The sequence below is a fragment of the Rhizobium sp. SRDI969 genome (assembly GCF_025152725.1).
Taxonomy (GTDB): Bacteria; Pseudomonadota; Alphaproteobacteria; order Rhizobiales; family Rhizobiaceae; genus Rhizobium; species Rhizobium leguminosarum_I.
Genome location: NZ_CP104038.1, coordinates 283226 through 339486 on the forward strand (window position 1 = coordinate 283226; position 56261 = coordinate 339486).

53 protein-coding genes and 2 pseudogenes (2 of these 55 running past the window's edge) are annotated in these 56261 nt (G+C 61.0%); 27 read left to right on the forward strand and 28 right to left on the reverse strand.

Going from position 1 to position 56261, the window contains the following annotated elements; translation table 11 throughout:
• A protein-coding gene (locus tag N2A41_RS31015; RefSeq protein WP_162115336.1) for a polyhydroxyalkanoate depolymerase crosses the window boundary here: on the reverse strand, positions 1 to 376 show its 5' end (the start). It extends 839 nt beyond the left edge of the window; the window shows 376 of its 1215 coding nt (coding positions 1–376); the start codon lies at positions 374 to 376; its stop codon lies off the left edge, out of view.
• A gap of 123 nt (positions 377 to 499) precedes the next feature.
• On the opposite strand from N2A41_RS31015, the gene N2A41_RS31020 reads away from it, so the two are divergent.
• From N2A41_RS31020 to N2A41_RS31030, 3 genes are all read left to right on the forward strand, one after another.
• Positions 500 to 1153, forward strand: coding sequence for a glutathione S-transferase (locus N2A41_RS31020; RefSeq protein ID WP_260111999.1), 654 nt, complete (start codon positions 500 to 502; stop codon positions 1151 to 1153).
• A gap of 115 nt (positions 1154 to 1268) precedes the next feature.
• Positions 1269 to 2087 carry a bifunctional allantoicase/(S)-ureidoglycine aminohydrolase gene (locus tag N2A41_RS31025; protein WP_162115337.1) on the forward strand — a complete coding sequence of 273 codons (819 nt, stop codon included), beginning with the start codon at positions 1269 to 1271 and terminating at the stop codon, positions 2085 to 2087.
• Positions 2088 to 2206: 119 nt separating this feature from the next.
• Positions 2207 to 2740, forward strand: coding sequence for a GNAT family N-acetyltransferase (locus N2A41_RS31030; protein ID WP_260111851.1), 534 nt, complete (start codon positions 2207 to 2209; stop codon positions 2738 to 2740).
• Between the two features lie 254 nt (positions 2741 to 2994).
• Here the strand turns inward: N2A41_RS31030 and N2A41_RS31035 are convergent, their stop codons facing one another.
• The 4 genes and pseudogenes from N2A41_RS31035 to mug all read right to left on the reverse strand — a co-directional run bounded on the left by N2A41_RS31035 (position 2995) and on the right by mug (position 5940).
• Positions 2995 to 3213 carry a hypothetical protein gene (locus N2A41_RS31035; RefSeq protein ID WP_017968423.1) on the reverse strand — a complete coding sequence of 73 codons (219 nt, stop codon included), beginning with the start codon at positions 3211 to 3213 and terminating at the stop codon, positions 2995 to 2997.
• 60 nt (positions 3214 to 3273) lie between these two features.
• Positions 3274 to 3509, reverse strand: a pseudogene (locus tag N2A41_RS31040) (pirin family protein); the annotation flags it as partial.
• Positions 3510 to 3572: 63 nt separating this feature from the next.
• Positions 3573 to 5330, reverse strand: a complete 1758-nt coding sequence (locus tag N2A41_RS31045) for an MOSC and FAD-binding oxidoreductase domain-containing protein (RefSeq protein WP_260111852.1) — start codon at positions 5328 to 5330, stop codon at positions 3573 to 3575.
• Positions 5331 to 5382: 52 nt separating this feature from the next.
• Positions 5383 to 5940, reverse strand: a pseudogene (gene mug / locus N2A41_RS31050) (G/U mismatch-specific DNA glycosylase).
• Positions 5941 to 6232: 292 nt separating this feature from the next.
• Between mug and N2A41_RS31055 the strand changes: the two are divergent.
• Together N2A41_RS31055 and N2A41_RS31060 are read left to right on the forward strand one after the other, a co-directional pair.
• Complete coding sequence (locus N2A41_RS31055) at positions 6233 to 6718, forward strand: DMT family transporter (protein ID WP_260111853.1); 486 nt, start codon at positions 6233 to 6235, stop codon at positions 6716 to 6718.
• Positions 6715 to 7155 (forward strand): DMT family transporter, encoded by a 441-nt coding sequence (locus N2A41_RS31060; RefSeq protein WP_162115342.1) that lies wholly within the window; start codon positions 6715 to 6717, stop codon positions 7153 to 7155. Before N2A41_RS31055 ends, N2A41_RS31060 begins: the two co-directional genes overlap by 4 nt.
• Before the next feature lie 58 nt (positions 7156 to 7213).
• Here the strand turns inward: N2A41_RS31060 and yghX are convergent, their stop codons facing one another.
• Positions 7214 to 8101 (reverse strand): YghX family hydrolase, encoded by an 888-nt coding sequence (yghX, locus tag N2A41_RS31065; protein ID WP_222280295.1) that lies wholly within the window; start codon positions 8099 to 8101, stop codon positions 7214 to 7216.
• 329 nt (positions 8102 to 8430) lie between these two features.
• Between yghX and N2A41_RS31070 the strand changes: the two genes are divergently transcribed.
• The 5 genes from N2A41_RS31070 to N2A41_RS31090 all read left to right on the forward strand — a co-directional run bounded on the left by N2A41_RS31070 (position 8431) and on the right by N2A41_RS31090 (position 13840).
• Positions 8431 to 9588 carry a Gfo/Idh/MocA family protein gene (locus tag N2A41_RS31070; RefSeq protein ID WP_017968429.1) on the forward strand — a complete coding sequence of 386 codons (1158 nt, stop codon included), beginning with the start codon at positions 8431 to 8433 and terminating at the stop codon, positions 9586 to 9588.
• Between the two features lie 13 nt (positions 9589 to 9601).
• Positions 9602 to 10486 carry a carbohydrate ABC transporter permease gene (locus N2A41_RS31075; protein ID WP_017968430.1) on the forward strand — a complete coding sequence of 295 codons (885 nt, stop codon included), beginning with the start codon at positions 9602 to 9604 and terminating at the stop codon, positions 10484 to 10486.
• Positions 10483 to 11340 carry a carbohydrate ABC transporter permease gene (locus N2A41_RS31080; protein WP_017968431.1) on the forward strand — a complete coding sequence of 286 codons (858 nt, stop codon included), beginning with the start codon at positions 10483 to 10485 and terminating at the stop codon, positions 11338 to 11340. The genes N2A41_RS31075 and N2A41_RS31080 overlap by 4 nt, the downstream gene beginning before the upstream one ends.
• 73 nt (positions 11341 to 11413) lie before the next feature.
• A complete protein-coding gene (locus N2A41_RS31085; protein WP_170256535.1) occupies positions 11414 to 12619 on the forward strand; it encodes an ABC transporter substrate-binding protein in 1206 nt (401 codons plus the stop codon).
• 87 nt (positions 12620 to 12706) lie between these two features.
• Positions 12707 to 13840 (forward strand): ABC transporter ATP-binding protein, encoded by a 1134-nt coding sequence (locus N2A41_RS31090; RefSeq protein ID WP_017968433.1) that lies wholly within the window; start codon positions 12707 to 12709, stop codon positions 13838 to 13840.
• 523 nt (positions 13841 to 14363) lie between these two features.
• Here N2A41_RS31090 and N2A41_RS31095 read toward each other — a convergent pair.
• Entirely contained in the window at positions 14364 to 14813 is a 450-nt protein-coding gene (locus N2A41_RS31095; RefSeq protein WP_017968434.1) for a cupin domain-containing protein, read from the reverse strand.
• 100 nt (positions 14814 to 14913) lie between these two features.
• Between N2A41_RS31095 and N2A41_RS31100 the strand changes: the two genes are divergently transcribed.
• Entirely contained in the window at positions 14914 to 15897 is a 984-nt protein-coding gene (locus N2A41_RS31100) for a LysR family transcriptional regulator (RefSeq protein ID WP_017968435.1), read from the forward strand.
• Positions 15898 to 16168: 271 nt separating this feature from the next.
• Here N2A41_RS31100 and N2A41_RS31105 read toward each other — a convergent pair whose 3' ends face one another.
• Genes N2A41_RS31105 through N2A41_RS31115 form a run of 3 tightly spaced genes read right to left on the reverse strand, consistent with a single transcriptional unit; the run spans position 16169 to position 19258 of the window.
• On the reverse strand, positions 16169 to 17269 hold the full coding sequence (locus N2A41_RS31105) for a D-TA family PLP-dependent enzyme (protein ID WP_017968437.1): 1101 nt from the start codon (positions 17267 to 17269) through the stop codon (positions 16169 to 16171).
• Positions 17270 to 18745: a M81 family metallopeptidase gene (locus tag N2A41_RS31110; protein WP_260111854.1), complete on the reverse strand. Its 1476-nt coding sequence runs from the start codon at positions 18743 to 18745 to the stop codon at positions 17270 to 17272.
• Positions 18746 to 18775: 30 nt separating this feature from the next.
• Positions 18776 to 19258, reverse strand: a complete 483-nt coding sequence (locus tag N2A41_RS31115; RefSeq protein ID WP_260111855.1) for a hypothetical protein — start codon at positions 19256 to 19258, stop codon at positions 18776 to 18778.
• 111 nt (positions 19259 to 19369) lie between these two features.
• Between N2A41_RS31115 and N2A41_RS31120 the strand changes: the two genes are divergently transcribed.
• The 5 genes from N2A41_RS31120 to N2A41_RS31140 all read left to right on the forward strand — a co-directional run bounded on the left by N2A41_RS31120 (position 19370) and on the right by N2A41_RS31140 (position 23948).
• Positions 19370 to 19759 (forward strand): RidA family protein, encoded by a 390-nt coding sequence (locus N2A41_RS31120; protein ID WP_260111856.1) that lies wholly within the window; start codon positions 19370 to 19372, stop codon positions 19757 to 19759.
• Positions 19760 to 19780: 21 nt separating this feature from the next.
• Positions 19781 to 20644: a MurR/RpiR family transcriptional regulator gene (locus N2A41_RS31125; protein WP_017968441.1), complete on the forward strand. Its 864-nt coding sequence runs from the start codon at positions 19781 to 19783 to the stop codon at positions 20642 to 20644.
• A 25-nt stretch (positions 20645 to 20669) separates the two neighbouring features.
• Positions 20670 to 21446, forward strand: coding sequence for an SDR family oxidoreductase (locus N2A41_RS31130; protein ID WP_162115082.1), 777 nt, complete (start codon positions 20670 to 20672; stop codon positions 21444 to 21446).
• A 15-nt stretch (positions 21447 to 21461) separates the two neighbouring features.
• Complete coding sequence (locus N2A41_RS31135) at positions 21462 to 22661, forward strand: MFS transporter (RefSeq protein WP_260111857.1); 1200 nt, start codon at positions 21462 to 21464, stop codon at positions 22659 to 22661.
• 84 nt (positions 22662 to 22745) lie between these two features.
• The gene (locus N2A41_RS31140; protein ID WP_260111858.1) at positions 22746 to 23948 is read left to right on the forward strand and encodes an ROK family transcriptional regulator; all 1203 of its coding nucleotides are present in this window, start codon (positions 22746 to 22748) and stop codon (positions 23946 to 23948) included.
• Positions 23949 to 23955: 7 nt separating this feature from the next.
• On the opposite strand, the gene N2A41_RS31145 is transcribed toward N2A41_RS31140, so the two are convergent.
• The gene (locus tag N2A41_RS31145) at positions 23956 to 24870 is read right to left on the reverse strand and encodes a DMT family transporter (RefSeq protein WP_260111859.1); all 915 of its coding nucleotides are present in this window, start codon (positions 24868 to 24870) and stop codon (positions 23956 to 23958) included.
• A gap of 277 nt (positions 24871 to 25147) precedes the next feature.
• Here N2A41_RS31145 and N2A41_RS31150 point away from each other — a divergent pair, with 277 nt between their 5' ends.
• Positions 25148 to 25888 carry a helix-turn-helix domain-containing protein gene (locus N2A41_RS31150; protein ID WP_260112000.1) on the forward strand — a complete coding sequence of 247 codons (741 nt, stop codon included), beginning with the start codon at positions 25148 to 25150 and terminating at the stop codon, positions 25886 to 25888.
• Positions 25889 to 25973: 85 nt separating this feature from the next.
• Here N2A41_RS31150 and N2A41_RS31155 read toward each other — a convergent pair whose 3' ends face one another.
• Positions 25974 to 26789, reverse strand: a complete 816-nt coding sequence (locus N2A41_RS31155) for an oxidoreductase (RefSeq protein WP_260111860.1) — start codon at positions 26787 to 26789, stop codon at positions 25974 to 25976.
• Between the two features lie 90 nt (positions 26790 to 26879).
• Between N2A41_RS31155 and N2A41_RS31160 the strand changes: the two genes are divergently transcribed.
• Complete coding sequence (locus N2A41_RS31160; protein ID WP_260111861.1) at positions 26880 to 27356, forward strand: winged helix-turn-helix transcriptional regulator; 477 nt, start codon at positions 26880 to 26882, stop codon at positions 27354 to 27356.
• Between the two features lie 82 nt (positions 27357 to 27438).
• Here N2A41_RS31160 and N2A41_RS31165 read toward each other — a convergent pair whose 3' ends face one another.
• Positions 27439 to 29460 (reverse strand): beta-N-acetylhexosaminidase, encoded by a 2022-nt coding sequence (locus N2A41_RS31165; RefSeq protein WP_260111862.1) that lies wholly within the window; start codon positions 29458 to 29460, stop codon positions 27439 to 27441.
• A gap of 488 nt (positions 29461 to 29948) precedes the next feature.
• Between N2A41_RS31165 and N2A41_RS31170 the strand changes: the two genes are divergently transcribed.
• Both N2A41_RS31170 and N2A41_RS31175 read left to right on the forward strand, forming a co-directional pair.
• A complete protein-coding gene (locus N2A41_RS31170; RefSeq protein WP_170256410.1) occupies positions 29949 to 31490 on the forward strand; it encodes a DHA2 family efflux MFS transporter permease subunit in 1542 nt (513 codons plus the stop codon).
• A gap of 105 nt (positions 31491 to 31595) precedes the next feature.
• Positions 31596 to 34880, forward strand: coding sequence for a GH36-type glycosyl hydrolase domain-containing protein (locus N2A41_RS31175; RefSeq protein ID WP_260111863.1), 3285 nt, complete (start codon positions 31596 to 31598; stop codon positions 34878 to 34880).
• Between the two features lie 21 nt (positions 34881 to 34901).
• Here N2A41_RS31175 and N2A41_RS31180 read toward each other — a convergent pair whose 3' ends face one another.
• The 8 genes from N2A41_RS31180 to N2A41_RS31215 all read right to left on the reverse strand — a co-directional run bounded on the left by N2A41_RS31180 (position 34902) and on the right by N2A41_RS31215 (position 42440).
• Positions 34902 to 35642, reverse strand: coding sequence for a FadR/GntR family transcriptional regulator (locus N2A41_RS31180; protein WP_170256412.1), 741 nt, complete (start codon positions 35640 to 35642; stop codon positions 34902 to 34904).
• A gap of 42 nt (positions 35643 to 35684) precedes the next feature.
• Positions 35685 to 36449, reverse strand: a complete 765-nt coding sequence (gene kduD / locus N2A41_RS31185; RefSeq protein WP_311202860.1) for a 2-dehydro-3-deoxy-D-gluconate 5-dehydrogenase KduD — start codon at positions 36447 to 36449, stop codon at positions 35685 to 35687.
• Positions 36446 to 37282 (reverse strand): 5-dehydro-4-deoxy-D-glucuronate isomerase, encoded by an 837-nt coding sequence (gene kduI / locus N2A41_RS31190; protein ID WP_170256414.1) that lies wholly within the window; start codon positions 37280 to 37282, stop codon positions 36446 to 36448. Before kduI ends, kduD begins: the two co-directional genes overlap by 4 nt.
• 630 nt (positions 37283 to 37912) lie before the next feature.
• The gene (locus N2A41_RS31195; RefSeq protein WP_003594835.1) at positions 37913 to 38059 is read right to left on the reverse strand and encodes a DUF1127 domain-containing protein; all 147 of its coding nucleotides are present in this window, start codon (positions 38057 to 38059) and stop codon (positions 37913 to 37915) included.
• A gap of 172 nt (positions 38060 to 38231) precedes the next feature.
• Positions 38232 to 39212, reverse strand: a complete 981-nt coding sequence (locus N2A41_RS31200; protein ID WP_260111864.1) for a 3'-5' exonuclease — start codon at positions 39210 to 39212, stop codon at positions 38232 to 38234.
• 12 nt (positions 39213 to 39224) lie between these two features.
• Positions 39225 to 40625, reverse strand: coding sequence for an ATP-binding protein (locus N2A41_RS31205; RefSeq protein ID WP_260111865.1), 1401 nt, complete (start codon positions 40623 to 40625; stop codon positions 39225 to 39227).
• Complete coding sequence (locus N2A41_RS31210) at positions 40622 to 41296, reverse strand: response regulator transcription factor (RefSeq protein WP_162115094.1); 675 nt, start codon at positions 41294 to 41296, stop codon at positions 40622 to 40624. The genes N2A41_RS31205 and N2A41_RS31210 overlap by 4 nt, the downstream gene beginning before the upstream one ends.
• 253 nt (positions 41297 to 41549) lie before the next feature.
• Entirely contained in the window at positions 41550 to 42440 is an 891-nt protein-coding gene (locus tag N2A41_RS31215; RefSeq protein WP_260111866.1) for a haloalkane dehalogenase, read from the reverse strand.
• A 116-nt stretch (positions 42441 to 42556) separates the two neighbouring features.
• On the opposite strand from N2A41_RS31215, the gene N2A41_RS31220 reads away from it, so the two are divergent.
• The 3 genes from N2A41_RS31220 (at position 42557) to N2A41_RS31230 (ending at position 45578) form a co-directional block, all read left to right on the forward strand.
• The gene (locus tag N2A41_RS31220) at positions 42557 to 42979 is read left to right on the forward strand and encodes a MarR family winged helix-turn-helix transcriptional regulator (protein WP_260111867.1); all 423 of its coding nucleotides are present in this window, start codon (positions 42557 to 42559) and stop codon (positions 42977 to 42979) included.
• 63 nt (positions 42980 to 43042) lie between these two features.
• Positions 43043 to 44314, forward strand: coding sequence for a flavin monoamine oxidase family protein (locus N2A41_RS31225; protein ID WP_260111868.1), 1272 nt, complete (start codon positions 43043 to 43045; stop codon positions 44312 to 44314).
• Between the two features lie 232 nt (positions 44315 to 44546).
• Positions 44547 to 45578 (forward strand): aldo/keto reductase, encoded by a 1032-nt coding sequence (locus tag N2A41_RS31230; protein WP_222280315.1) that lies wholly within the window; start codon positions 44547 to 44549, stop codon positions 45576 to 45578.
• Between the two features lie 157 nt (positions 45579 to 45735).
• Here the strand turns inward: N2A41_RS31230 and N2A41_RS31235 are convergent, their stop codons facing one another.
• Positions 45736 to 47520, reverse strand: a complete 1785-nt coding sequence (locus N2A41_RS31235; RefSeq protein ID WP_017968468.1) for an APC family permease — start codon at positions 47518 to 47520, stop codon at positions 45736 to 45738.
• A gap of 249 nt (positions 47521 to 47769) precedes the next feature.
• On the opposite strand from N2A41_RS31235, the gene N2A41_RS31240 reads away from it, so the two are divergent.
• The 4 genes from N2A41_RS31240 (at position 47770) to N2A41_RS31255 (ending at position 51699) form a co-directional block, all read left to right on the forward strand.
• Positions 47770 to 50139, forward strand: a complete 2370-nt coding sequence (locus N2A41_RS31240; protein WP_260111869.1) for a DUF1989 domain-containing protein — start codon at positions 47770 to 47772, stop codon at positions 50137 to 50139.
• 270 nt (positions 50140 to 50409) lie between these two features.
• Positions 50410 to 50619, forward strand: coding sequence for a cold-shock protein (locus N2A41_RS31245; protein ID WP_003548109.1), 210 nt, complete (start codon positions 50410 to 50412; stop codon positions 50617 to 50619).
• A gap of 227 nt (positions 50620 to 50846) precedes the next feature.
• On the forward strand, positions 50847 to 51071 hold the full coding sequence (locus N2A41_RS31250) for a hypothetical protein (RefSeq protein ID WP_017968470.1): 225 nt from the start codon (positions 50847 to 50849) through the stop codon (positions 51069 to 51071).
• Between the two features lie 247 nt (positions 51072 to 51318).
• Positions 51319 to 51699 carry a DUF6481 family protein gene (locus N2A41_RS31255; protein ID WP_017968471.1) on the forward strand — a complete coding sequence of 127 codons (381 nt, stop codon included), beginning with the start codon at positions 51319 to 51321 and terminating at the stop codon, positions 51697 to 51699.
• Positions 51700 to 51740: 41 nt separating this feature from the next.
• On the opposite strand, the gene minE is transcribed toward N2A41_RS31255, so the two are convergent.
• The 6 genes from minE to N2A41_RS31285 form a co-directional block, all read right to left on the reverse strand.
• Positions 51741 to 52001 (reverse strand): cell division topological specificity factor MinE, encoded by a 261-nt coding sequence (gene minE, locus N2A41_RS31260; protein WP_003574994.1) that lies wholly within the window; start codon positions 51999 to 52001, stop codon positions 51741 to 51743.
• The gene (minD, locus tag N2A41_RS31265; RefSeq protein ID WP_025397600.1) at positions 51998 to 52813 is read right to left on the reverse strand and encodes a septum site-determining protein MinD; all 816 of its coding nucleotides are present in this window, start codon (positions 52811 to 52813) and stop codon (positions 51998 to 52000) included. The genes minE and minD overlap by 4 nt, the downstream gene beginning before the upstream one ends.
• Positions 52814 to 52898: 85 nt before the next feature.
• Positions 52899 to 53618: a septum site-determining protein MinC gene (gene minC, locus N2A41_RS31270; RefSeq protein WP_260111870.1), complete on the reverse strand. Its 720-nt coding sequence runs from the start codon at positions 53616 to 53618 to the stop codon at positions 52899 to 52901.
• A gap of 199 nt (positions 53619 to 53817) precedes the next feature.
• The gene (locus tag N2A41_RS31275) at positions 53818 to 54420 is read right to left on the reverse strand and encodes a methyl-accepting chemotaxis protein (RefSeq protein WP_017968473.1); all 603 of its coding nucleotides are present in this window, start codon (positions 54418 to 54420) and stop codon (positions 53818 to 53820) included.
• 120 nt (positions 54421 to 54540) lie between these two features.
• Positions 54541 to 55878, reverse strand: coding sequence for an NAD(P)-binding domain-containing protein (locus N2A41_RS31280; protein WP_222385304.1), 1338 nt, complete (start codon positions 55876 to 55878; stop codon positions 54541 to 54543).
• Between the two features lie 40 nt (positions 55879 to 55918).
• Positions 55919 to 56261: the 3' portion of a heme-dependent oxidative N-demethylase family protein gene (locus tag N2A41_RS31285; RefSeq protein WP_170261551.1), read on the reverse strand. It continues 698 nt past the right edge of the window; only the last 343 of its 1041 coding nucleotides appear in the window; its start codon lies off the right edge, out of view; the stop codon is at positions 55919 to 55921.

Below are 56261 nucleotides of genomic sequence, written 5' to 3' on the forward strand. Positions count from 1 at the left end.
CGCGCAGCAGGGTCTGCACGGTGCCGCGCAGCAGCGTCGAAAAATGGCCGGACAGCGGTGCGACGACCAGCACCCGCGGCCGCTTTGCATCGGTGTCCGTTGCAAAGCGCAGCAGCGTGCCGAAGGGCATGTCGAGCACGGTCTCGACAGTGACGGGCCTCACGCGATTGCCGATCATGACCGACGTAATAGCGAAATCCGGACGTTGGTGAGTGATCTCGAAGCGTGAGATCATCTCCAGCGCGGCGGCGAAGTGCCGTCCCATTTCGCTGCCGGATCCCCAGAGCGCTGTCGCGGAGAAGATCTGCAGGCGGCGCGCCAGATCGCGGAGCGGCGCGATGAGATCATCCTGGAACTGATAGGCCTGGTAGAGCATGGCCGAAATCTCCCGCACTGCCGCATCGATGCGGCAGTGCAAAAAATGCTAGTGGAATATCTCCTGCCATGCGAGAAGATTATCGAGGAAGAAGCAACATTGTCCGACAAGGATACGAGCCCGATGTCGCAGGCGGCACTGACGATTTCCTCGAAAAACTACTCATCATGGTCTCTGCGCGGCTGGCTGCTGTGCCGGATGGCCGGGCTGGACTTCGCCGAAGTCCTTGTGGAACTGGATGACGAGGCGCGCCAGGAACTGCTTCTGCTTTCACCGTCGGTTCTGGTGCCGAGGCTGACCCATGACGATGTGACGGTCTGGGACACGTTGGCGATCGCCGAATATCTCCATGAGGTCGCGCCCACTGCCGGGCTCTGGCCCACCGAGCGCGCGGCGCGCGCCCGCTGCCGGTCGGTTTCGGGCGAGATGCATTCGGGTTTCCACAATCTGCGCTCGGCATTGCCGATGAACCTCAAGGCGCGGCATGCGAGCTTCAAGATATTTTCGGGCGCGCGGCCCGATGTCGAGCGTGTCAAGGCGATCTGGACCGAATGCCTCGAGGCAAGCGGCGGCCCGTGGCTGTTCGGGATCACGCCGACCGTGGCCGATGCGATGTTTGCGCCGGTCTGCACCCGATTCCGCACCTACGCGGTGGAACTCGAACCGCAGCTCGAAGCCTATGTCGAGACGGTGCTGTCCTGGCCGCTGATGGGTGAATGGACGGAGGGAGCGATGGTCGAGCCGGATGAGATCGTCGAGTTGGAAGTCGAGTTCTGACCGGAACGCGGCGGTGCGGCTCCGCATCGACTTTCACGCGACGAATTAAGAGTTGCCTGCAAGGTGAGCGGCGCATAAATCAGATGCAGTGCTACATGCCGCGAAATCTGGACCAATGAACAGAGATTATTATTCCAAACTCGGCGGACTGCCGCCGCAAACCGAGCTGCTTTCCAGCAAAGCCGTTTTCACCACAGCCTACGCGGTCATCCCGCGCAGCGTCATGACCGATATCGTCACCAGCGTCCTTCCTCACTGGACGGGAACGCGGGCTTGGGTTCTCTCCCGGCCGCTCTCCGGTTTCTCCGAGACCTTCTCGCAATATGTGATGGAGGTCCAGCCCGGCGGCGGAAGCGACCGGCCGGAGCCCAACAAACGGGCCGAAGCGGTCCTGTTCGTCGTCGAAGGCGAGATGACGGTGGAGCTCGACGGCAACAGTCATGCGCTGCGCGCCGGTTCGTTCGCCTATCTTCCGGCGGGCTCGGTCTGGCGCCTGAAAAATAGCGGCTCGACGGCGGCAAAATTCCACTGGATTCGAAAGGCCTTTCAGGAGGTCGAGGGGCTGGAGCCGCCGCCGGCTATCTTCACGCATGAGGACCAGCACCCCATCTCGGCAATGCCCGATACCGATGGACGCTGGGGGACGACCCGGTTCATCGATCCAGCCGATGTCCGCTACGACATGCACGTGAATATCGTGACTCTGGAGCCGGGCGCCGTGATCCCCTTCATGGAAACCCATGTCATGGAGCATGGTCTCTATGTGCTGGAGGGCAAGGCGGTCTATCGGCTGAACCAGGATTGGGTCGAGGTCGAGGCCGGCGACTTCATGTGGCTGCGCTCCTTCTGCCCGCAGGCATGTTACGCCGGTGGCCCCGGCCGTTTCCGCTACCTGCTCTACAAGGACGTCAACCGTCACATGACGCTCTGGTAGGATCTGGAGCGGTTCAGCTTTTCATGGAAATGCAGAACCGCTCTAACCTTTTGTTTTATCGCAATTCCGGACGGAAAACCGCTTTGCACTCTTCCTGGAATTGCTTGGGCGAAGGAACGATGAAGCTCGAAAGCGAACGTCTGATTTTGAGACCCTGGCGACAGCAGGATCGCAAACCCTTCGCTGCGATCAATGCCGAGCCCGACGTCGTCAGATATCTCAATCCTCTGACCGACGAACAGTCGAATGCGATGCTCGACCGCATCGACCGGCACTTCGAGGACCATGGCTGGGGGTTTTGGGCGCTGGAGGAGAAGGAAAGCGGCGCGTTGATCGGTATGTGCGGCCTCGCCAAGGTTTCGCCGGCTTTGCCGTTTGCGCCTGCAGTCGAAATCGGTTGGCGGCTTTCAGCGTCGCGGCACGGCGCCGGATATGCGCGCGAGGCCGCGGAACGCTCTCTCGATTTTGCATTCAACGATCTGAAGCTTGACCGCATCGTCAGCTTCACGGTGCCCGCAAACAGCAATTCCTGGGGTTTGATGAGACGACTGGGGATGAACCGGATCGGTGAGTTCGACCATCCCAATTTCGCCGAAGGGCATCCGTTGCGCCATCACGTGCTCTATGAACTGCGGTCATCAAACGGTATTTGACCTCCCACGCATCGGCACCAACCGTGAGGGCGCGTTTATAGTTGAGCAACTTATGATTGTAAAAGTGGCGTAATCAACATTATGGAACAAAAAGGTGCTTTACAACCACCGAGAACCGCCTCTCTAATAAACCCCGCCAATCATTCATGATGGCACGTTGTCTGCAATGATGCCACGCGTTGCCGGAGGCGCCCAGACATTCACCGAATTCAGGTGAATCTGCCCCGCGCACCGGTTTCTCGGAGCTTTCTCGGTCAGGTCGTTCGTCCAAGCGTCGAAAGTGCATCCTGCAGTCTGAGTGCCGCCAATGCTTCGGTTGCCTCATCCGAAGACCATCCCGCTTCCAACGCCGCAGACAGGACCAGCGATTCCGTTTGAAGCTCGAGCTTCTCATAAAGCGGCTCGATGGCTTCGCGCGCTGTTACAACGTGCTGGTCTGGTGGGGTGATGGGTGTGGCGGCAACCGTAGGCATGAAATGCTCCTCCTATTGAACGCTAAGGTTCGAAACCCGTTAGGGGCATCCTTGTTCCATTCATATCGCCTTTTCGGTCTTCGAGCGGCCAAGCGAATGACGCCACATATATGGCGAAATTTCCTCCATCGCAGGAACGCGCGAATGATAATTGCCGGCGGGATCTTCTTGTGGTCGCCGACAGTCCCCTGTCTGGTGATAGATGCGTTCGGGTCGAGCAGAAACGCGACCAACGTGCTTGCACTCTGCGCCTCTACTTCGAGCTTGTCATCCAATAAATGCAGCCCCTGCTCGCCTCCAAGCCATCACCGCGCCGTGCGTGGTGAGCAAGAATCACCGTCGGCGCGTTCGTCCAGGCATTACAAATCAATCACGATATCGCCCTCAGGTTTTGCGCAGCAAATCAGCACATTGCCATCCGCCGGCGCATCGACAGGGTCCGGCCGGTAGCCGACGTTTCCTTCCACAAGTCCGGTCTCGCAAGTGTGACAGACGCCGGTTCGGCACGACCATCGCACCGGCACGTCGCAGGCCTCGGCCAGTTCGAGCAAGCTCTGGAATGTCGGCTCCCAGCGCACATTGAGACCGGTGCGGGCAAACGACACCAGCGGCCCCGAGCCTGGAAGCCCTGCCGGCAAATGTGGTGGCCGGCGGGGCGAGGCAGCTATGCCGGGTGTGATCGACGGACCGGCGCCGAACATCTCGGTGTGGATGCGATCCGGCGCGATGCCCAAGCCTGCAAGGCCGACGGTGAGATCGCCCATGAAGCTCGATGGTCCGCAGACATAGACGTCACAATTGCGCGGTAGGTTGAGCGATTTGAGCGCCTCCGCATCCAGATGGCCGCGAGCGTCGAAATCGATATCGGGCCGATCCTTGGGGTCGGGAGAGCTGTAGCAAATGTGGCTGTGATGGTGAGCGAGCGCCTTAAGCAGCCCGCGCGCCTCCTCGGCAAAGGGATGCTCGCGGCCATTGCGGGTTCCATACAACCACCAGACTTCCCGGGGCGATGCTTCGGCCGCCAAAACATGAAGCATCGCCAGCACCGGCGTCACTCCGATCCCGGCACTCAACAGAACAACCGGTGTATCGCCCGGCCGCAATATGAAACTGCCGCGCGCCGCACTTGCCTGCACGATGTCGCCGACCTGTAGCTCGTCGTCGATGTAGCCGCTGGCTGCGCCATGGACCTCCCGCTTGACGCTGACGCGATAATGCGTGGCGCTGGGCTCGCCCGACAGCGAATAGCTGCGCATCAGCGCAGGCGCCGAATCCAGTCCGAGCCGCAGCACCACGAACTGCCCGGGGAGTGCGGCGGCAACAGGCTGGCCATCTGCCGGTTCGAGCACGAGGGAGACCACACTGCCGCTTTCGCGCACTTTGCGCGACACGCGCAGCGGGCGGAACCCGCGCCATGCCGGAGGTGGGCCGGGCGCGGCCAGCCCGGCATTTCCTGTCGTCGCGCCCTCCTTCCGCTCCTGCTTGAGCAGGGCCTCGAAAGAATGACGCCAGCCTGGGCTCAGCGCTGGGACGCGCAGCGCTCGCTCCAACTGATCGCGCGGGTGACCCGGCATATAAAGCAGCGCGTTGATCTCGAAAACGCTCATACCCTCCGGTCCGGACGCAACCTTGGTGATCTCGTCGCCGGCCTGCACTTCGCCTTCCTCCAGCACACGGAAGTAGAAGCCAGGCCGACCATGTTTGACCACCAGCGCGGCCATCTCCGGCTCGTCCATGCGTATGCCGAGCCGGTAGCAGGTGACGCGCGGTTGCGTCACCTCGAACAGGGCGCCGCCGATCCGGTAACGGTCTCCAATGCATACCTCTGCATCCGGCAAGCCATCGACGGTGAAGTTCTCGCCAAACTGGCCGTAAATGAAGTCGTCTCGGCGCAATTGCTCCTGCCAGTACCGATAGGAATCGATCTGATAGACAAAGACCGCGCGGCGTTCGCCGCCGTGGCCAGCCAGATCGCCTTGTCCATCGCCGTCCACGTTCAGGCGCCGCACCATGCGCGGGCCGTCGACCGGCGTCTTCCAAATGGCGGTGTAAACAATCTTGCCTTGCCAGGTGACGTTGCGCGGCAGGCCCACATTGACCGAAAGCAAGCGTACCATGACATTTCTCCCGAATGACGATCACCGCAATTTCGAGATCGACGCAGGGTGGCTACAGCGTCAATCTGAGTTCCAGATAGTGTTCGGTCAAAGTCGTCAAGGTGAAGGCTCTGTTAAGGCCGCTCGGATTTGGCAACAGTCAGACACCTGCGCCGGCAAATTCCTTCGGCTGTCGACCCCATTCAACATTGGCTCGAAGACTGATAGCCGCGTATGCCGCCTTTCCAAGAAAAGCCAGATTGGCTGGCGCGAACTTTCGTATCTTGTTTTCCAGGATGGGCGCGGCGCTGAGGCAATCCTGCCTCTTAAGCTCGCTTGCGCTTTTTGTCGGACGTGAAACCGCGGATGTCAGACCACAGCCATATTGCAACAACGCGCGCTCTTCATCCGCCCGCAGCAGGCGCGGTGTAAATCCGGCCAGATGCAGGACGCGCCAAAAACGGTTGCTCGGGTTCGAGAAATTATGGCCGTCGCGAACCGCGGACAGAGCAGGATTCAATCCGCAGAATACCACGGAAAGGCCAGGAGTGAGGATTTCCGACAATCCGGCTCTTGGCATCGTGGGGTCTCTTGGGCCGTTGAGGTTTGCGGACGTGGCATCATCTTGCATTATGGGATATCGCTCGAATTAAGCCTGTCAAATATACCAACCGTGCGTCGATCGAAACGAGCTTCCTGAACACCGTCAAGAAGAGGCCGGTCTAACAGACACGCAGTGCTAATCATGTTGCTGGAAATGTCGATGAATGGTCTTACCGCATAATTCCTGAAATCGGAATCGATTTCAGGAATTATGCGGCCATTCAAAGTGCACCGCGTCTTTTGCGGCTCTCAAAAGACGCGCGATGCGGTAGTGACAATCTGAAAATATCCGCTGCAATCGATTCTTTGACGGGATCTTCATGACCATCGAAGCCGCACGAAATCCGCATCCGATCTATTTTGCCGGAGCTTTTGCCACGGGCGGGCTCCTGACTTTTATGGTGCACCTCAACGGCGAGTTGGCCCGTTATGGGAATCCCCTGTTCTCATCTTGGACCGCCCACGGCACGGGCATCATCGCAGCCGTCATTCTTCTTTTGCTGATCCACCGGCGCCGCAGACCTAAGCCGGAACAAACCTTGCGCGCGCCTTTATGGGCCTATTTCGGTGGGATATCCGGCGCGGCAACGGTCATGCTGACCTCGACCGCGGTCAACTCACCGCTCGGGCTCTCAGGCACCTTGGCTTTGGGTTTGGCAGGCCAGGTCGCCTTCAGCGTCGCAGCCGACAGTTGGGGATTGTTTGGTCTGCCAAGGCGCCGTCCAGATAGACGAGACATCGTAGCACTCGGCTTGGTCGTCATGGGGGCTGCGCTGATTATCCTGCTTGGGCGAGGTGCGGCATGACGGTGTTCATTCTCCTGGCTTGCCTGGGCGGTGTGCTCGTCGGTCTCAGTCGTCAGCTCAATGGGCGGTTGAGCATATCCACCACACCGCTGATCGCATCCTTCTGGAACCATGCCGTGGGCTTTGCCGTCCTCACCTGCCTTGGTCTCTTTGTCGGGGGCCTGCTTCCTGCAGGCGCTGCCGATGCGCCTTGGTATGCCTATCTGGGTGGTCCCATCGGCGTCATCTTCGTGGCGGCGGGCAGTTGGGTCATTGCTCGAATAGGCGCGGTCAATTCGGCTCTGCTGATCATCGGTGGCCAGATGGTGACAGGGGTGGCGTTTGATTATATCAGCGCCGTTCCAGCATCATTTTGGGCGAACGCGGCCGGAATTGTTCTCATCGTCGGCGGAATGATGGTCAGTCGGGGACGACGCAAAACCGGCCGCTCGCAATAGCCGGACAGGACATTTGCCCGTCGGCGGTGATCACCCCCGGCCCCCGTTAACTGCAATCTCAGGCGAGGTATTTCGTAAACCAGTCGACCGTTCGCTGCCAGGCGAGCTTGGCTGCTGCTTCGTCGTAGCGGGGCGTGGAATCATTGTGGAAGCCGTGATTGACGTTAGGGTAGATGTAGGCCTCGAATGTCTTTCCCGCTGACTTCAGCGCAGCTTCATAGGCCGGCCAGCCTTCGTTGATGTCCTTGTCCAGCCCGGCATAATGGAGAAGCAGCGGCGCCTTGATCTTCGGCACGTCTTCGGAGCGCGGCTGCCTGCCGTAAAAGGGCACGGCCGCGGCAAGTTCCGGATAGGCCACTGCCGCCGCGTTGGCCACGCCGCCGCCATAGCAGAAGCCGGTGATGCCGACTTTGCCGGTGGTGAGTTCGCTATGCATCAGGAATTCCACGGCTGCGAAGAAATCGTTCATCAGCTTTTCCGGGTCGACCTTTTGCTGGAGTTCCCGCCCCTTTTCATCGTTGCCGGGGTAGCCTCCGACCGACGTCAGTCCATCCGGCGCAAGTGCAATGAAACCTGCCTTTGCCACGCGCCGCGCCACATCCTCGATGTAGGGGTTCAGACCTCTATTCTCGTGAACGACCACCACGGCCGCGACTTTGCCGGCCGCTTTTGCGGGGCGGACGAGATAGCCGCGGACATCGCCATTTCCCTTTGGAGAGGGATAGGTGATGTATTCGGCTAATATATCGGGATCGGTGAACTCGACCTGTGTCGCCAGCGCATAATCAGGGCTCAGCGAAGAAAGAATGGTGGCTGCCGTCACGCCGCCGACAGCGAATTTGCCGGCTCGGTCGAGAAACTCGCGCTTGGTAATTTTCCCGTGCGCGTAATAATCGTAGAGTTCGAGAAGTTCCTGGGGGAAATCCTTGGCTGTCATGCGGGTCATGATGGCTCCTCCTTGCCTTCGGGTCTCGCACTATCCTACACACGTAAACTCGCGGCTCTTTTCAACATTTCGCGAGTTCTGCGTGAGCTTGCCGGGGCGATCATTGGCTGCGCCAACAGTCGCTGAATTCGCTGCCCCGGCGTCAAGAGATGCGCCTTCTTCCCTTTTGCAATCGGCGTCCGGCCGGTCGCAGCCAGCAATCGACCGCCGGCTACCGATCTATGAAAATTAATTTCATACTGGCGCTTCGAGGCCCGTTTTCTATTGACGCCTCCCGATTTTTGTCCCAACTTAAAGAAAATAAATTACTAAATGGGAACTTGATCGGCATGAAAGTGGGAATCATCGGGCTAGGATTCCGGCTCGGCTATCTCGGCTATGTTTTCAAGGCAATCGATAGCAGCTTCGACATTGTCGGCTATGTGGATCCGGAACCCGCCGGACTTCCTGGATTGACGGAAAAGGGCATTTCAGTCGGCAAGGCCTATGGTTCGCCGGAAGAATTGCTCGCCTCCGAAAAGCTCGATCTGCTGATGATCGGCTCCCCCAATCACATGCATCTCGACCATATCAGGCTCGGACTTCAAGCCGGTCTCAAGGTCTTCTGCGAAAAGCCGATCGTCACGACGATCGCTGAAAGCATCGAACTTGCCCATCTCATGGCGAAATTCGGCCACGAGCGACTGATGGTCGGTCTCGTCTTGCGTTATTCTCCGCTCTACAAGGATCTGCGCGCCATCCAGGCCGAGGGCAAGCTTGGTCAGATCGTATCGATCGAGGCCTCCGAACATATCGAGCCTTATCACGGTGCCTTCTTCATGCGCGACTGGCGCCGCTATGAACGCTATTCCGGCAGCTTCATGCTGGAAAAATGCTGCCACGACCTCGACCTCTATAATGGCGTCGTCGGTGCGCGGCCGGAGCGGGTCGCAAGTTTCGGCGGCCGCAAGAGCTTCATTCCTGCGAACGATCCAGCACGCGAAGGCATCAACGACCTCGAGCTTTTCCATCGCAAGCCAAGCGGCTGGATGGGCTCGGACAAGGTGTTCGACAGCGACGCCGATATTATCGATTATCAGGTGGCGATCGTCGAATATGCCAATGGCGTCGGCATGAACTTCCACACCAATCTGAATGTGCCCGACCAATTCCGCCGCTTCGCCATCATGGGCTCGCGCGGCATGGCCGAAGGCGATTTCGTTCGCGGTTATCTCGATGTGCACGAACAACTGACCGGCAGCAAGATTGTCGAAAACAAATATGCCGCCACCGAGCTCTCCCAGCATTACGGCGCCGACGAACAGATGGCGAGCGACCTGCTTGAAAGCGTGCGCACCGGGCTCGAACTTCCCGTGTCCACGCTGAATGCGCTCGAAGCCGGCATCCTCGCCTTGGCGATGGACGAAGCGAGGATGAAGAAGGCGGTCGTCGATCTCAGACCCATCTGGGACCGCTTCGACGAAGCCCTTCACGCAAGAGCGGCTTGAGGGGGGCGGCAGGATGAGTGTTCAAAGAAGCACCTTCATCTTCGCTTGCATCCTTCTTCTTCCGGCTGTGCTCTATGTTCTGGCGATCGTCGCCTATCCGCTGGTCGATACCTTCATTCTCTCCTTCACCGACGCGTCCCTCAGGAAGACCACAAATTGGGTCGGCTGGGTCAATTACGAGAAGATCTTCAACGAGCGGTTTGCGGAAGTCATCATCCGCACCTTCATCTGGACTTTCTTCTCGGTCGCCCTGAAAATGGTGATCGGCACCTTCGGGGCGACGATGCTGAACGCCGCGGTCCCCGGCCGCTCATTGTTTCGGCTGCTGACCATGCCGCCATGGATCGTGCCGATGGCGATCGGCATCTTCATGTGGGGCTGGATGTATAACGGCCAGTTCGGGATGATCTCCGGCATGTTGCAGCGCTTCGGTCTGGTCGACGGCCCGGTCGCCTTCCTCGCTTATGGAAGCACCGCCTTCTGGGCCACGATCGTCACCGACGTGTGGATCGGCGTGCCGCTGGTGACGATCTACTTCCTGGCGGCGATCCAATCCATTCCGAAGGATCTCTACGAGGCCGCCTGGACCGACGGCGCCGGCCGCTGGTACCGCTTCCGCCGCATCACGCTGCCGCTGATGGTTCCGGCGATCATCACCATGTCGATGCTGTCGCTGATCGCCACCTTCAACTCGTTCGACATCATCTGGATCCTGACGCAGGGCGGACCGAGCGGCGAGACGACGACGATGATCATCGATACCTACCAGACCGCGATCGGCTCGAAGAAATACGGTGAAGGTGCAGCGCGCGCCGTTTTGATCTGCATCTTCCTGTCGCTCTTCTGCTTCGCCTATTTCCGCGTCACCCGCCGTCTCAACCCGGAGAAGCGCGCATGAGCAATGCAGCCATGATCGACCGTTACCGCTGGTGGGAAATCATCCTGATCTATTGCGGCATCGCGCTGTTTCTTTTTTTCGTGCTGTCGCCCTTCGTCGAAGGTTTCCTGGTGTCGCTGAAGCCGCTCAGCCAACTCTTCTCCTCGCCCTACCGCTTCTGGCCGGAGAACGGCTCGTTCGAAGCCTATCGGACGATGTGGATCAGCGTGCCGGGCTTCGGGCGTTATATCTTCAACTCGTTCTTCATCTCGGTCATCGTCACGCTGATCGTGCTCGGTCTGGTCATTCCGGCGGCCTATGCCTTCGCGAAGTTCGAATTCAAGGGCATGGGCATCCTGCTCGGCGCCTTCCTGACGGTGAACATGTTCTCCGGCGCGGTGCTGTTGATCCCGCTCTTCCGGCTGATGCGCAGCATCGGCGTGCTCAATACCTATCTCGCCATGATCGTGCCTGGCGTCGCCTTCCTGATCCCTTCGGCGATCTGGCTGCTGCGCACCTACATGATCCGTATTCCGCAGGAGCTCAACGAAGCGGCCTACATGGATGGCGCCAGCCACTTCTACACGCTGCGCCGGGTCATCCTGCCGATTGCGATGCCGGGGATTATCGTCGTCGCCATCACCACCTTCATCGGCGCCTACGCCCAGCAATTCATCTTCGCGCTGACGTTCAACTCGAAGACCGAATACATGCCCTTGCCGGTGGGGCTCTTTGCTTACTTCGGCAAGCAGGAGGTCATCTGGAACGAGCTGATGGCGGCTTCCTTCGTCGGCATCGCGCCGGCGATGGTCGTCATCTTCTTCCTTCAGCGCTACCTTGTCGGCGGACTGACCGCCGGTGCGGTGAAACAATAAGACCAAAAAACGAGTGAACAGCTAACACAAGAATGGGAGTCACGACGTGAGCATATCAATCAAGACAGGCCTTATGGCGCTCGCCCTGCTCGGTTCGACGGCACTGACCACGGTCACTGTCCAGGCGGCCGACAAGGAAATCAGCTGGATCTATTGCGGCGACACGATCGACCCGGTCCACACGAAATATATCAAGCAGTGGGAAGAAAAGAACACAGGCTGGAAGATCACTCCTGAGGTCGTCGGATGGGCACAGTGCCAGGACAAGGCAACGACGCTCGCCGCCGCCGGCACGCCGGTGGCGATGGCCTATGTCGGCTCGCGCACGCTGAAGGAATTCGCCCAGAACGATCTTATCGTCCCGGTGCCGATGACCGACGATGAAAAGAAGACCTATTACCCCCACATCGTCGACACGGTGACCTTCGAGGGCAACCAGTGGGGCGTTCCGATCGCCTTCTCCACCAAGGCGCTTTATTGGAACAAGGATCTCTTCAAGAAGGCCGGCCTCGACCCCGAGACGCCGCCGAAGACCTGGGCCGAAGAAATCCAGATGGCAAAGACCATCAAGGAAAAGACCGGCATTCCGGGCTTCGGTCTCTCCGCCAAGACCTTCGACAACACGATGCACCAGTTCATGCATTGGGTTTACACCAATAATGGTGCGGTGACCGATGCTGAAGGCAAGGTCACGCTGGATAGCCCCGAAATCCTCGCTGCGCTGAAGGCCTACAAGGACATCGTCCCCTACGCTGAAGAAGGCCCGACGGCCTATGAGCAGAACGAAGTCCGCGCCATCTTCCTCGATGGCAAGGTCGCCATGATCCAGGCCGGTTCGGGTGCCGCCGACCGTCTGAAGAAGACGCAGATCAGCTGGGGTATTACGACGCTGCCGCTCGGTCCGAACGCCAAGGGTCCGGGCACGCTGCTGATCACCGACAGCCTGGCGATCTTCAAGGGTTCGGGCGTCGAGGACAAGGCGACGGAATTCGCCAAGTTCATCACCTCTCCGGATGTCCAGTCGGAATACGAGTTGCAGGGCGGCGCCGGCCTCACCCCGTTGCGCCCCTCGGCAAAGGTCGACGAGTTCGTCGCCAAGGATCCCTACTGGAAGCCCTTGATCGACGGCATCAGCTATGGTGGTCCCGAGCCGCTCTTCACCGACTATAAGGGCTTCCAGAACTCGATGATCGAAATGATCCAGTCGGTGGTGACTGGCAAGGCCGAACCGGAAGCCGCACTGAAGAAGGCTGCCGGCGAAATCGAGGCCTTCAAGTAAACTCTCCCGAGGCTCCTGGGGTCGCGGCATAAGCTGCGACCCCTCCCCTATATCGAATGTGCGAAGACCGCCGGCGGAGACAGATTTTTGGGACAGCTCCTTCTCAACAAAGTTCAGAAATTCTACGGCGACTACGAAGTTCTGAAGGGCGTGCAGCTCGAAGTGAGGAACGGCGAATTCGTCGTCTTCGTCGGCCCGTCGGGCTGCGGCAAATCCACCCTGCTGCGGATGATCGCCGGTCTCGACGCGACGACCGCCGGCGACATCGTCATTAATGGCGTCAGGGTCAACGACCTACCGCCGGTCAAGCGCGGCATCGCTATGGTTTTCCAGTCCTACGCGCTCTATCCGCATATGACAGTCTTCGAGAACATTGCCTTCCCGCTTCGCGTCGAAAAGATGGAAGAGGAAAAGCTCAAGGCCAAGGTCGAAAACGCGGCGCGCATCCTGCATCTCGAACAGCGGCTGCAGCAGAAACCCGGCATGTTATCCGGCGGCCAGCGCCAGCGCGTCGCGATCGGCCGCGCCATCGTGCGCGAGCCGAAGATATTCCTGTTCGACGAGCCGCTTTCCAACCTCGACGCGGCGTTGCGCGCCGACATGCGCATCGAGCTTGCCAAGCTGCACAGGCAGTTGAAGGCGACGATGATCTATGTGACGCACGACCAGGTCGAGGCCATGACCATGGCCGACCGTATCGTCGTGCTCGACGCCGGCGATATCTCTCAGACCGGGGCGCCGCTGGAGCTTTATCATAAGCCCGCGAACCAGTTCGTCGCCGGCTTCATCGGCAATCCGAAAATGAATTTTCTGCCTGTGACCTGTAAAAGCGTCAGCGCCAATGGCGTCGAGGTGGATTATCAGGGCCAGACAGCCCTCCTGCCCGTGACGCCGCGCGACGGCATGGCCGGCAAGGCTTTGACGCTCGGCATCCGGCCGGAGCATATCCAGCTTAACGGCGGCGATATCGTCTTTACCGTGACCCCGACGGTCATCGAGCGCCTCGGGGCAAATACGGTCGCTTACGCCTCGCTCAACGGAGAGGCCGAGAATTTCTGCGCGATGCTGCCGGGTAGCGTCGGCATCCGCGCGGACGCGCCAGTCGCGACCGGCATCAACGCCGCAGATTGCCATTTGTTCGACGAGGCCGGCGCTGCCTTCGAGCGGCGCGTGGAACTGACCGAAATCGATATGAACATGATCAATCCCACGGCGGTCTGAAGCGACTGGCTTCGTGTCGGCGGCCGCCACAGGACCCTCTGCCAATCGGACGGCAGTTCTCGCGGAGTTCGGTCCGCTTTTCTACTGGTGCGCGGAGGCTAAACAAGCCTTTTGACCGCGGGTGTTGCGAAGCTGCGGCCAGTCGTCACGCCTCTGCACCAAATCCGTGGCGGGCAACGGTCACCAGAAACATCAGCATCGAGGCCAAGTCAGCATCGCGTCGGCACTCGCCAGAGCGGGCGAACCTCCGGCCATGACCATGGCAATACCTGGGACCATGAGAGCGACACCGAGGATGGCAAGTCCGGCGTGAACGCGGGGAAGTTTCCCCCAGCACTGTGGTGGGGGTCAGCCGGTAGTACAGGCCAAACAACGCCAGCGTCGTCCATCCCACCAGGTTGAGATGCGCATGGGCCGGCGCCGGCAAGTGATCCTCGCTGATTGCCGTCTGGATCCCCCAAACCATGCCAGAGGTGCCACACACGACCGCCGCGAGAAAAACATAAAGGCGATGTCACGCTTATCAGCCTCTCTGCGCCAGCCCGGGGCCGGTAAACTGCGAACCATAGCGTGCCGCACATTCGGCAACCGCGGCGATGTCACGCGGTATTTGAAAACCCGCTGCGGCGACTTCTTCGAAAAAAGCTTCAAAGCCACCCGGCGTCAGCACGGCGATGCAAACAGCGCCGTCAGGACCGGTGCGGAAGCTATGACGCTTGCCACGTGGGATATGCGCAGTCTCCATCGGACCGCGCCGAAACACGGTGCCCTCAAGTTCGAAATCAATGACGCCTTGCAGCACAAGGAAAGTTTCGTCCTCGGCCTCATGGATGTGCGAAGGCGGGCCTTCGAGCGGGCCGGCAACGCCGTGGACGATGGACATGGCGCCTTGCGTTTCGGCGGAGGACAACAGGATGCGATAGGTGGTGCCGTTCCAGCTATGAGACTGCTGTGGCTGGGTATATATGTTCATGATACAGGGACCTTCGTGGTTGGTTGATCGGAATGCCATTGAAATAGCGCACCGCCGGGCTTGTGATAAATTGGACGATTATATCGACTGAATTGATCCTATGAATTTATCCGCGTTCGACCTCAACCTATTGAAAGTGCTGGATGCCTTGTTGCGCGAACGGTCTACCGTGCGCGCCGGGGAGCGAGTTGGCCTATCGCAGCCGGCGGTGTCGGCGGCGCTTGGGCGGTTGCGCGCTGCCTTCGGCGATCCACTGCTGATGCGCGATGGCCAGCAAATGCGCCCGACCGAATTTGCACTTGCTTTGGTGTTACCGCTGACGCAACTGCTTGAGGATTCAAGCCGCCTCTTGAACCCGGCAAGCTTCGATCCAATCAGTGCGGTGCAGACTTTCCGCATTGCAGCGTCGGATTTTTTCACCGAGATGATGCTTCCCGGCCTAATGGCTAACCTGGAACAGCGGGCACCGGGTATTTCGCTGCGCTATACCGACTCGCTCAATCTTCAGACTATGGACGACCTACGAGAAGCCAGGCTGGATCTGATCTTGTTGCCTGCGGGCAATTTTTCGCCCTGGGTCGATTGGCGACCGATCTTTCACGCCAGTTACGTTGTTGTTGCGCGGCAGGATCATCCGGTTCTGCGCCAGCATGGTGTTACGCCGGCGGCGGCGATGCCCGTCGAACTATATTGCAGGCTGCGCCACGCCGCCTTCCGCGTCATCGAGATGGCGCCCGATCGAGAAACTGCCGCACTTGCTGCATTGGGCCTGCAACGTGAGGTCGTCCTCTCGGTGCCGACCTTTGCGGCCGTCTTGCGGTCTGTGGCCGCGACAGACCTTGTCGGAATTGTACCGCGCCGGATGGCCGTGAAAGTTGCCATCGCAGAGGGGCTTGCCGTTCATCCGCTGCCCTTTGCTTTGCCGCCGACACTGTTGGCAATGATTTGGCACCGGCGCAATTCCGCATCCCATGCACATGCTTGGCTGCGCGCTCAGGTCTCCGAAATACTCACGCCACTCGATGATCTTGAACAGTCCAGCGTCGGTAGTTTGGTGTTGGGAAGCGCTGGCAATCTCGATTGATTGCGGGCTAGGTTTGCGTCCCGTTTCGGGCGCTATCGAACGGCTGCTCTCGATACTTAAAAGCCGAAAACCGACCGCCAGTTTCCGCCCCAAATCGGTCATCCGTCGGTGCTGAGCTCATATCGGTTATTGGCGCAACGAAATCATCCGCCACGCGCATGTCTTGCGATATCAGCGATTGCATTCTTGCTGATACCGAGACCGCGAGCAATCAGCCAATAACTGGGGCCTTCGGTGATCAGGGCCATCTCTCCCTCACCCGGCACGCTCCCTACCAGACGAGGCCGCGGGCCGCGACATCCTCGACGCGGGTGACGATGCCGCCCCGATGGAAGACCATTGTGTCGAACAGGTTGGACACAACGCAGGTGTGGTTCGGGATGATGAAGAGCTTTTCGCCGATTTGCGGCCGGGGGCCGGTGCAATCAGACAGGTCGATCACGCCATGTTCTTCCGAGAGGCTGCTGATCCGCGCTTCGGGATAGCCGACGACCAGGCCGTAATCGCTGAAACCCTGAAGATCCGATGTCAGCGCCTTCGAGCCGGCATCGATGACGGCGCGGTCGGCGTTTGGCCGTGACACGACGGTTGCCAGCACATACATCGCGCAATCGTCCTCGGTGCAATGGCCCATGCGCACCATCTGGCGATCGTTGTAGATATAGGTGCCGGCGCGGTGTTCCGTGGCGGAGGGGACGAGATGCGCCTCGAAGAGGCTTGGCGTTCCGCCATTGCTGACGATCGGGCAGCTTATGCCTTCCGATGTCAGCTGTGCGAGCGCCTCTGTGATGAAAGCTTCGACGGCGGCGGCCGAATGCGGCTTCGGATAGGTGACGATGCCGCCGAAGGTGAGGCCGTCGGCAGCGGCGATGCGTTTGGCGAGCGAGGCGGCCTCCTCAGGCGTCTGCACGCCGCAGCGGCCGCCGCCGGTGTCGCATTCCACGAGCACGTTCAGCGGCTTATGGCCGGAGAAATGTGCCGCGAGCCCGTCGACCGTCACTTCGCTGTCGGCGACGACCTTGAGGGCCGAAATTCTCTCGTTCAATTTGCCCAGCCGCTCGAGCTTCTGCTGTCCGAGGATATTGAAGGTGATGAGGATGTCCTCGAAGCCGGCTTCGGCAAAGACTTCGGCTTCCGTCACCTTCTGGCAATTGATGCCCTTGGCGCCGGCGGCAATCTGCGCGACGGCCAAGGCCGGGATCTTGTGCGTCTTGATATGCGGGCGAAAATTCAGCCCATGCTGATCCATATAGGATTGAACGCGGTTGATGTTTGCAGCCAGCCTGTCTTCGTCAATCACGGGACGCGGCGTCGAGAGATCGGCGATCCTGTCGCCTGCCTTGGCGATGACGGCAAACCGGTTGTCATGCATCTAGGCGGCTCCGCGTTCACTACGGTGTGGATCGGCGACGATCGGCCATATGGTCTTCGGTGCCCGCCGGTACGGCGTCGTCGCCGGATTATTGGGATAGGGCGTTCCGGCCGAGCAGTAAAGGATCTCGGCCGCGATCTTCGAGAAGGACGCGAAGAAGTGGTTGGTGGATTTGATCACCAGGATCTTCTGCCGGGCGGGATCGATGCCCATCGCCGAAAACAGGCTGGGATCGAAGCTTTGAGCGCGCGTCGAATTGAGGATGATGTCGATGCCGTCAAGCACGATATGGGCGGCATCGCCGAAAGGCGCGAGGCTCTCGCCGAACTGCATCTCGGCATTCTTGACCAGCTTGACGATTTTCACGGTGCCATCGACGGGATTGCCGGTGCCAGGCGCCGACTTGGCGCCGAAGCGCAACGGAATTTCTGCCCCCTCGCCCGCCGCAAAACAAATCTGGACGGCCACCGGATCCCAGATGGTGCCGATCGCAGCACTGGTGACGCCGCGGGCGATCAGCTCCGCGAGAATGACGGTCGCGTCCCCTGCCGTGCCGCCGCCCGGATTATCCCAGACATCGGCGATGACTACCGGCCATGCGGTTGCGGCAAGCGCGCGCGTGACGGCTTCCTTCTCGTCGATCTGCGGAACCATGAAGGTACCGCGCTTGGAAAACAGCTCGAGGCCGAGTTCGCGCGCCAAAGCCGCGCCCTTTTCGGGCTTATTATCAGTCACGACAAGCAGCTTCGTCCCCATTTCGGGAACGTCGCCCACCATGAAACCGTGGATCACCGAGATCGACAAGACGTCCGGATCATCCTTTTCTATCCGCATGATCTTGTCGACGAAGGAACGCATCGGTTCGCGCGATGTCGGGAAGACGTCGATCATCTTGCAGTCGAACACCGAGATATCAGGCTCGATGCGGCCTTCGAGCGTCTCGACCGCAATGCGCCAGAGATCCTCGGCGCGGTCGACGAAGTCCGTATGCGGAAACTCCTTGAAATAGACAGCGAAATCGAGCGCAGCGACGCGTTTTGCGGTGAGATGGCTGTGCGGATCGAGCTCAGCGCAAATGAGAACGTTAGGCCCGACGATCTCGCGCATGCGCTGGAGAAGATCGCCTTCGGTATCCTCGTATCCGGCAGCCACCATGGCGCCATGCAGGCCCATGACGACGGCGTCGACAGGCATTGCCGCGCTCAGTTGCCCGAGGATTTCGTCACGCAATTCCTCGTAGGTCGCCCGATTGACGAGGCCTGCTGGGTCGGCCCAGGTTGCCGTTCCCTCAATCAGTTCCCAACCCTTTTCCCGGGTGACGCGCCTTCCGACGGTGATCGGCGCGGTGCAGAGCGTCGGTGTTTCGGGATGCTGGCCGGGCGGGGCATAAAGCGAGGCTTCGAATGCGCGGCGATCCACGCAGATCGGGGAAAAGGTGTTGGTTTCCGTCGCCAGTGCTGCCGTGAAAATGCGCAAGAAAGTGGCCTTCGTGTTGTCGGCCCCGCGTCAACCCATCGGGTTCGGCAGGTAGCCGGTAAAACCTGAGATCTTCCAGCGTCCCTGGTGAAGCCTGCAATAATAGAGCGTCTGCCATTGCAGGACATCCCGGGTGCCGTCAGGCCTGGAAATGCTGCCGTCGAATTTCTTGCGAACCAGCGCCATGTCGCCTTCGATTTCGATATCCTCAAGCGTCGTCGTGGTGAAGATCGCCGTGCGCGCGTCCTCCGCGAAACTCTGCTCGGCGAAATCCTTTGCCTGCCTCAGCCATTCCTGGCGATAGGCCGACAGTGTCGGAAATGCCAGGCGCCACCTGTCGGGGCTGACCTGCTTCTGGGCATCGATGCCGATGAAGCCCTCTTCGACAAAGTCATGCTCGACCATCGACCAGTCGGCGGCCAGAAACGCATCGATATCGCGCGGAACGAGCATTTCCCAGATGGCATGCCGGGCGCTGTCTGACGTGAAAGGATTCTGGAAAGGATCGCGCATATCAGCCCCGGATTGAAATTCTTTTCATAAACGGCGTTTTTCACTGGTCAAATTCTGCTTTCTATGGTCACTTGTCAACTTATCAAGAAAATAATTTGCAAGGACTTCAGCATGCCGATCAAGCGCTATGGCACTGTTCAAACGGGCGCCGGCGGCAAGGCGCTGCCTTTCGCACGTGCGGTCGAGGCCGACGGATGGCTGTATGTTTCCGGCCAGGTTGCGATGGAGGATGGCGAAATCATCGACGGCAACATCATTGCCCAGACCCACAAGACGATCGCCAATGTCCTTGCGATTCTCGATGAGGCCGGATACGGCGTCGAGGATGTGGTGCGCGTCGGCGTCTGGCTCGACGATTCGCGCGACTTCTGGACCTTCAACAAAATCTATCAGGAGTATTTCGGCGAACATCCGCCGGCACGCGCCTGTGTGCAATCGTCGATGATGGTCGATTGCAAGGTTGAGATCGATTGCGTGGCCTATAAGAAGAAGGACGCATAGCGAGCCATCGGGGGGACGGGTTTGGATATCTTTTCGACGTTGCAGGAAGATAGGGGCCGGCTCTCTCCCTCCGAGAGCCGCATCGCGGAAATCATCGTCAACGACTTCGAGTTTGCCGTGAATGCCTCGATCATCGAGCTCGCTGAACGGGCCGAGGTATCGCCGCCGACCGTCACCCGTTTTTGCCGGCGGCTCGGTTGCGAGAGCTTTTCCGACTTCAAGGTGCAACTCGCCCGCACTGCCCATATCGGCGTGCGTTATCTGAAACCAGAGTCGAAAAGCACCGATCCGGCCGATGTCGCCCAGGATATCATCACCAAGGCCCAGAACGCGCTCTTCCTGTTGCATCGGTCGCTCGATCTTGCCGCGATCGAAGCTGCCGTTTCGCATATCGCCAAGGCCGATATGATCTATGCGTTCGGGTCAGGCGGCAATTCGTCGATGATCGCCGACGAGCTCCAGAACCGCCTCTTCCGTCTCGGGCTTCGCATCACGGCAAGTTCCGACCACAGCATGCAGCTGATGATGGCGGCCGCGGCAAGGCCGGGCGACGTGTTGATCGGTTCGTCCTTCTCCGGGCGCAATACGGAGCTGGTGCGGGCTTTCGAGCTTGCCCGCCACGCGAAGGTGAAGACGATCGCTTTGACACAGACGGCAAGCCCGGTCGCCAAGGCTGCCGAAATCGTCGTGCCGATCGATCTACCCGAAGGCAGCAATATCTATCGCCCGACCTCGACGCGCATCGCCTACATCGCCACGGTCGATATCCTGTCGAGCCTGGTCGCCTATGCCGTTCAGCCGAAGGCGACGACCACGCTTCGGCGCATCAAGCAGCAGCTGGTCATTCACCGCGACGGCGATGACCGGCAATTGCTTGGAGATTGAGGTTCATGAATGGGAGCGACGGAAAATGACGCAGTCGATAGCCATCGTTACCGGCGCTGCAGGTGATATCGGCGCGGCGATCGCCGCACGGCTCGCCGATGACCACGACGTCGTGTTGCTCGCCGATATCGATGCGAAGGCCGCGGCTGCGGTGGCGTCGAAGCTCGGACCGGGCAACCGCTTCGTCGCCGTCCAATGCGATGTGACCAGCGAGACGAGCATTGCGGCATTGGCAAGACGCGCCGCCGACGTCGGCGTCGTTCGAACCCTGGTCAACAATGCGGGTGCTGCCCGCGCCACCAGCCTGCACGAGACGACGCCCGAGATCTGGCGGGCGGACAATGCGCTTAATCTCGAGGCGGCATTCTTATGTTTCCGCGCGTTCGAGCCGATGCTGACGGTTTCGAAGGGGTCCGTCGTCAACATCGCCTCGGTCAACGGCATGCATGTCTTCGGGCATCCGGCCTATAGCGCCGCCAAGGCCGGCCTTCTGCATTTCACCCGGCTGGTCGCCGTGGAATACGGCAAGTTCGGCATCCGCTCCAACGCGGTTGCACCCGGCACGGTGAAGACGCAGGCCTGGGAAGCGCGCGCGGCAGTCAACCCCAACGTTTTCGAGGAAGCACGCCGCTGGTATCCGCTGCAGCGGGTCGTCGATCCGAAAGATGTTGCCAATGCCGTGGCCTTCCTTGCCGGTCCCCAGGCCGCTTCCATCACCGGCGTCTGCCTGCCTGTCGACTGCGGCCTCACGGCAGGCCAGGCCGAGCTCGCGCGGACCTTCTCCCAATCGGAGCACTACTGACCTTCAGATGCCCGCATGAGCCGCCTTTTCCCCGACGTCTTCCGCAATCCGGCGATCCGCGCCAGCATGATCGCCATTTTCACCTTTGGCATGGCGGGGGCGATGACTGCACCCTATCGTTCGGTCGTGGGTATCCGCGAATTGGGCTTGAGCGATGGCCTCTATTCCTTCCTGAGTTTCCTCTCCGCAGCGGTGAACGTCGTCATCAGCATCCTGCTCGGCAATCTCGCCGACCGGTTGGGCGAGTACCGGTCGACGATGATCGGCGCCTGCCTGTTCGGCATCGTCGGCTACGGCATGGTCTACGCCTTTCCCAGCGCCGCCATCTTCGTCATCGCCGGATTGCTGCCCCTGCCGATCTACGGAGCGCTGAACTCACTGCTGTTTGCCAATGCGCGCGCGGCGATGCAGGGCATGAGCCGAAGCGACATGGTAACGGCCAACTCCGGCGTGCGCGCCATGATCTCATTGTCCTGGGTGCTGATCCCCGGCATCACCGGCCTGCTGCTGTCCGGCGCATCGAGCATGCTGCCGGCCTACCTCTTTGCCGGCCTCTCATGTCTGCTCTGCCAAGGCATCATCATCTTCGCCCTGCCGAAGCGGGCGGCGACGGAGATGGCAGCGGTTCATCACCTCACCTATCTCGGCGCGCTTCGCCAAGTGGTTTCGCCGCGCATCTCGGCGCATATTTGCGGGGTGGCGCTGATCACCAGCACGCTGCATCTCAACGACGCCCTTCTGCCATTGATCGCCACCGGCGCTGCGCATGGCAGGCTCAGCGACGTCGGCATTCTGGTCGGCATCGTCGCATTGCTGGAGGTCGTCTTCATCATCGTCTGGTCGCGGATCGCGCGCAAGACCGGCCAGATGGCGGCGCTTGCCGCCGGCACCATTATCTATGCCGTGTTCCTCAGCCTGCTCGGCTTTGCCTCCGAGCCTTGGCACCTCTATACGCTCGCCCTGCTTGCAGGCATCGGAGCGGCCGCGATCATCAGCTTTCCGATCACCTATCTGCAGGATCTCATTGCCGACCGACCGGGGCTCGGCAGCGCGCTGATCTCCGTCAATATCTTTGCCAGCGCCGGGATCGGCGCGCTGATCTTTGCCGTCGGCACCTATGTGACAGGCTATTCGGGAACCGCGATCCTCAGCGCCGTCACCGGATTGTCGGGCATAACGCTGCTCGGGCTCCTGCAAAAACGCAGCGCCCATTGAGCAAATAAGACGTTGCGAAGAATGGAGCTTTCATCGGTGTTCGTCTTGTGACAAGGGTGACGCTGCATTTCCTTTGAAGGCGACATGAAGGCGATCTCCGGCACGAATCTCGAGCAGGCCAAGTCTCACAACAGGCGTGTGGTGATCGAGGCTGTCCGCACGCACGGTCCCTTGTCGCGCGCGGCGATCGCCCGGATGACGGCGCTGACTGCCCAGACCGTGTCGAATATCGTCGAGGAACTGGAGAGGTCGCACCTTCTCGTTCCGTCCGAGGCGCAGAAGCTGGCGCGCGGCCAGCCGATTATCCCCTACTCCATCAATCCACGCGGCGCCTATTCGATCGGCCTCGAACTTGGCCGGCAGCGCGCCAGCGGAGTCCTGACGGATCTCTCCGGCGCCGTCTGCGCCCGCATCGAGCGCCATGTCGAACATCCCGATCCGCAACAGGCCCTGCCGGCTCTCCAGTCCATCGTCGAGGATCTTCAGCAGGCCTTCACCTTCGACCGGAACAGGCTGCTCGGCGTCGGGATGGCCCTGCCCGGCCGCTATGCCGATGGCGGCACCACGTCGCTCAGTCCGCTGAACCTGCCCGGCTGGCAGGGTTTTCCCGTCGGGCATGAGCTGGAACAGCGGGTAAAGGTGCCGGTGCTCGTCGAAAACGATGCGACGGCAGCGGCGATCGGCGAGCGTCTTCATGGCGTCGCCCGCGGTTTCTCCAGCTTCATCTATCTGTTCCTCGCCGGCGGCGGCGGCATCGGCGCCGGGATGTTCCTCGACGGCCACCTCTACAAGGGCAGCCGCAACAATGCCGGCGAGATCGGCCACATCATCGTCGAGCCGCATGGCAAGCTCTGCAACTGCGGCAAGCGCGGCTGTCTGGATCGCTACGTCTCGCCGTCGGTCGCCTATGAACTCATGGGCATTGCCAATGCCGAGGAGCTGCCGCTCGACGATCTTGATGCGCTGATCGCCAAGGGCGGCGAAGGTCTCGATACCTGGCTGGATCAGGCCGTCCAGCCGCTGCGACAGACCGTCGATTTTCTGGAACTGGCCTTCGATCCGCAGACCATCGTGCTCGGCGGCAGCATATCGACATCGCTGATGCTTCGGCTTGCGGAACGGCTGGAGCCGCTGCACGTTCCGATCGACCCCAGCCAGCCGCGCACCATCCCCCGGGTGATGATCGGCATGACCGGCAAAGATACCGCGATCCTCGGCGCCGCCGCCCTGCCGATCTTTTCGGAAACCAATCCGCGCTTCGACGTACTGCAAAAGCCGCTTGGCTAGCGCATACTCATCCGCCTGCCGGCAGCCTCGCATCTGACTGCGGCGGGCGACGGGCCAGAGGTCGCGCAAAGATGACCACGTTGCCGAGAAGCGTCAGCGCCAGGCCGATCAGGCCCAGACCACTCCAGTGGTAGCCCTCGAAGACCGTCGACAATGACAGGGCGACGATCGGGAACAGGACGGTGGCATAGGCCGCGCGTGAGGAGCCGATGCGCGACACCAGCATGAGATAGGTGGTGAAGCCGATCACCGATCCGATGGCGGCGAGATAGAGCAGCGCGGCAAGATAGGTGATGTTGGGAGGCGCCACGATCGGCGTTCGCGTCACGGCAATCAGGAAGAGGAGGATGATCGTGCCATAGGTCATGCCCCAGGCATTGGCGGTCAGCGGCGAGATTCCAACCGCGCTGTTTCGACGCGATGCCATATTGCCCAGCGAGAAGAACAGCGTGCCAAGCGCTGCGAGCCCGATCCCTTTCAACGTGCCGATATCGAAATCGACGACAACGTCCTGTCCAAAAAGGAGAAGGAGCCCGGTTGCTCCGAGCGCCGCTGCGACAAGCGTGCGGCCTGTAATGCGGTCGCCGAAGAACAGGCGCGCATTGACCGCATTGTAGATCGTTGCGAGCGAGAAGATCACGGAGATCAGACCGGACGGGATAGAGGCGGCGGCGTTGTAGAAACAGATGAAATTGAGGCTAAACAGGCAGAGCGCTTGCGCAAGGATGAAAGGTTGATCGCGCAAGGCAGGGAGCTTGAGCCGCCGCATGACAGCCAGGATGGTGACGAGGATCACTGCTGCGACCGCAAATCTGTAGAAGACCGAGACCAGGACCGGCACGGGACCGACCTGCATCGCAATGGCGATCCAGGTCGTTCCCCATATCAGGACGGTGGCGATGAAGAGAGCGGCATTTGCCATGGCGTGATCCTCGTTTTCCCGACCGATAGGCGAACCGTGAACAGGTCTCTTGCAGATTCTTGCTATGAAATAGATTTGCCGGGACTTCCTGCTCGCCATGCGGGCCACCCACCGGTATTGTTCGCAAGGCGTGGCCAGGTGCGGGGAAGAATTGGTGAAGGATAGCCGCCTTTCGGTTTTCAGATTTTTGTCGGCATCTCCCTCTGCGCGGATGTCGCAATCCATCGATTTGGGGTTCGGGCGATCTGCGGCCCTCTGGAGCAATGGCAGCGACAGGATGAGCTATGAGCGCCCGGACGGACATACGTTCAGCCTTTATCTCAACGGTGGCGCCGGAACCCGCCGCCTGGATGGCAGCCCCACCGCTCAAGGCCGGCCCGGCGCCTTGTGTGTCATGCCGCAGGGGCACTCGTCCGAATGGGAAATCACCGATCCGTTCGAATTCGTCCATCTCTACGTTCCCGACGACCAGATGCGCCGGATGTTTGCCGAGACGTTCGACCGCGATTCCAGGCTTATGGCTGTTGCCGAAGCGACTTTCGCCGACGCACCCGTCTTGGCGCATAGGCTTCGGCAACTGACCGAAGCGATGTTGGCGGGTGATCATCTGCTGGCTGAAGAAGCCATGACGCAGACGATCGACGATTTCTTCGTGGATCCGCGTTATGGAGGAATGCGTCCCTGTGCGATCAGCGGGGGGCTCGCTCCTCACGTGCGGCGCCGGATCCTGGAGTATATCGAGGCCAATCTCGGTGAGACAATCCGCTTGCAGGATCTGGCGGCGATCGGGCAGCTCAGCGCCTTTCATTTTCAGCGGATGTTCCGGGCAAGCTACGGTGTGTCCCCACATGGCTGGGTGGCTCACCGGCGTATCGAGCGCGCCAAATCGATGTTATCAGGCAGTGACCCCATCGCGCAGATCGCTTCGGCCTGCGGCTTCAGCAGCCAGAGCCATATGACACGGGCATTTAAATTGGGCACAGGCGTCACACCCTCCGCCTACCGGCAACGGCAGTGAAGCGCCTTCGCTCGGCACGTGTTTGTTCGCTTTGGGCGGGCGGGACGGCAGCCTTGATCTCTTGGCCGATAACGCCGGCGCTGGCTTAACCGGGAAGTTTGTTGAATTTCCGGAGGCTCTTGTCGACGAAGGACTCGGGCAGGAAGCGGCGGATGAAACGGATCTGCCCTGCTGCTTTCCCGGCTGTGTAACGTCTCTTGGGCGAGGCCGCATTGGCAGCCCGGATGACGGTTGCGGCGACCACCTCGGGCGCATCGCCCGTCGAGATGATCTCGCGCATCAGCTTCTCCGCGTCGGCGCGCACCGCATCATAGACGGCAAGCGGCCGGTCCGGCCGCGTGATGTTCTCCTCGAAGGAGGTGCGGGTGATGCCCGGTTCCACGAGCACGACACGGATGCCCTGCGTGCGGACCTCATGATCGAGGGATTCCGAATAGCCTTCGATCGCGTGCTTGGTCGCCGCGTAAAGCGCGTTGAAGGGCGCCGGGATCAGCCCGAGGATCGAGCTCAGGTTGATGATCCGGCCGCTGCGCTGCCGCCGCATCACCGGCAGCACGGCATTGGTCATACGCATCGTGCCGAAGACGTTGACGTCGAATATGGCTTTGGCCTGTGCCGTGGTCGATTCCTCGGCGCCGCCGAGCAGGCCGATCCCGGCATTGTTGACGAGAAGATCGATCCGCCCCGTGCGTTTCAGAACCTCGTCGACGACGCTCTGCACCGATTGATCGTCGATGACGTCGCAGACCAGCATGGTGATGCCGTCGGCGGTGTCGGCCATCGGCTTTCGGCTCGTGCCGAACACCCGGTAACCATCCCGCCGCAGCGCCTTGGCCGTTACCAGCCCGATGCCGGAGGAAGCCCCGGTGACCAGGGCAATGCCGCGTTCTTTCTTGCTCATTGACGTCTGCCTTCGTTTTTGTCGTGGAACATCCATGCGCATTCTGTTACTATCAAAAAGATAGCAAGTCACTACTAAAAAGATATCGACATGAAGAATCTTTCCGAACAGCCCTGCCTGATCGCCCGCAGCCTGGCGCTCGTCGGCGACGCGTGGAGCATGCTGATCATGCGCGACGCCCATGCGGGGCTGACCCGCTTCGATGAATTTCGCAAAAGCCTCGGCATCGTCCCGACAATGCTGACGGGGCGCCTGTCATCGCTGACCGAGGAAGGATTGCTGGAAAAACGCCGCTATTCCGAGCGTCCGCCGCGCGACGAATATGTGCTGACGGAAGCCGGCCGCGACTTTCTGCCGGTGCTGTTTGCAATCGGCGCCTGGGGCCGCAAGCACCGCGGCGGCGGTGCCGTTACCCGCTTCTTCGACGCCGAGACCGGAACCGAGATCGACCCCGTCACCATCGACCGCGCGACCGGCGCGCCGATTGGAACACGTCCTATTCGTATCGCCGCACCCGGATGCGAGCTGCCCGCGGCAGATGAAGCGGCACCTGACAACGCCCCTTGAAAGCAGTCAGTATCCTTGCCACCACCGCCACCGGCGATGGCAAGGGATATTCAAATCAAAACCTGCGGTCCCAACCCGAGCGTTACGACTGCTGCCGCCCGTAAAGCAGCGGCATCAGTCCTGCGAGCGCCCTGAAACGCTCCCACGACTTGGACGAAGGCTTCGTCCAGCCCGTTTCGGCCAGTGCGGAAAGGCGCGGAAAGACGAGGCGGTCGAAAACGGCCCGATCGGTCATCGGCTCGGACCAGATGCAGGCCTGGATGCCGAGGAGTTTCTGTTTCTGAGCTGCCGTCCAGCCGCCGATGGGATCGAAATTGTAGAGCTTCTCCGCGTCCGAAGTCCCCGCCCAGCTGGCGCCGGGCTCGTCCCAGTCGGGCCTAAGCGCCATGTCGAGATAGTAGACTTGTCCGGGGCAGACAACCATGTCGTAGCCGCGCTCGGCAAGTTCGGCTGAGACTTCGACATTGCGCCAGCTGCAGAGATAGCTCTTCGATTTGTCGATGACATCGCCGTGGGCCGCCTCTTCCCAGCCGCCGGTGATGCAGCCCTTGCTGGCAAGGAAGCGCTGGACGCGGTTCAGGAACTCCGCTTGCAGGATGGCGGCGCCCGAGCCGTGGATGTCGTCGGCGCCATGGGTATTGGTGACGACGTTCAGCCGCTTGGCATGCGCATCGGCAACCTCGGTCCCCGCCACTCTACGCAGGCGCTCGAGCGCTTCCGGCGAACCGGACCATGCGCCGAGCGGCACTTCGTCGGCGCCGAGATGGATGGTCTTGAACGGAAAGAGCTCGATGAGTTCTAAGAGGATCGTCTCGACGATCTCATAGGTCTTCTCGCGGGCCGGATTGATGCAATTGTCGGGGAAGCCCTGAACCGAATAATAGCTGCCGACTTCGGACGGATCGCGCAGCTCCGGGATCGCCTGCAGCATGGCGTAGCAATGGCCGGGCATATCGATCTCCGGCACGATCTCCACGCCGAGGCTCTTGGCATGCGCGACGATCTCGCGGATCGAAGCCTTGGTGTAATAGCCGCCTGTGCGGGCCGGGCTCGAACCGAGCAGCGGCGGAACGGCCAAACCGTGGCCGCGCCAGGCACCGACCGCGGTCAAATCAGGATAGGCGTCGATCTCGACGCGCCAGGCTTCGTCGTCGGAAAGGTGCCAGTGGAAGCGGTTGAGCTTGTTCCAGGCAAGCACCGCCACCAGCTTCTTGACCTCGGCGGCACCATAGAACTGGCGGGCGACGTCGAGATGCAGGCCGCGCCAACCCATCGACGGCTCATCGACGATCTCGCCTGCGGCCGGAAACTGGAAGACCTCGGGATGCAGCCTTGCACCGCGCCAGATCTGGCCGAGCGTGACGAGGCCGTAGAGGAAGCCGGTCTGGCTGCTGGCTTCGATCACGATCGTCTCACCCTCGAAGCTCAGTCGATAGGCCTCCGACCCGAGCCCGGCGGCATCCTTCAGGGCAACCGGAACCGCGCCTTCCGCCTCGCTCCGCACGATGCCTTCGACGGCGAAGAGATGCTCGACCAGCGTTGCGAAACTTCTTGATGCCGCCTCTCCTTCCACGCTCTGCGCCTGCGGCGCAAAACCGGCCGGCAGCGGCCGTCGGGAAGTGACGGACACATGGTTCGGCCAGGGGATGATCGACACTTGAACAGGCGCATTGACGGGAACCGGATAGATCTCGGCGCCACGCTTCAATGGCGCGTTGCTGACCGAAGATCGCGTCGGCTCTATGGTGAGCACGATCGTGCTGCCGTCGGAAAGCGCGAGATAGCCGCTGGTTGCGCCGTCCGTCCAGTGACGAAACTGCCAACTCAACGCATAGACCGCGATCGTCCACGTCTCGCCCGCGCCGAGAACGAAATTGGCAGGTGGCTGGAACTCGGTGAAATTCGACAGCCGCTGCGAAACTGTGGCGCCGTCGACGCGCCCGGCCGGATCGACACGACCCGGGCCACTGACGCACAGCGAGAAATTCGAAAGCGACTCGGTGCCGAGGTTCTTGAGGCGCAGGACGTAGGAAAACTCCTTGCCGTCCGCAGGCGGATTCCAAAGCGTTTCAAGCCGCAGGGCTTTTGGTCGCGGTATGGACATGGTCACTCTTTCCTTTGAAGATCGGATCACGAGTATCCCGGCGTAAAACCGGGTGCGCAATTTTGGATGAGCATGGTGCAAGCGGCCGTTTGGTAAAAGGCCGCCCGCGATCCCATTTTTTGAAGTCAATCAAATTGATTTAAGATTGATAGTCAGTTTCCCGCCGGCAGGTCAATTGCCGATTGGAAATTTCTGTAGCGCCCTCCGGATCGGCTCTCGGCAGACATTAGCTAGGCACGCTCTTCCGGACCAAGTCCTTTGATCACGATCGAGCCTGGCCTTCCCGGTCAGGCTCGATCGCGTTCAACTCACTCCTGCAAATTTGTGCCGGCGGGTCCCTATCGCTTCCATCCTCATCCGAACTATGGTGTCGCAATCGGCGAAATCGCGGTTCACTTCCGAGCCATGCTGTCCGTCGTCTCGATCGCAACCACGATCGGCCTTAGTCTTCGCAGCCGAGGCGGAGAACGCAGCGCGCGGGATATCGCATGTCGGAACGACTTGAATCTGCCCGCCCTGATGAAACGCCCGCCATCGTCTGGCTCGGCTTCATGGCGATGTGCGTCGGCATGTTCATGGCGATCCTCGACGTCCAGGTGGTGGCGACATCGCTGCCGACCATCCAGTCGGCGCTCGATATCGATCCGGATCAGATGAGCTGGATACAGACGGCCTATCTCATCGCCGAAGTGGTGGCGATTCCGCTCACCGGCCTCTCGACGCGACTTCTGACGATGCGATGGCTGTTCGTTACCGCCATCAGCCTGTTCGTCGCAGCCTCCGCCGGCTGTGCGGCGAGCGGCAGCTTCGGCGAGTTGGTGGCCTGGCGGGTGCTGCAAGGTTTTTCCGGCGGGACCCTGATCCCATCGGTGTTTTCAGCCGTGTTCATCCTGTTCCCGAACGAGCGGCAGGCGCTCGCGACGACGATCGCCGGCGTGCTGGCGGTGCTGGCCCCGACCGTCGGACCGATCGTCGGCGGGTGGTTGACGCAGACCTATTCCTGGCACTGGCTGTTTCTGATCAACGTCATCCCGGGCATCGTCTCGGCAATCGTCGCTGCGCGGTTCCTGCCGCGGCAGGCGTCCGATCCGTCCGAACTCAAGCATCTTGACGGGCTGTCGCTTCTGCTGATGGCAACTGCGCTGACGAGCCTGGAACTCAGCCTGAAAGAGGCGCCGACGAGCGGCTGGATCTCGGCCTATGTGCTCAGCCTGCTAACGGTTTGCCTTGCATCGGGAGGCGTCTTCGTCTGGCGAACGCTTCGCCGCCGCCGGCCCGTCGTCGATCTCGGCAATTTCGGCGACCGGAACTTTCTCGTCGGCTCGGTTCTGAGCTTTGTCCTTGGCATCGGCCTCTTCGGCTCGGTCTATCTCATGCCGGTCTTTCTCGCTTTCATCAGGGGACACGACGCCCTCGAAATCGGCATGACGATGCTGGTCACCGGCATCGCGCAGCTGGTCACCGCGCCGATCGCGGTCGCGCTGGAAAAGCGCTTGGATGCTCGCCTGCTGTCGGCCGTCGGTTTCGCGCTCTTTGCGATCGGTGTCGGAATGAGCGCCTTTCAGGATCCTCGTACGGATTATGAAGCGATGTTCTGGCCGCAGGTCGTGCGCGGCGTCGCCATCATGTTCTGCCTGTTGCCGCCGACGCGGCTGGCGCTCGGCACACTTCCGCCAGAGCGCATTCCCGATGCGAGCGGGCTTTTCAACCTGATGCGCAATCTCGGCGGGGCGATCGGCATCGCCCTCATCGATACCATCATCTACACGCGCTCGGAACCGCTTGGACAAACCCTCTGGACCCGCCTTCAAGCCGGCGACATCGAGGCTGCGACATTCGTCGGTGCCCCTCTTCAGACCATATCGGGGCATAGTGGCGGCTTCGATGCGGATGCCACGGCGATGCTCGATCCGCTGGTCCAGACCGCGGCCAGCGTCCAGGCGATCAACGAAGCCTGGATGATCGTCGCCGCCCTAACCGGCTGCGCCCTGCTCTCAGTGCCCTTCGCCAGGCGGCCGGCGTCAACGTGAAAGCCACGGTGACAAGTTGCCGATCTTCCGGTCGCCGGTAAGATTTCTCTCAATCATTTTGCGTCATCCTCCAGTTCCCCTCTGAAGCCAATCGACGAGATCTTAATGGCCCCGGTCCTCAAGCGCAGTTTTCAAATGCCACGACGCGAAGAGCTTGGCCTCTTCACCATCAGCAACGGGTCCGGCCTGTCGATAGCGGCCCTGCCGAACGGCATGCTGTTTGCCATCGAATATGCCGACGACAAGGGATCGGTGCAGATCAACCAGATCCAGGGCTCGCCGCTCACCGGCGGCGTCAGTCGCCTTTATCTGCGCATCGGCGGTGCGGCACCTGATGTCGTCGAGATCGTCGGGCCTCGTGCCGATGGCAGCTTCGGGCACGATGCGACGAGCTTCTCCTGGAGCGGCAAGAGAGGCGATATCGGCTACAATGTCCGCCTCGAGCTTCATCCTTCCGAAACGGCTTGGTTCTGGCGTGTCTCCATCCGGCATCGAAAGCATGGAACGCTGCCGGCCGATCTGGTGCTGGTCCAGGACGTCGGTCTCGGCGATCGCGGCTTCCTGATGAACAGCGAAGCCTATGCCTCGCAATATGTCGACCACCATATCGCCGATCACGGGACATTCGGCCCTGTCGTGATGCACCGTCAAAATCTGAAGCAGTCGGGCGCCCGCAACCCCTGGCTCGTGCAGGGCTGTCTCGACGGGGCGGCGGCCTATGCCACGGACGCGATCCAGCTGGTGCAGGCGAGCGACCGCCTCGACGACCTGCTGGTCGGCCCCTTCGGCACCAGCCTGCCGAGCAAACGGCGCCAGCAGGAGACGGCATGTCCCGCCATCCAGTCGAGACCGATCTCCGTCCTGGCAAGCGGCGCGACCGCGACTTTCTTTGCCGTCTTCGCAGCCGATCATCCCGAAGCGTCGAGCGATGCCGACCTTTCGCGGCTCGACGGGCTGGCAACGATAAAAGGTGCGGCAGCCGACATAGCAGAGGCGGCGCCGGTCCGCAGCCTGCTCCAGGATGCCGCCCTGCTGAAGGCCGAGGCGCTGGAAAAGAAGGCGATTGGCAAGCTCTATCCGGAGCGGAGCCTGGAAGAGCGCGTCGACGGAAAGCTTCTTTCGTATTTCGTGCCGGACGGCGTTTTGAACCGCCACGTGGTCCTGCGCGACAAGGAGCTCCTGGTGGCGCGCCGCCACGGCGCGATCGTCAGAAGCGGCGGGAACATGCTGCTCGACGATGCGACGCTTGCCGCGACCTGCTGGATGCAGGGCGTTTTCGCGGCCCAGCTGACGATCGGCAATACGTCTTTTCACAAGCTCTTTTCCGTCTCCCGTGACCCCTACAATCTGACGCGCGCCAGCGGGCTGCGCATCATGGCGGATGTCGGCGCCGGCTGGCAGCTTCTGGCGGTGCCGTCGGCTTTCGAAATGGGGCTCAGCGATTGCCGCTGGATCTATCATTGCGCGGGACGCACGATCATCGTGTCGGCGGTCGCCTCCGGTGAGGATGCAGCGATGCAGTGGACCGTCTCCGTCGAGGGCAAGCCGTGCCGCTTTCTGGTGTTCGGTCACGTCGTCCTCGGCGAGCGCGAATATGACGCGGGCGGGCAGATCGAATTCCATCCGTCGGGCAAACGCATGCTTTTCCGGCCGGACCCGGCCTGGCTCTGGGGCGAGCGCTATCCCGATGCCGGCTATTGGCTGGTGAGTTCGACGCCCGATGCCATCGATGAGATCGGCGGCGACGAACTGCTCTACAGTGATGGGATAACACGCAACGGCCCCTTCGTCGCGCTTAGATCCCGCCCGACGCAGGTGCTCTCTTTCGCTGTCGTCGGCTCGATGACCGATGCGGCGGAGGCCGAGCGACTGGCGCAGCGTTATGAGGCCGGCGTCACCGATGAAGCCATGCTTGCCCCGGCATCGAAATTCTGGCGGAACGCCGTGCGCGGTCTGACGATCGGCAGCACCTCGCCCGACCTTGCCGCGCAGACGACCTTGCTGCCGTGGCTGGCGCATGACGCGATCGTGCATCTGAGCGTGCCGCACGGCCTCGAGCAATATACCGGCGCTGCCTGGGGCACACGCGACGCCTGCCAGGGGCCCATCGAATTCCTGCTCGCCTATGAGCATGATCGCGAAGCCAAGGAGGTGCTGAAGACCGTCTTCAGCGAACAATACCTGGAGAAAGGCGATTGGCCGCAATGGTTCATGCTGGAGCCCTACGTCAACATCCGGGCGGGCGATAGTCACGGCGATATCGTCGTCTGGCCGCTGAAGGCGCTCTGCGACTATATCGAAGCGACCGGCGATCTCGCCATCCTCGACGAGAAGGTCTCCTGGCGCGACGAAAAGACGATGGCCAGGGCGCCGGGGCTCGACACCATCGCGATCCATGTCGAGAAGCTGCTCGAGACCGTTCGCGAAGCTTTCATCCCGGGAACGCATCTGATCCGCTACGGCGAGGGAGACTGGAACGATTCTCTGCAGCCGGCCGATCCGCATCTGCGCGACTGGATGGTCAGCAGTTGGACCGTTGCCCTGCTCTACGAGCAGATCGTCCGTTATTCCACGATCCTGCGTCGCCTCGGTCATGGCAACAAGGCCAAGCGCTTGAGGAAGATCGCAACGGCGATGCGCCGGGATTTCAACCGCCATCTCGTGCGTGGCGGCGTCGTTGCCGGCTACGGTATCTTCGATCCCGGCCATGACGGCGTCGAATTGCTGCTGCACCCGAGCGACCAGCGCACCGGCCTGCATTTTTCGCTGATCTCGATGACGCAGGCGATGCTTGGCGGGCTGTTCACGCCGGCGCAGAGACGCGATCATATGAAGCTGATTAGAGAGCATCTGCTCTTCCCCGACGGCGTGCGGCTGATGGAGAAGCCCGCGACCTATGCCGGCGGGCCTGAGACGCTGTTTCGCCGCGCCGAATCCTCCTCCTTCTTCGGCCGCGAGATCGGGCTGATGTATGTGCACGCGCATCTACGTTATTGCGAGACGTTGGCGCAAGCCGAGGCGGAAGAGCTCTGGAAGGCGATCGCCGTCGTCAATCCGATTTCAGTCACATCAGCGCTGCCGCATGCATCGCTGCGCCAGCGCAATACCTATTTCAGCAGCAGCGATGCGGCTTTTCATGACCGTTATCAGGCGGCGGCCGAATGGGAGCACGTCAAGGCGGGAGAGATCGCCGTCGACGGCGGATGGCGCATCTATTCAAGCGGCCCGGGGCTCTATACCAGAAGCTTCGTCGAAAATATCCTGGGCTTCAAAAGGCGCTTCGGCCGGCGCAAACACAAACCGCTTCTGCCCGCAATCCATGCCTCGGCCGATCTGCACACCGACCACGCCGCCTGGCGGCGGCTGATGAAGCCGAAACCCAAGGCGTAACAGTTCAGGACGAGGCGCTGTCTATGCAGTAGCGTCGCGCAGCTCCTCGAAGCGCGCGGCGCTCTTCGACAGGTGGCTTCGGATGGCGCGGCGCGCGGCGGGCTCGTCACGGTCGCGGATCGCCGCGAAGATGGCATGGTGTTCCCTGCGCATGCGCGCCGCATGGCGCTTGCGCTCGGCTGATGTCATCTTGTCCAAGCGCGCCCATTGCCGCGGCACCATGATGTTGCCGAACGTATCGAAGAGGCGGCCGTAATAGGAGTTGTGCGTCGCGACCAGAATGGATCTGTGGAAGGCGTAATCCTCTTGCGCACCGTATCCGCCCTCCTCGAGCGCCTTGTCGAGGGCATCGAGACGGTCCTGCATGCGGTCGATGTCCTCCTGCGTGCGCCGCAGCGCCGCAAGGCCGGCGGCTTCGTATTCGATCCCCATGCGCAGCTCCAGCACGCGCAGAACCTCGTCGATCGACTGCAGGTCGTTTGGAATGATGGAGAAGGATCTGGGCGTCGGATCGTTCGAGACGAAAGCTCCAAGGCCTTGCCGCGTGGTGATCAAACCCTTTGCCCGCAGCGCGGCGAGCGCTTCGCGAACGATCGTCCGGCTGACGCCGGTCGTTGCCATGATCGCCTGTTCGGTCGGCAGACGCTGGCCGGGCTTCAGGTCGCCGGACTCGATTTGCGCCGTCAACATATCGGCAAGGTTGCTGCGCAGGTTCGGCGCCTGCTGAATGGTATTGAAGACTGCGTTGTCCTTATTTTCCATCCTGTTTCGATCCTGGTGTCGAGGCGGCTGCGCCAAGAGCGATTATCGCGCCAGCCAACCGCCATCGACGGGCAGCACCGTTCCATGCACGTAGTCGGATGCCGATGATGCCAGGAATACGGCCGCGCCGCCGAGTTCATCAGGTGTTCCCCAGCGACCGGCCGGGATGCGGCCAAGGATGGCGGCATTGCGGTCGGCATCCTCGCGCAGCGCCGTGGTGTTGTTGGTGACGAAATAACCGGGGGCGATGGCATTGACGTTGACGCCCTTGCCGGCCCATTCGCAAGCAAGCAGCTTCGTCAGTCCCGCGAGGCCGCTTTTCGAGGCGGTATAGGAGGGAATGCGGATGCCGCCCTGGAAGGAGAGCAGCGAGGCGATGTTGATGATCTTGCCCCTGCCCTTGTCGACCATGTGGCGGCCGGCCGCCTGCGACAGGAAGAAAGCCGTCTTCAGGTTGACGTCGATCACCGCGTCCCAGTCTTCCTCGGTGAAGTCGAGCGCATCGGCGCGGCGGATGATGCCGGCATTGTTGACGAGGATGTCGAGGCCGCCGAAGGTCTGGATGGTCTCGGTGACAATCCGCTTGACCGGTTCGATGCTGGCAAGATCGGCCTTGATGACATGGAAGCGGCTTCCCGCTTCCTTCACCAGCGCCTCGGTTTCGTCCATCGAGGAGCGTCCGACGGCGACGATCGACGCACCAGCCTCTGCCAGTGCGGCCGCGATGGCTTGGCCGATACCGGTATTGGCGCCGGTGACGACGGCAACCCGGCCGGAAAGGTCGAAGGGATTTGCCACGACGCTCACCTCAGATCCGCAATGGCGATATGGTCCATGTCGGTGAAGCTCTTATTGTCGCCGGCCATCGCCCAGATGAAGCTGTAATTCTTGGTGCCGGCGCCCGAATGGATCGACCAGGGCGGCGAGATGACCGCCTGTTCGTTGGCGACAAGCATATGCCGGGTCTGTTGCGGCTCGCCCATGAAGTGGAACACACGCTGCTCCGCTTCCAGATCGAAATAGAGATAGGCTTCCATGCGGCGGTCATGCGTATGGGCAGGCATAGTGTTCCAAACGCTGCCCGGTTCGATCATGGTGAAGCCCAGCGTGAGTTGGCAAGACTGGCAGACGTCCGGATGGATGAACTGGTAGATCGACCGCTTGTTGGCCGTTGCGGCTTCGCCCGGCGTCAGGTGACGGGCCTTTTCGCGGGTGAGCAACACGGTCGGGTGCGCTTGATGCGCCGGCGTCGAGACCAGATAGAATTTTGCCGGATTGGCAGCATCCGCGCTCTCGAACCTGATGTCCTTGGCGCCCTTGCCGACATAGAGGCAATCATATTTGGCAAGATCGTAATTCGTGCCGTCGACGATGATGCGGCCGGCACCGCCGATGTTCAGGGCGCCGAGTTCACGCTCAGCAAGGAAGGTTTCCTGTCCGATCGCTGTCGGAGCCGTCAGCGTTAGCCCGGGGCCGAGCGGCGTCGCGCCGCCGATGACCATCCGGTCGTAATGCGAATAGGTGAGCCGGATCTCGCCACTCGCGAAGACGGTTTCCACCAGAAAATGACGCCGCAGCGTCTCCGTGTCGAAATTGCGCACGGCCTCGGGATGGGAGGCGTGCCTCACGTCGATCTGCATGTCAATTTTCCTTCCGCTTCATTGTCGCCAGGGGTCGTCTCTATCTCGGGAGCCAGTCTTGTCCGGCCGGTCCCGCCGCGGCGGTATCCAGTTGGTTACATAGTTGTACGACAAGTTTGGTGTCAACAGGTTTGTCGGTGGGCGCTCGAGGAGACGCAAGGTCCGCAAGAGCACGAAAGAAAATCTGGGAATAGACAGGAGAATTTCTGGAAATGATGACGCCATCATCCAAGCAATGGATCGCAAGCGGTCGTTCTTGGCGCGATCCGGCAGTGCTATTGGCCAAAACGAAAAAAGCCTGCCGCGGGAGGAGGTGCGGCAGGCTTTCGTAAAAAACCGAACGACAGCTGGGAGGAGGAGTGCTGTCATTCCACAGACGACCCTGGGAGGAGGACGGGGCGCCTGTACATCGAAGGGACGCGGGAGGAGGTGCATCGCTTCGATAGAAATAATCATACTTATTTCTTGCTCAGTTGATAGGCATTTCTTTGCAGGGCAGCTATGCGTTATGCGAAAAGCGGGAGGCTCGATTCACCTGGCTCCATCTGCCGGAAGCACAAAAAGCAAAGCGCCCGCTCGGGAGGAAGCAGGCGCTGGCATGGTCTTGAAGATGCTTGGTCTAAGCTGCCGTTAGCGGGCGATGGCTGCGCGGGCGACGTTGCGGATGTCGCCGCGGCCGATGCCGAGGTCGTCCAGTTCGCGTGCGGACATACGACCCAGTTCAGCGACCGTCTGACGATACTTGCGCCAGTTATTGAAAGAGCGTGCTACGTTCATGATGATCCCCTTTCGTGGGCTTTCGAAGCTTAGCTGCCAGTCCTTGGCGCTTCGTTCGCTTCGATGAGGTGTATATAATATGAGACCGCCGATTATTGCAGCGCCAATGCATCAGTGCACCTATGCGGCGCTTGCATGGGTCGCGATGTTTTGGATCCGAACCGCTTCGCGGTCAGAGTTTGAAACGATCGAAGGCCGTCAGCCGCACCATCGGCGGCTCCGCCTCGGCCCACCGGTAAATATCCGAGCGCAGATAGGAAAGCTCGTCGCCGAGATCCTCTTCGCCGACTTCGATCCACCAGGACTTCAGGCGACCGTCGCTTCCGTCCGACCAGCGATAACCCCTCGCCTTCAGATGATCCTTCATCTCGAACGGGCTGTGTTCGGCAAAGATACGGATGCGCGAGCGCTGGCTGGCACGGTAGAGTTCGGTGAACGGGCTTTCACCGTCGCGCTGCTCTCGATCGAGGATTTCCAGCAGCGCGTGGCAGTCGTCCACGGCGCGATGGCCTTCGTGGAAATACCCGGCCTGGCCGACGAGATAGCCGAGCTTCGTACCCTCGAAGCCGCGGGCGCTCCAGTCGATCTCCGAAACCGAGCATGCCCAGGCCTTGCCGGTGAAAATCGTCGAGAAGGCCTCGCAGAACGGCCGGTCGAAACCGGCATTGTGGGCAATGATCAGATCCGCCGGCTCGATCAGCGTACGCAGCGATTGGATATCGATAAGCTGTCCTTCGACCATCGCATCGGTAATACCAGTCAGCCGGGTGATCTCGGGCGGGATCGGCCGGGACGGCTGTTGCAGGCCGCCGTAAATGCCGACGATATCGCCGATCGCGCCGTCATCGTCGAAGGTAAAGGCGACAGCGCCGATTTCGATGATCTCGTCGCTGCGGTGGTTGAGACCGGTGGTCTCCGTGTCGAGAATGACGCCGAGTTGCGAAAACCCCGGCCGTCTGACTGACGCAACCGGCCGGGCAGCCAGCTTTCTCAAGATGCGATAGTTGCCGCTCTCTTCGAGCGCCCGCGCCATGTCTTCATCGGAATGGACGACCGGCTGCGACGGCCGCCGATGCGATGGACCGCGGGCCTTGGGCGTCGCGGGCGATGCTTTGGCAAACATGTCGAGTTGCGAATCTCTGTGCACGCTCATCGAATCTATATGTCACGGAGACGCGATTGAATCCATCACTCGCGCCGGGCGCTGTGGACTATCCTCGCCTGCGGCCCTATCCGTCGGGAAGCTCAGCCGGCAGACCGCCCCGCGACTGTGGTTGTCGATGGTCACCTCGCCGCCGTGCATGCGCAGGATGTCGCGAACGAGATTGAGGCCGAGGCCGGCGCCGCGTCCGTCGTGATGGCGCTTGAAGAACGGCTCGAATATGCGATCTCGCATATCGGCGGAGATGCCCGGTCCCTCGTCCCTGACCTCGATCCAGTTGCAGCCTGATGTCAGCGAGATGGTGCCTTTCCTGCCGCCGTGGTTGATTGCGTTCTGCAGGATGTTCATCAGGGCGCGCTGCAGCGCCAGAGGATCGCCCTCGATCTCGCCGGCGCCGTCGACATCGAACTGCACCGTATAACCGGCGGCAAAGGCCAGCGGCGCCATCTCGATGATGACCTTCCTCGCCAGCTGGCCGAGATCGACCTTGGTGAACTGGACCTTGCCCTGTTTCAGCCGCTGAAGGTCGAGCATCTGCTCGGTGAGAACGGCAAGCCTCGCCGCATCTTCCAAGAGGTCGGTCTTGATCGAACTGTGCGGCAGGGATCCAATTCTCGTATTCAGAATGGCGATCGGCGTGCGCAACTCATGGGCGGCATCGGTCAGAAACCGTTCCTGCCGCTCATAACCCTCGTCGAGACGGCCGAGCGCGCGGTTGACGGCGTGCACCAGCGGCGCGATCTCTTCGGGAATATCGTTTTCCGACAGCCGGCCGCCACGCTGGTCGATATCGATCGTATCGGCCTGAAGCGCGGCCTGGTCGATCCCGACCAGCGATCGTCGCACGACGAGCGGCGTTGCGATCAGCGCGCCCAGTGCCATCACCGCGACGATGGGGATAACAATTTTCACAAGGATCAATGAGACGCGGAACAGGATGAAGGCGAGTGAGTTCGGGCCGTCGGTGCCCGTCAGAAACTGCACCCGTCCCCAATCCGTCGCAATCCACTTCATCCGGGCAGCCGGACGGTCGTGATCGCCGAGATCCGAGCCGAACTTTGCCTGGCCGACATGATCGAGCGTATTGCCGATGGTGGCATATTCTTCCGGAATCCGGCCCTCGGTCAAAACATGTCCCTGCATGTCGCGAATGGTGTACCAGAGATCGGGCGCATCTTTCCGCAGCTGTCGCAGATCCTCGGTCTCCCTCAGGCTCAACTCTCCGGTGGGCTGGCGGAAGACGGCCTGGCGCAGGATCTCGATCGTGCCCTCCGTCGATCTGAATTCGGATATCTTGCCAACCGAAATCAGCACGATCATCACCAGGATGAGCACGACCGATTGCACGGCAAGAAGCCGCCAGAACAGGCGCTTGCGCAGCGAATAGGAGCATCGTTTGCTCATGATGCTTCACGCAGGAGATAACCCACGCCCCGGATAACGTTGATGACCACGCCCGCCTGCGACGCTTGCAGCTTGCGACGCAGCCGCGATATATGGGAATCGAGCGCATTCGACTGGATCTCGTCGTCGAAGCCGAAAACTGCTTCCATCAAGGCCGGTCGCGGCACCATACGACCGGCACGGCGCATGAGGCATTCGAGCACCAGCGCCTCCCGGCGCGGCATTTCCAGACGCAGGCCGGAGACGATGATGTCGCAATAGGTCGGATCGAACGAAAGACGGCCGATCGAGATCAGCGCCGGGCGCAAGGTTTCGGAGCGGCGCATGACGGCACGCAACCGCGCCAGAAGTTCGTCGAAGACAAAGGGTTTGGCGAGGTAATCGTCTGCGCCGGTCTCAAGGCCGGTGATCCTGTCTGGAACCTCTCCCTTGGCGGTGATGACGATGATCGGCAGCGTCAGCCCTCTTTTACGGATCTTCGGAATGAGTTCGAGGCCATCGCCGTCGGGCAGTTGCCGATCCAGAAGCACGGCGTCGTAAGCGCCGTCGCCGATCACTAGCTCGGCGTCGCATAGGGTCGAGACGTGGTCCATCACCATGTCGTGCCTGGTCAGGGCACCCCGGAGCGCCACGGCCATTTGAGGTTCATCCTCGATCAGTAATATGCGCATCTCCATTCCTATCGACGGTCGGTCCGTAGGCGGACCATATCACCTAAGCATGTCCGCGGTGCCAGTCGTTCGTCGAATGCAAGATCGCCCCCTCATGGCCGAGGATAATTTCATCGTCACGCACGGCGCTGCTCGGTCGGCGATCGAAACGTGGCATGGGACCTTCACGGTGGCTGATTGATCCCGCCCATGAACCGGCTCAACATTGCAACAGTCTGTCATGTCGCAGTCACGGTGACGCAGACACAGATTTTTATGCCTGAGACGCGACCTTCCGCTGCGTTGCTCTCAGCCCCCTCCTGTCGATCCAGCTTTTGATTTCGGCGGCAATCGCCTCGGGCTGGTCCTCGGGGGCAATGTGGCGCGCCGGCCCGCACCCTCTGATCTCCAGGCTGGCGACGTTGTCGCGGCACCACGAAATCATCTCGCTGCCGATCAACAGCGTTTCGGAGGGACCGTCGAAGGTCAGCAACAGCTTGGGGACCTCAGGACTGGCGGAAAGCCAGCGGTCATAGGCCTCGATCCTGGCGACCACGTCGGCCGGCTCGCCGTTGATCGGCATGGCGCGCGGCCATTCCAGCAGCGGGCGTCGGCTGTTACGGTCGGGATAGGGTGCGCGGTAGACATCCCAGTCGAAATCGCCGAGCCCTTTCAGCGTGGTCGCGCGCAAGGCCTGTTCGATGAAGAAATTTTCGTCGAGGACCTTGGCCTCGCCGGTTCCCGCACTCCGCAACAGTTCATAACGCGCCTTTCCTCCACCCGGCAGATCCTCCCAGTCCATCGGCCGCAGGATGGTTTCCATGAAGGCGATGCCACGCACCCGCTCGGCGTGGCGCGAGGCCCAGTCGAATGCCAGGGCGCCGCCCCAGTCGTGGCCGACGAGCACGACGTCGTCGAGGTCAAGCGCATCGAACCAGGCGTCGAGATAGGCGATGTGATCGCCATAGCGGTAGCCGATATCGGGTTTGCCGGAGCGTCCCATGCCGATGAGATCGGGCGCCAGGCAGCGGCCAGGCCCTATGCCGGGCACGATGTTCCGCCAGAGATGCGATGAGGTGGGATTGCCGTGAAGGAAGACGATCGGGTCGCCCTCCCCCAGTTCCTCGTAGGAGATGAACGAGGTGAGAATATCGATGGTCGGCATATGGAGCTCCACGCTTTCGTGCTATATAGGCAGGTGACTGTCCATTTATCATATAGACAGGTAACGTCCATTTATCATATAGACAGGTAGCTGTCTATATCGCTGCGCGGGGTTTCATGCCGTCTTCTTCCCTTGGCCTGTTGTTGCGTCTGGTCCATCAGCATTGGACGCAGGCCGTCGAAGCGGCACTCGATAAGGCCGGCTACGGCGATATCCGCCCGCCGCACGCCAACGTCTTCACCTTCGCGCGGCCGGAGGGCATCCAGGTCAGCGAGCTGACCAGGCTCGCCCGTGTTCGCAAGCAGACGATGACGCAGGCCGTGGAAGAACTCGAGCGCTTGGGTTATGTCGAGCGTCGGCCCGATCCGAATGACCGGCGTGGCCGGCTGGTGTTTCTGACGGAAAAAGGCCAGGGGGTCAGGCCGATAGCGATGGCGGCGGGCCGGCGCGTCGATGAAAGCTGGGCGGCCCTGACCAGCCAGCAGCAGATGGACGATTTGCGAACAGCACTCCGGCGGCTGCTGGAACAGCTGCAATAGCGAAGCGGGGCTGGCATGAGAGCGACCCATTCCACTAACCGTCGCGCGACCGAAGGAGAATGTATGCCTGGTGACAACAGCAAAGGTGCCGACGAGGATGTCGTCGTCATCGGCGCCGGTGCCGCCGGCATTGCCGCCGCCCGCCGCCTGCAGGCAATCCGCCCGGATCTTTCCATCCTCCTGCTTGAAGCCGGCGATCGTCTCGGCGGTCGCGCCTGGACGGTCGCACTGCCTGAAGCCGCCGATATCGGGCTCGATCTCGGCTGCGGCTGGCTGCATGGCGCAAGGACCAATGCCTGGACTGCGATCGCCGGCGAGGTCGGACTGACGGTCGACCGCACGCCCGCGCCCTGGAACGATGGCGGACGGCGGCTTCTGCGGGATGACGCGGCGGCGCGCGCCGCAAGGCAGGCGATGGGCGCCTATTTCGAGCGTCTCGAGAGCCATGAGGGGAATGACGCAGCCATGGCCGATATGCTCGAGCCCGGCAATCCCTGGAACCGCCAGATCCGGGCGGTCGGCACCTATATCACCGGCGCCGAACTGGAGCGGTCGTCGGTCGTCGATTACAACAGATACGATCCCGGCCCTGGCCCTGACTGGCGGGTGCGCGAGGGCTATGGAACGCTGGTCTCGCTTTACGGCAAGCCGGTTCGGGCAAGGCTCAGCACCGAGGTCATGCGCATCGACCATCGTCATGCCGGCCGTATTGCCATCGAGACGAACCAGGGTGTGCTCAGTGCCCGTGCGGTTCTGGTGACGGTTTCGACGAACGTGCTTGCCGCCGGCAAAATCGCCTTCGACCCGCCTTTGCCTGACAAGATCGAGGCAGCGGCCCGTTTGCCGCTCGGGCTCGCCGACAAGCTGTTCTTGAAGCTCGCAAATCAGGAGGTGCTGCCGGCGGACACGCATATGTTGGGCTCTACCCGTCGTGGTGCGACCGGCACCTATCAGCTCCGGCCGTTCGGCGCTCCCGTCGTCGAGGCTTATTTTGCCGGCGACCTCGCACATGATCTGGAGGGGCAAGGTAGAGAGGCTGCCTTCTCCTTCGCTGGAGAAGAACTGGCGGCACATTTCGGCGCGGACATCCGCAAGGAGCTGTCGGTCGCCGCGATGTCGGCCTGGGCAGCAGCGCCCCATATCGGCGGCTCCTATTCCTACGCCGAACCCGGCGCCTCCGATCAACGCGGCCGTCTCGCTGCGCCGCATGACGGGCGGATCTTCTTTGCCGGCGAAGCCTGTTCGACATCGCGTTATTCGACGGCGCACGGCGCCTACGAGACCGGCGTTGCTGCAGCCGAGCTGATCGCAGCGTCTTTTTCGCAAAGTCCGTAACCTTCGCCGGCCGCGATGGCAGGCAGGAATATTTTTTTCTCACTTGGTCGCGCGAACGGGATTGGTTATGCTCCCCCTCGCCCCTGTGCTCCCAGCCCAGGGCGCTATACGTCATCCGGCGGCGAGCGGCCGCCTCAAGCACAATATTGTCATTGTCATTGATTGCAGGAGCCCCGGCTTCTACCCCGACCGTTTGCGTGTCGGCTACGGGTATCCGCATGAGGAGGAAGAAATGGATTATCGCAAGCTCGGTCCCAGCGGGACCGTCGTCACCGCCTATTGCCTCGGCACCATGACCTTTGGCGCAGAGGCCGATGAGGCCGCCTCACACAAGCTGCTCGACGATTATTTCGCCTGGGGCGGCAATTTCATCGACACCGCGGATGTCTATAGTGCCGGCAAGTCGGAAGAGATCATCGGACGCTGGCTGAAGGCGCGTCCGACTGAGGCCCGCCAGGCGATCGTTGCCACCAAGGGGCGGTTCCCGATGGGCAACGGCCCCAACGATATCGGCCTGTCGCGCCGGCATCTTAGCCAGGCGCTCGACGATTCGCTCCGCCGCCTCGGTCTCGAGCAGATCGACCTCTACCAGATGCATGCCTGGGACGCGCTGACGCCGATCGAGGAGACGCTGCGTTTTCTCGACGATGCGGTTTCCTCCGGCAAGATCGGCTATTACGGCTTCTCCAACTATGTCGGCTGGCATATTGCCAAGGCCTCGGAGATCGCCAAGGCGCGCGGTTATACCCGTCCGGTGACGCTGCAGCCGCAATATAACCTGCTGGTGCGCGATATCGAGCTTGAGATTGTCGCGGCCTGCCAGGATGCCGGCATGGGCCTGCTGCCGTGGTCGCCGCTCGGCGGCGGCTGGCTGACCGGCAAGTACAAGCGCGATGAGATGCCGACCGGCGCCACCCGCCTCGGCGAAAACCCCAATCGCGGCGGCGAATCCTATGCGCCGCGCAATGCGCTGGAACGAACCTGGGCGATCATCGCCGTCGTCGAGGAGATCGCCAAGGCGCATGGCGTCAGCATGGCGCAGGTGGCGCTCGGCTGGACGGCGGCACGGCCGGCGGTCACATCCGTCATCCTCGGCGCCCGCACGACGGAACAGCTCGCCGACAACCTCGGCGCGATGAAACTGAAGCTCTCCGACGACGACATGGCGCGGCTCAACGAGGTGAGTGCGCCCCAGCCTTTCGACTATCCCTATGGCAAGGGTGGCATCAACCAGCGCCATCGCAAGATCGAGGGCGGCCGCTGAGCCCTCCTTCTGTCTCCGAACAAACCCTGTCCGCTTCTCGCCGAAGCGGACAGATCTCCGTTGATGGCGGCGAGACGATCGCTCGATCCCCGCTTCCACGCAAAAAGCCGCCATGTTTCCATGGCGGCTTGGCGGCCTATCTGCTTGGGAGGCGATTTTAGGCCGGAAGCTGGAAGATCACGTTGGCGATCAGAACGATCGCCAGGCCGCCGGCGAGTGCGAGATAGGGCAGGATGCCGGCTTTCTTGATGCCGAGATCCTGGCCGACGAGTCCGAGATCCTCCATCGCGCCTGCGGGGAATTTGCCGCCGTCGCGCACATAGTGGCGATAGGCGAAGACCGGCAGGATCAGGGCGGCGAAGATGAAGCCGACCCAGAGGGCATTGGAATAACCCCAGACCTTGGCACCCGCACCGAGGAAGAGCGCGTTGACGAAGGCCAGCACGGTGTTGAGGCCGATCAGCCAGGTCGGCGCCTTCCAGGGGCGTTCGATATGACCGGAATCCATCCGGTGGATCCAGCCGGAATTGAGGTTCAGGAAGTTGAAGATAATGTAGCCGACATTCGAGACGGCGAGCACGAAGAAGTAGCCGCCGGCATCCGAGGCGATCGCCAGCAGGAAGAGATTGAAGGCGAAATCGGTCCACATCGCCCGGGTCGGCGCGCCGTGCTCGTTGACGTGGTCGAGATATTTCGGCAGCCAGCCATCTTTCGAGCCCTGGTAGAGCGTGCGCGAGGAACCGGCCATCGCCGTCATGATGGCGAGGAAGAGTGCCATGATCATCAGTACGACAAGCAATTGGGTAACCACGCGGCCGGCGCCGATCAGGCCGCCGAGCGCTTCGGCAACACCGGTGCCATCGACGATGCCGGGGGCCAGCATGCCTGCGTGGCCAAGAACGCCCTGGAAGGCGAAGGGCACGAGGAAGAAGAACAGGCAGCAGGCAAGGCCGGAATAGAAGATCGCCTTGAAGGTGTCGGTCTTCGGGTTCTTGAGTTCGCGGGTGTAGCAGACGGCCGTCTCGAAGCCGTAGGTCGACCAGGCGGCGATATAGAGGCCGCCGAGGAAGAGTGTCCAGCCGCCGTTGCTCCAGGTGCCGTCGACAGCGGCATAGGCGGCTGTCGGCGGCACGAGACCGGTGACGTTGGTGGCAAGGATATGGCCGCTGACGATCGGATAGAGGCCGATGATGAGCAGCGGCACCAGCACAATGATGGCCAGCCACTTCTGCACGCTTGCCGTTTCGGAAATGCCGCGATGCTGGATCGCGAAGATGACCAGCATCAGGATGCCGCCGATGAAGAAGGTGGCGTTGATATTGGCGGTGGCAAGGAAGGGAATGTTGAAGCTCAAGAGCGACCAGCTGCGGATCGCCGGCGTCAGGGCGGCGACACCGTCGGTGCCGAGCAATGCCTTGACGGCGTCATCCGGCGTCGTGCCGGCATGGGCTGCAATATATTCGGCGACGCGGGGGCTGTCGGCCGTGATGGAAGCGGCATGCGCTGAGATCCAGTCGAGGACCATTTGTGAATCCGCCGCGGGAATCGGATAGAATGCGTTGAGGATGTAACCGGCGGCGATGGCGCAGCCGAGCGACAGCACCGGCGACCAGGCAAACCAGTTGCACCAGACGGACAGCGGCGCGATGAATTTCGAATAACGCAACCAGGCGGTGGCGCCATAGACCGAGGCGCCGCCGGATTTGTTGGCGAACATGCCGGCGATCTCGGCATAGGTGAAGGATTGCAGGAAACCCATCACCATCGAGATGATCCAGACGACGAAGGCGAGCTTGCCCGTCGTGCCCGCAATCCCGCCGATGGAGAAAAGAACAAGCGGCGGCACGCCCGCAGCCACCCAGAATGCGCCCTTCCAGTCGAGCGCGCGTACAAGCTTACCTTCGGTGCCGGATGCAATCCCGGCCTCCACAATATCTGTCATCAGTGAAATTCCCCATTCTATTTGTTCCGGACGTATCTTTGTACGTCTCCCTGAACGTGTCTCCCTGACAGTCTCAAGCCCGCCCGGATAATTTTGACGATCCGTGTTCCCGACGGATTTCCCGAGTCTCAACTCTTTATGCATAGTGAAGATATTTTCTTTTTAGTCAACATCGCTTTACTTTCCACAGCCATTTTGTAAACCTGTGTCCGCATGCCGGAGGGCATGCCCGATCCCCATGAGGGCAGAATGCGAGAACTTCATCCTGCTATGACAGGCCTGCGGCCGGCCGCTCCGAGCCTCGTGCATTATCCCGGCATTCCCACCCTGCCGGAGGGAACTGAGCGCTACAGGGCAAAGGGCGGCGGATCGGTCGTTATGCGCGTCGAGCCGGGCGACCGGGTCAGCGTCATCGACAGCGAGGGCGGGCAGGTCTGCGAGATCTCCTTCCTCGACGAGAAAGGCCGCTTCCTGGCGGCCGGTCTCGGGACCGCATTCAGCAATTCAGCCGATGGTTTGAAGGCCATTCTTCAAGCGGAGGATGAGAGTGCTGCCCGCACGCGTGCTGCGCTTCAGCGTCGCGGCGCCGATCTGGCAGTTGCCGGCGGGCTCTGCATCTTCGGGGCGGGATCGACCCCGGGCAGCCAGGCGGATTTCACGATTTCCATGAAGGGCCTGTTGATCGTCGCAGCACCGGCCAGCGCCATGTCGCCGGAGGCGCAGGATACGGCGACGCCGATCGAGATCAGGATCAAGCGCAGCCTGCTGATCCGCGATTATGCCTCCGCTTTGCCGGAACCGGCCGCCGATCCGATCGAGGATATCCGCATCCGGGCGGCGAGCGCGGCAGCCTATTTCGTGCGGGCCGGCGAATTCATCCAGATCATCGACGTCTATGGACGCCAGTGCACCGATTTCCAGGCTTTTGCCGCCCGCAAGGTCGACAAGGGTCTCGACCTCGCGCTTGATTCCACCGTCACCCGCACGCTGCTCGGCCGCAGCTATCCAATGCCGGGTCTCCCCTCCAAGGCCTTCGACCGCGTCTTCGAGCCGCTGGTCGAAATCGTCCAGGATACCGTCGGACGTCACGACGCTTTCGCGACCGCCTGCAATTCGCGCTATTACGACGACATGGGTTATCCCGGCCACGTCAATTGCACGGATAATTTCAACGCGGCGCTGGCACCTTACGGCATTGCCAGCCGCAAGGGGTGGGAAGCGCTGAACTATTTCTACAACACCAATATCGACCACAACAACCAGCTCTATCTCGACGAGCCCTGGTCGCGCCCGGGCGATTACGTGCTGATGCGGGCGCTGACCGACCTCGTCTGCGTCTCCTCGTCCTGCCCTGACGATATCGACGCGGCGAACGGCTGGGATCCGACGGATATCCACGTCCGCACCTTTTCCGGAAAAGAGAAATTCTCACGAGCGGTAGCCTATCGCATGACCCCAGATGCCGACGCCGAACTGACACGCGAAACCGCCTTCCATCCTCGCCTCTCCGCGTTGACGCGGGACTACACCGAATATCGCGGCTTCTGGCTGCCGAACCGCTTTTCCAGCGAAGGGCCGGTCGAGGAATACTGGGCCTGCCGCGAGCGCGCCGCCGTCATCGATCTCTCACCCTTGCGGAAATTCGAGGTGACGGGGCCGGATGCCGAGGAGTTGCTGCAATATTGCCTGACGCGCGATGTGCGCAAGCTGTCGACCGGCCAGGTCGTCTATTCCGCCATGTGCTACGAAAACGGCGGCATGATCGATGACGGCACGCTGTTCCGGCTCGGCGACAAGAACTTCCGCTGGATCGGCGGCGATGATTTCAGCGGCATATGGCTGCGCCAGCAGGCGGAGAAGAAGGGCTTCAAGGCTTGGGTCCGCTCTTCGACCGACCAGATGCACAATATCGCCCTGCAAGGTCCGAAGAGCCGCGATATCCTCAAGGAAATCGTCTGGACGGCGCCGCGCCAGCCTGACATCGGCGAGCTCGAATGGTTTCGCTTCACTGTCGGCCGCATCGGCGGCTTCGAGGGTACCCCGATCGTCGTCTCGCGTACTGGTTACACCGGCGAACTCGGCTACGAGATTTTCTGTCATCCGAAGGATGCGCTGACGGTGTTCGACGCCGTCTGGAAGGCGGGCCAGCCGCACGGATTGAAGCCGATGGGGCTGGAGGCGCTCGACATGGTCCGCATCGAGGCGGGTCTGATCTTTGCCCATCACGAATTCACCGACCAGACGGACCCGTTCGAGGCGGGGATCGGCTTCACGGTGCCGCTGAAATCCAAGCAGGACGAATTCATCGGTCGCGAGGCGCTGATCCGGCGCAAGGAGCATCCGCGCCATCTGCTCGTCGGGCTCGACATCAAGGCCAACGAGGCCGTCGGCCATGGCGATTGCATCCATATCGGCCGGGCCCAAGTGGGTGTTATCACCAGCGCCACGCACTCGCCGATCCTCGGCAAGACGATCGCGCTCGCCCGCATCGACGTGATGCATGCGAGCCCCGGCACCGAGGTCGAGATCGGCAAGCTCGACGGCCACCAGAAGCGCCTGCCGGCGACGGTCGTGCCGCTTTCGCATTATGACCCGCAGAAGACGCGGCCGCGCTCGTAATGCCTGCTTTTGAGGTCGAGGCCGGCGATCGGCGTCCCGGCATGCAAGGCGGCCGAGATGCAACCTGATGATGAGTGAACGGCCCTGAAAAACTAAAAGTTGACAAATTCGGGTTGAGTGACTATATCTCGGTAGTCGATATTGCTTGTTTGACTTTTGTTATCGCACGCTGGCAACGTGCCCTGGACGAACTTCCCTCTTCAAAATCGAGATCATCATCCGTCGTGCTTCCGCACGTGCGGTCGTTCAATTGCTATGAAAGGGTTTGTTATGACCACTGGCACAGTTAAATGGTTCAATTCCACCAAGGGCTTCGGCTTCATTCAGCCTGACGACGGCGGCGCTGACGCCTTCGTTCACATTTCTGCCGTCGAACGCGCTGGCATGCGCGAAATCGTCGAAGGCCAGAAGATCGGCTACGAGCTTGAGCGCGATAACAAGTCGGGCAAAATGTCCGCTTGCAATCTCCAAGCTGCTTAAACTGAAATCTGCTTTCCTTTGACCGCGGATGTACCGGCACTGTCGAAAGTATGATACTATCAAGGTCAGGCACGTTGCCTGGCCTTTTTTGCTGAGTCGGCCAGCGGGCTGCTGCACAATTTCTTAAACGCGGAATCCGTTTAACGAATCATGCAGAATTCAAAGCGTTACAGCGTCCTTTGCGCGTCTGAAAGACGTGCGGCGCTGTGATAAAATCCAGGATTGATATGACAGAGTCACATAGCAAATCACGCAAGCAGGCGGAGATTGCCTTCGGAAACGTGCAATCGCAGTTCCTGGCGCGAAGCCGCGCGGTCGAAGAGATCGATTCGACCGTACGTGCCCGCGAGGAAAAAACCTTGCGGTTACGCGAAGCGCGTGAGGCCAAGGAATTGCAGGATCGCTTGACAGGGGTTACTGCTCCTGTCGCGAAGCGAAAAAAGAAAATCTGACCCTATGGCATAATTCCTTAAATCGGATTCGATTTCAGGATAAAGCCATGTGCAGTTCAAGGTATTACAGCGCCTTTGCGCGTCTGATGGCGTGCGGCGCCATGGAACAAGATGAGTTTACGCCGGATCGGCCTAAACTCTGAATCTTGTCCTAAATTAAAGAGTTAGAACATGATTTCGTCCGAAAACCGCGCAGATTTTTCGGCATCATGCTCTAGGGTCGAAGTCAAACAGTCAGGAAACAGATTTGAAAAACGCCAAAAACAACGAGCTTTCCGATCGCCGCAGCGCCGCTGCCGAAGCCAAGGCGGCTCTCCTCAACGCGTATCGTAACGCCAAGGATTCAGCCGAACCCACAAGGCTGGCAAAGCAGGCGGAGCGTCAAGCCATTGCCGCGGCCAGGGAAGAACGTCGCGCTCAGCGAGAACGGGTCAAGCTCGAAGAGCAGGAGCGGGCTCAGGCCGCGGAAGCCGAACGTCAGGCTGCCGCCGAAGCCGCAGCACGCGCCGATGCCGATGCCCGCGAAGCGGCTGACAAAGACCGGATCGCTCGCGTGATTGCCGACGAAGCCGCCCGAAAGGCCGAGCGCGACCGGCGCTACGCCAATCGCAAAGCCAGACAGTCCTGATCGTCAGCGCCGCCTGTCGTCAGGACAGGCAGCGCTGTCTTTCAGGCAGCCTGCACGGCTGCATTCAGCGGAATTTCGACGTCGATTTCGAGCGTCGAAACGTACTCGTTGCGATCGATCGTCACCTGCACCTTGTCGTGATCGAGCTGCACGTGCTTTGCGATCACCGCAAGGATTTCCTCGCGCAGCAGGGAGACCAGGTCCGACCCCGCCGAGGAACGTTCATGGGCGAGAAGGACCTGCAACCGTTCGCGGGCGGCCGGTGCGGTTCTCTGCTTGTTGAAAAGACGGAAAATATTCATGCCGCCCTCCGTCCGAAGATCTTGCCGAAAATATTGCGCTTTTCCTCTGGGATGGCGATCGGCACGACTTCACCAGCGAGCCGGCGAGCGGCGTCGAAATAGGCCATCGCAGCCGCGCTGCGGCTGTCTGCCAGCGTGACTGGCGCACCGATATTGGATGCACGCAGAACATCCATGCTTTCGGGTATGATGCCGAGCAGCGGGATGGACAGGATTTCCAGCACGTCGTCGACCTTGAGCATGTCGCCGCGTTCGGCGCGGTTGGCGTCGTAGCGGGTGAGCAGCAGGTGCTTTTCCATCCGTTCGCCGCGTTCGGCCTTGGCTGTCTTGGCATCCAGCAGGCCGATGATGCGATCCGAATCGCGCACCGACGAGACCTCGGGATTGGTGACGACCACGGCAACATCGGCGTGGCGCATGGCAAGCGTCGCACCGCGCTCGATCCCGGCGGGGCTATCGCAGATGATCCAGTCGAAATAGCGCTTCAGGTCGTTGATGACGCGCTCGACGCCCTCGGCCGTCAGATTGTCCTTGTCTCGCGTCTGCGAGGCCGGCAGCAGGAACAGCGTCTCCAGCCGCTTGTCGCGGATCAGCGCCTGGGTAAGCTTGGCGTCGCCCTGGATGACATTGATCAGGTCGTAGACGACCCTGCGCTCGGCGCCCATCACCAGGTCGAGATTGCGTAAGCCGACGTCGAAATCGACGACGACGACTTTTTCATTGCGTTGCGCCAGCGCCGCTCCCAATGCGGCAGTCGAGGTCGTCTTGCCAACCCCACCCTTGCCTGACGTGACGACGATCACTTTCCCCATCATTGTCTCTCCTTTGCCGTGGCCCCAGTAATTCGAAGTGTTGAAGCGTCCTTTGCGGCTCTCGATGAGACGCGCGGCGCTCCCGTCAGATCAGTTTCTCTGCCATGATCGCGTCGTCTTCGAGCCAGAGCTGAACAGCCTGTCCGCGAAGATTGGGCGCCATGTCTTCCGCCATCTTGTAGATACCGTCGATTGCAACCAGCTCGGCCTCGAGCTTGCGGCAAAAGATCCGCGCCGATGCGTTTCCGATGGACCCCGCCATGGCTCGGCCACGCAAGGCGCCGTAGATATGGACGGACCCGCCGGCGATGACCTCGGCACCCGAGGCGACCGAACCGATGACGGTGACGTCGCCTTCCGGAAAGATCACCGATTGCCCGGAGCGCACCGGCTCCCTGATGACGATCGATTGCATGGCTGGGCGGGTCTCTGCCACTGCCGGTTTGCCGGGCTGATCGGCAGGCTCCTTTGCCTGAACCTCGATATCGGAAACCGAACGACCGCCTTTGAGTGCCGGCGGCATGCCGGACCCGAGGATCGAAGGCCGTGCGCCCTCGATGCCCATGATGCTGACATTGCGCTTGGCAAGTTCGGCAATCAGGTTCTTCAGCTGCGGTCGGTCGATTTGCAGGTCCGTCAGGTCGAGCACGACAGGCCGTCCGAGGAAGAAGCCGGCCGAACGCGCGGCCAGATCGTCCAGGCGGATCAACCAATCATCGATCGGAAGATCCGGAGACAGCATGACCGCGAGGAAAGAGCGGCCCTTGATGCGGATGGAGCGAGCGTCTGTTAGCACTTTGGTCATCTATGTGAAGAAATCGTTGACCATGTCTACCGCTGCTATGGTTAACAATAAGTTAACGCGGCCTCAACATTCCCCACAATCACAGCCGATTCGTCAAGCGCCGGACTGCCGTAAGCCATTGGAAAAGCGATGCAATCTCCGGAAGAACGGAACGGTTAATAATGCGGCTTTGAACTTGGGCCGCAAATCGGGTTAACGCTCAGCCTTCCGCCTTGCGTTGTGCGTTGGAAATGGCGCGCGCGGCCTCTTCTGAAGAGTTGGCGAGCGTGCGCATCTCGGCGGCCAGCACGGCAAATCCCGATCCAGCCGTGCCGGCGCGGGCGGCCTCGATGCCGGCATTGACGGCCAGCAGCTTCAGGTAACGCAGCGATTGCAGGATTTCATTGGTCTTCGAGGCGGTGATGCGCATGTCGGCAGTCTGGTCATCGATTCGCTGGTAGAGTGATTCGATGTTGATGATGCTGCCTTCGAGATAGAGAAGCTCACCCTTCTCGTCCCAGATGCCGCCGCCGGTCTCGGTGACCCAGATGAGATGACCCATGGCATGGCGGATGCGGTATTCCATCGTCCAGTCCGTGCGCTTCTCCAGCGCCCGTCCGACGATCTCGTCCATCAGAGGCACGTCTTCCTCGTACATGATCGAGGTAAAGGTCCGGGTGCGGTTGCCGATGATTTCGTCGACGGGATAACCGAAGATGCGCTCGATGCCATTGGTCATCTCAAGCATCGTGTAGTTTTCGTCCGCACGGCAGCGATAGAGAAAACCGCTCATGCGCCCGAGAATGCTCGTTTGAAAATCCATGAAGGCCACATTCGAAGAGAAGAGTTGCAGATGGATTTATGTCGTCTCATTTAAAAGGCGCACGTCACAATGCCGGAAGAGAGCGCGAACACCCTCCTCCGGCAATGCAGGCCCGCCTCATCAGTTGCGTAGATATTCCTCCATGGAATCGTCGAGCGCCTCGACCCAGGGCGTGTGGTGCGTCGGCGACAGGTTGCCGGTCATCAGCGATCGGTAGGCATGGTCGCGGAAGCCCATGATGTTATGGGCCTTGTGATGTTCCCACTCCATGAAAGTCTGGTTGGTCCCCTCGATGTCGAAGGAGGGATAATCGGTTTCGGCGAGCAGTTCCTTCACATAGTCGCCCTGATACCAGATCATCTGCTCGGCATCTTCGAGCGTCTCCTCGCGGGCGCGCCACATGTCGAAATTGGCCTTCAGCTCCTCTTCCGGCGGCAGGGCGATGCGGCCCATCATCACGTCACGCGCCCACCAGGCCTGCACGTCGAACATGTTGAAGGTGTAGAACTGATCCTGCATGCCGATATAGAAAAGCTGCTGGTTCTTGTCGAAGATCACGCCCTTGTAGAGGCTGTCGGCCCAGAGGCGGTTGGCCGTCTTCAGTCGGAGATCGTCGGGCAGGAAGGGGAAATGGTGCTGGTAGCCGGTGCAGAGGATCACCGCATCGACCTCTTTGGTCGAGCCGTCGAGGAAATGCGCCGTGCGGTTTTCGAGCTTCACCAGCAGCGGCCGCTCCTCGAAATTCTCCGGCCATTTGAAGCCCATCGGCTTCGAACGGTAGCTCGTGGTCACCGATTTCGCGCCGTATTTCCAGCATTGTGAGCCGATGTCCTCGGCCGAATAGCTGCGGCCGACGAGCAGGATGTCTTTGCCCTTGAACTCCAACGCGTCGCGGAAGTCGTGGGCGTGCAGCACGCGGCCGTTGAACGTCCTCACGCCCTCGAAATAGGGCACGTTCGGCGTCGAGAAGTGACCCGATGCCACGACGACATAGTCGAACTCCTCCTCATACATCCGGTCCTCGACGCGGTTATGCGCCGTCACCGTGAATTTCTTCGTCTGATCGTCGAAGCGGACCATGCGAACCGGCGTGCTGAAGCGCACCCAGTGGCGAACATTCGCCTTCTCGACGCGGCCCTTGATATAATCCCAGAGCACGGCGCGCGGCGGATAGGAAGCGATCGGCTTGCCGAAATGCTCCTCGAAGGAATAATCGGCAAATTCGAGGCATTCCTTCGGTCCGTTCGACCAGAGGTAACGATACATGCTGCCGTGGACCGGCTCGCCATATTCGTCGAGCCCGGTGCGCCAGGTATAGTTCCAGAGCCCGCCCCAGTCCGACTGCTTTTCGAAGCAGACGATCTCCGGGATCTCGGCGCCCTTCTGCGCGGCCGATTGAAAGGCGCGCAGCTGCGCCAACCCGGAAGGCCCGGCACCGATGACGGCTACTCTTGTCATGAAGCATTCCCCTCTTGATTATATCGCATTGTCCTGCGTGTCAGTCCGGATAGATGCCGGGGCTGGTCGGCGCCCCGTCGTCATATTTGGAAAGCCACTCGATCGTCGTCTCGCGGAAGCGGGTGAGGCCCTTGTAGTCGATGAGCTCGGGTGGCAGCGTCTTCAGCACACGCGGGAAGCGGCGCGCCCATTTCGGCACGGTGACGAGCTCTTCCATGTTCATCAGGTAGCAGCGGATGACGAAAAGGATGGCGTTCGAGCGCGGCAGGCGCCACAGGCTCTGCACTTCGACGCGCAGATGCACCTTCTCGCCGACATTTTCCGGCGTCACCGTGGTGCGGTCAGGACCCCATTTGTGATAATTCTCCGGGCTGGTGTCGAGC

What these genes read in the sequence shown, in the direction of transcription:
- N2A41_RS31100 (WP_017968435.1), top strand. Translation starts at nt 14,914, where the DNA reads ATGAATTTATCCGCGTTCGACCTCAACCTATTGAAAGTGCTGGATGCC.
- N2A41_RS31210 (WP_162115094.1), bottom strand. Translation starts at nt 41,296, where the DNA reads ATGCGCATATTACTGATCGAGGATGAACCTCAAATGGCCGTGGCGCTC.
- N2A41_RS31075 (WP_017968430.1), top strand. Translation starts at nt 9,602, where the DNA reads ATGAGTGTTCAAAGAAGCACCTTCATCTTCGCTTGCATCCTTCTTCTT.
- N2A41_RS31020 (WP_260111999.1), top strand. Translation starts at nt 500, where the DNA reads ATGTCGCAGGCGGCACTGACGATTTCCTCGAAAAACTACTCATCATGG.
- N2A41_RS31175 (WP_260111863.1), top strand. Translation starts at nt 31,596, where the DNA reads ATGGCCCCGGTCCTCAAGCGCAGTTTTCAAATGCCACGACGCGAAGAG.
- N2A41_RS31150 (WP_260112000.1), top strand. Translation starts at nt 25,148, where the DNA reads ATGAGCTATGAGCGCCCGGACGGACATACGTTCAGCCTTTATCTCAAC.
- N2A41_RS31280 (WP_222385304.1), bottom strand. Translation starts at nt 55,878, where the DNA reads ATGACAAGAGTAGCCGTCATCGGTGCCGGGCCTTCCGGGTTGGCGCAG.
- N2A41_RS31080 (WP_017968431.1), top strand. Translation starts at nt 10,483, where the DNA reads ATGAGCAATGCAGCCATGATCGACCGTTACCGCTGGTGGGAAATCATC.
- N2A41_RS31195 (WP_003594835.1), bottom strand. Translation starts at nt 38,059, where the DNA reads ATGAACGTAGCACGCTCTTTCAATAACTGGCGCAAGTATCGTCAGACG.
- N2A41_RS31120 (WP_260111856.1), top strand. Translation starts at nt 19,370, where the DNA reads ATGCCGATCAAGCGCTATGGCACTGTTCAAACGGGCGCCGGCGGCAAG.
- N2A41_RS31060 (WP_162115342.1), top strand. Translation starts at nt 6,715, where the DNA reads ATGACGGTGTTCATTCTCCTGGCTTGCCTGGGCGGTGTGCTCGTCGGT.
- N2A41_RS31235 (WP_017968468.1), bottom strand. Translation starts at nt 47,520, where the DNA reads ATGACAGATATTGTGGAGGCCGGGATTGCATCCGGCACCGAAGGTAAG.
- N2A41_RS31130 (WP_162115082.1), top strand. Translation starts at nt 20,670, where the DNA reads ATGACGCAGTCGATAGCCATCGTTACCGGCGCTGCAGGTGATATCGGC.
- N2A41_RS31220 (WP_260111867.1), top strand. Translation starts at nt 42,557, where the DNA reads ATGCCGTCTTCTTCCCTTGGCCTGTTGTTGCGTCTGGTCCATCAGCAT.
- N2A41_RS31145 (WP_260111859.1), bottom strand. Translation starts at nt 24,870, where the DNA reads ATGGCAAATGCCGCTCTCTTCATCGCCACCGTCCTGATATGGGGAACG.
- N2A41_RS31070 (WP_017968429.1), top strand. Translation starts at nt 8,431, where the DNA reads ATGAAAGTGGGAATCATCGGGCTAGGATTCCGGCTCGGCTATCTCGGC.
- N2A41_RS31155 (WP_260111860.1), bottom strand. Translation starts at nt 26,789, where the DNA reads ATGAGCAAGAAAGAACGCGGCATTGCCCTGGTCACCGGGGCTTCCTCC.
- N2A41_RS31035 (WP_017968423.1), bottom strand. Translation starts at nt 3,213, where the DNA reads ATGCCTACGGTTGCCGCCACACCCATCACCCCACCAGACCAGCACGTT.
- N2A41_RS31180 (WP_170256412.1), bottom strand. Translation starts at nt 35,642, where the DNA reads ATGGAAAATAAGGACAACGCAGTCTTCAATACCATTCAGCAGGCGCCG.
- N2A41_RS31275 (WP_017968473.1), bottom strand. Translation starts at nt 54,420, where the DNA reads ATGGATTTTCAAACGAGCATTCTCGGGCGCATGAGCGGTTTTCTCTAT.
- kduI (WP_170256414.1), bottom strand. Translation starts at nt 37,282, where the DNA reads ATGCAGATCGACGTGAGGCACGCCTCCCATCCCGAGGCCGTGCGCAAT.
- N2A41_RS31215 (WP_260111866.1), bottom strand. Translation starts at nt 42,440, where the DNA reads ATGCCGACCATCGATATTCTCACCTCGTTCATCTCCTACGAGGAACTG.
- N2A41_RS31240 (WP_260111869.1), top strand. Translation starts at nt 47,770, where the DNA reads ATGCGAGAACTTCATCCTGCTATGACAGGCCTGCGGCCGGCCGCTCCG.
- N2A41_RS31055 (WP_260111853.1), top strand. Translation starts at nt 6,233, where the DNA reads ATGACCATCGAAGCCGCACGAAATCCGCATCCGATCTATTTTGCCGGA.
- N2A41_RS31250 (WP_017968470.1), top strand. Translation starts at nt 50,847, where the DNA reads ATGACAGAGTCACATAGCAAATCACGCAAGCAGGCGGAGATTGCCTTC.
- N2A41_RS31160 (WP_260111861.1), top strand. Translation starts at nt 26,880, where the DNA reads ATGAAGAATCTTTCCGAACAGCCCTGCCTGATCGCCCGCAGCCTGGCG.
- N2A41_RS31165 (WP_260111862.1), bottom strand. Translation starts at nt 29,460, where the DNA reads ATGTCCATACCGCGACCAAAAGCCCTGCGGCTTGAAACGCTTTGGAAT.
- N2A41_RS31230 (WP_222280315.1), top strand. Translation starts at nt 44,547, where the DNA reads ATGGATTATCGCAAGCTCGGTCCCAGCGGGACCGTCGTCACCGCCTAT.
- N2A41_RS31140 (WP_260111858.1), top strand. Translation starts at nt 22,746, where the DNA reads ATGAAGGCGATCTCCGGCACGAATCTCGAGCAGGCCAAGTCTCACAAC.
- N2A41_RS31105 (WP_017968437.1), bottom strand. Translation starts at nt 17,269, where the DNA reads ATGCATGACAACCGGTTTGCCGTCATCGCCAAGGCAGGCGACAGGATC.
- minD (WP_025397600.1), bottom strand. Translation starts at nt 52,813, where the DNA reads ATGGGGAAAGTGATCGTCGTCACGTCAGGCAAGGGTGGGGTTGGCAAG.
- N2A41_RS31170 (WP_170256410.1), top strand. Translation starts at nt 29,949, where the DNA reads ATGTCGGAACGACTTGAATCTGCCCGCCCTGATGAAACGCCCGCCATC.
- N2A41_RS31085 (WP_170256535.1), top strand. Translation starts at nt 11,414, where the DNA reads ATGGCGCTCGCCCTGCTCGGTTCGACGGCACTGACCACGGTCACTGTC.
- N2A41_RS31245 (WP_003548109.1), top strand. Translation starts at nt 50,410, where the DNA reads ATGACCACTGGCACAGTTAAATGGTTCAATTCCACCAAGGGCTTCGGC.
- N2A41_RS31205 (WP_260111865.1), bottom strand. Translation starts at nt 40,625, where the DNA reads ATGAGCAAACGATGCTCCTATTCGCTGCGCAAGCGCCTGTTCTGGCGG.
- N2A41_RS31200 (WP_260111864.1), bottom strand. Translation starts at nt 39,212, where the DNA reads ATGAGCGTGCACAGAGATTCGCAACTCGACATGTTTGCCAAAGCATCG.
- N2A41_RS31135 (WP_260111857.1), top strand. Translation starts at nt 21,462, where the DNA reads ATGAGCCGCCTTTTCCCCGACGTCTTCCGCAATCCGGCGATCCGCGCC.
- minC (WP_260111870.1), bottom strand. Translation starts at nt 53,618, where the DNA reads ATGACCAAAGTGCTAACAGACGCTCGCTCCATCCGCATCAAGGGCCGC.
- N2A41_RS31025 (WP_162115337.1), top strand. Translation starts at nt 1,269, where the DNA reads ATGAACAGAGATTATTATTCCAAACTCGGCGGACTGCCGCCGCAAACC.
- yghX (WP_222280295.1), bottom strand. Translation starts at nt 8,101, where the DNA reads ATGACCCGCATGACAGCCAAGGATTTCCCCCAGGAACTTCTCGAACTC.
- N2A41_RS31030 (WP_260111851.1), top strand. Translation starts at nt 2,207, where the DNA reads ATGAAGCTCGAAAGCGAACGTCTGATTTTGAGACCCTGGCGACAGCAG.
- N2A41_RS31045 (WP_260111852.1), bottom strand. Translation starts at nt 5,330, where the DNA reads ATGGTACGCTTGCTTTCGGTCAATGTGGGCCTGCCGCGCAACGTCACC.
- minE (WP_003574994.1), bottom strand. Translation starts at nt 52,001, where the DNA reads ATGAATATTTTCCGTCTTTTCAACAAGCAGAGAACCGCACCGGCCGCC.
- N2A41_RS31115 (WP_260111855.1), bottom strand. Translation starts at nt 19,258, where the DNA reads ATGCGCGATCCTTTCCAGAATCCTTTCACGTCAGACAGCGCCCGGCAT.
- N2A41_RS31095 (WP_017968434.1), bottom strand. Translation starts at nt 14,813, where the DNA reads ATGAACATATATACCCAGCCACAGCAGTCTCATAGCTGGAACGGCACC.
- N2A41_RS31225 (WP_260111868.1), top strand. Translation starts at nt 43,043, where the DNA reads ATGCCTGGTGACAACAGCAAAGGTGCCGACGAGGATGTCGTCGTCATC.